Origin of the sequence: Citrobacter sp. CK206 (assembly GCF_030333125.1) — a bacterium.
In the GTDB taxonomy this organism is placed as follows: domain Bacteria; phylum Pseudomonadota; class Gammaproteobacteria; order Enterobacterales; family Enterobacteriaceae; genus Citrobacter_B; species Citrobacter_B koseri.
In genome coordinates, this window is sequence record NZ_JAOWGM010000021.1 from 171,514 (window position 1) to 229,184 (window position 57,671).

49 protein-coding genes (2 of these 49 only partly in view) are annotated in these 57,671 nt (G+C 55.6%); 31 read left to right on the forward strand and 18 right to left on the reverse strand.

The window, feature by feature from the left end; all coding sequences use genetic code 11:
* On the forward strand, nt 1–598 hold the 3' portion of the coding sequence (locus OGX81_RS03905) for a multidrug effflux MFS transporter (RefSeq protein ID WP_012133653.1). 572 nt of this gene lie to the left of the window's left edge; only the last 598 of its 1,170 coding nucleotides appear in the window; the start codon falls outside the window, past its left edge; its stop codon occupies nt 596–598.
* Here OGX81_RS03905 and OGX81_RS03910 read toward each other — a convergent pair.
* Complete coding sequence (locus tag OGX81_RS03910) at nt 564–1,196, reverse strand: LysE family transporter (protein WP_012133652.1); 633 nt, start codon at nt 1,194–1,196, stop codon at nt 564–566. The genes OGX81_RS03905 and OGX81_RS03910 overlap by 35 nt on opposite strands.
* A 198-nt stretch (nt 1,197–1,394) precedes the next feature.
* Here OGX81_RS03910 and yahO point away from each other — a divergent pair, with 198 nt between their 5' ends.
* Complete coding sequence (gene yahO, locus OGX81_RS03915; RefSeq protein WP_012133651.1) at nt 1,395–1,670, forward strand: DUF1471 family periplasmic protein YahO; 276 nt, start codon at nt 1,395–1,397, stop codon at nt 1,668–1,670.
* Nucleotides 1,671–1,881: 211 nt separating this feature from the next.
* Here yahO and prpR read toward each other — a convergent pair whose 3' ends face one another.
* The gene (gene prpR / locus OGX81_RS03920; protein WP_104869024.1) at nt 1,882–3,468 is read right to left on the reverse strand and encodes a propionate catabolism operon regulatory protein PrpR; all 1,587 of its coding nucleotides are present in this window, start codon (nt 3,466–3,468) and stop codon (nt 1,882–1,884) included.
* 266 nt (nt 3,469–3,734) lie between these two features.
* Between prpR and prpB the strand changes: the two genes are divergently transcribed.
* The 4 genes from prpB (at nt 3,735) to prpE (ending at nt 9,332) form a co-directional block, all read left to right on the forward strand.
* Nucleotides 3,735–4,613 carry a methylisocitrate lyase gene (gene prpB, locus OGX81_RS03925; RefSeq protein WP_024130618.1) on the forward strand — a complete coding sequence of 293 codons (879 nt, stop codon included), beginning with the start codon at nt 3,735–3,737 and terminating at the stop codon, nt 4,611–4,613.
* Between the two features lie 138 nt (nt 4,614–4,751).
* Nucleotides 4,752–5,921, forward strand: coding sequence for a bifunctional 2-methylcitrate synthase/citrate synthase (prpC, locus tag OGX81_RS03930; RefSeq protein WP_286487530.1), 1,170 nt, complete (start codon nt 4,752–4,754; stop codon nt 5,919–5,921).
* Nucleotides 5,922–5,960: 39 nt separating this feature from the next.
* Entirely contained in the window at nt 5,961–7,412 is a 1,452-nt protein-coding gene (locus OGX81_RS03935; protein ID WP_104869023.1) for a bifunctional 2-methylcitrate dehydratase/aconitate hydratase, read from the forward strand.
* Nucleotides 7,413–7,445: 33 nt separating this feature from the next.
* A complete protein-coding gene (gene prpE, locus OGX81_RS03940) occupies nt 7,446–9,332 on the forward strand; it encodes a propionate--CoA ligase (protein WP_104869022.1) in 1,887 nt (628 codons plus the stop codon).
* Between the two features lie 96 nt (nt 9,333–9,428).
* On the opposite strand, the gene OGX81_RS03945 is transcribed toward prpE, so the two are convergent.
* Together OGX81_RS03945 and OGX81_RS03950 are read right to left on the reverse strand one after the other, a co-directional pair.
* A complete protein-coding gene (locus OGX81_RS03945) occupies nt 9,429–12,506 on the reverse strand; it encodes a beta-galactosidase (protein ID WP_104869021.1) in 3,078 nt (1,025 codons plus the stop codon).
* 121 nt (nt 12,507–12,627) lie between these two features.
* Entirely contained in the window at nt 12,628–13,710 is a 1,083-nt protein-coding gene (locus OGX81_RS03950; protein ID WP_104869162.1) for a LacI family DNA-binding transcriptional regulator, read from the reverse strand.
* 421 nt (nt 13,711–14,131) lie between these two features.
* Between OGX81_RS03950 and mmuM the strand changes: the two genes are divergently transcribed.
* Nucleotides 14,132–15,064: a homocysteine S-methyltransferase gene (gene mmuM / locus OGX81_RS03955; RefSeq protein ID WP_104869020.1), complete on the forward strand. Its 933-nt coding sequence runs from the start codon at nt 14,132–14,134 to the stop codon at nt 15,062–15,064.
* A gap of 79 nt (nt 15,065–15,143) precedes the next feature.
* Here the strand turns inward: mmuM and fbpC are convergent, their stop codons facing one another.
* The 6 genes from fbpC to OGX81_RS03985 all read right to left on the reverse strand — a co-directional run bounded on the left by fbpC (nt 15,144) and on the right by OGX81_RS03985 (nt 22,937).
* Nucleotides 15,144–16,190, reverse strand: a complete 1,047-nt coding sequence (gene fbpC, locus OGX81_RS03960) for a ferric ABC transporter ATP-binding protein (RefSeq protein WP_104869019.1) — start codon at nt 16,188–16,190, stop codon at nt 15,144–15,146.
* An 11-nt stretch (nt 16,191–16,201) separates the two neighbouring features.
* Nucleotides 16,202–18,280: an ABC transporter permease gene (locus OGX81_RS03965; protein WP_104869018.1), complete on the reverse strand. Its 2,079-nt coding sequence runs from the start codon at nt 18,278–18,280 to the stop codon at nt 16,202–16,204.
* Between the two features lie 68 nt (nt 18,281–18,348).
* Nucleotides 18,349–19,380 carry an ABC transporter substrate-binding protein gene (locus OGX81_RS03970; RefSeq protein WP_012133638.1) on the reverse strand — a complete coding sequence of 344 codons (1,032 nt, stop codon included), beginning with the start codon at nt 19,378–19,380 and terminating at the stop codon, nt 18,349–18,351.
* Nucleotides 19,377–20,681 carry an MFS transporter family glucose-6-phosphate receptor UhpC gene (gene uhpC, locus OGX81_RS03975; protein WP_104869016.1) on the reverse strand — a complete coding sequence of 435 codons (1,305 nt, stop codon included), beginning with the start codon at nt 20,679–20,681 and terminating at the stop codon, nt 19,377–19,379. Before uhpC ends, OGX81_RS03970 begins: the two co-directional genes overlap by 4 nt.
* A gap of 85 nt (nt 20,682–20,766) precedes the next feature.
* On the reverse strand, nt 20,767–22,308 hold the full coding sequence (locus OGX81_RS03980) for an MASE1 domain-containing sensor histidine kinase (protein WP_104869015.1): 1,542 nt from the start codon (nt 22,306–22,308) through the stop codon (nt 20,767–20,769).
* On the reverse strand, nt 22,308–22,937 hold the full coding sequence (locus OGX81_RS03985; RefSeq protein ID WP_104869014.1) for a response regulator transcription factor: 630 nt from the start codon (nt 22,935–22,937) through the stop codon (nt 22,308–22,310). The genes OGX81_RS03980 and OGX81_RS03985 overlap by 1 nt, the downstream gene beginning before the upstream one ends.
* 344 nt (nt 22,938–23,281) lie before the next feature.
* On the opposite strand from OGX81_RS03985, the gene tauA reads away from it, so the two are divergent.
* The 4 genes from tauA to tauD are packed head-to-tail and all read left to right on the forward strand — an operon-like array spanning nt 23,282 to nt 26,694.
* Nucleotides 23,282–24,244 (forward strand): taurine ABC transporter substrate-binding protein, encoded by a 963-nt coding sequence (gene tauA, locus OGX81_RS03990; protein WP_012133631.1) that lies wholly within the window; start codon nt 23,282–23,284, stop codon nt 24,242–24,244.
* Nucleotides 24,245–24,254: 10 nt separating this feature from the next.
* A complete protein-coding gene (gene tauB / locus OGX81_RS03995) occupies nt 24,255–25,022 on the forward strand; it encodes a taurine ABC transporter ATP-binding subunit (RefSeq protein ID WP_012133630.1) in 768 nt (255 codons plus the stop codon).
* Nucleotides 25,019–25,846 (forward strand): taurine ABC transporter permease TauC, encoded by an 828-nt coding sequence (tauC, locus tag OGX81_RS04000; RefSeq protein ID WP_104869013.1) that lies wholly within the window; start codon nt 25,019–25,021, stop codon nt 25,844–25,846. The genes tauB and tauC overlap by 4 nt, the downstream gene beginning before the upstream one ends.
* On the forward strand, nt 25,843–26,694 hold the full coding sequence (gene tauD / locus OGX81_RS04005; RefSeq protein ID WP_104869012.1) for a taurine dioxygenase: 852 nt from the start codon (nt 25,843–25,845) through the stop codon (nt 26,692–26,694). The genes tauC and tauD overlap by 4 nt, the downstream gene beginning before the upstream one ends.
* Before the next feature lie 108 nt (nt 26,695–26,802).
* Here the strand turns inward: tauD and olsF are convergent, their stop codons facing one another.
* Nucleotides 26,803–28,518, reverse strand: a complete 1,716-nt coding sequence (olsF, locus tag OGX81_RS04010) for a bifunctional ornithine lipid synthase OlsF (RefSeq protein ID WP_058668685.1) — start codon at nt 28,516–28,518, stop codon at nt 26,803–26,805.
* A 168-nt stretch (nt 28,519–28,686) separates the two neighbouring features.
* Nucleotides 28,687–29,661: a porphobilinogen synthase gene (gene hemB, locus OGX81_RS04015; RefSeq protein WP_012133626.1), complete on the reverse strand. Its 975-nt coding sequence runs from the start codon at nt 29,659–29,661 to the stop codon at nt 28,687–28,689.
* A 494-nt stretch (nt 29,662–30,155) separates the two neighbouring features.
* Between hemB and ehaB the strand changes: the two genes are divergently transcribed.
* Nucleotides 30,156–33,077: an autotransporter adhesin EhaB gene (ehaB, locus tag OGX81_RS04020; RefSeq protein WP_012133624.1), complete on the forward strand. Its 2,922-nt coding sequence runs from the start codon at nt 30,156–30,158 to the stop codon at nt 33,075–33,077.
* Between the two features lie 86 nt (nt 33,078–33,163).
* Nucleotides 33,164–33,787, forward strand: a complete 624-nt coding sequence (iprA, locus tag OGX81_RS04025; protein ID WP_047458555.1) for a hydrogen peroxide resistance inhibitor IprA — start codon at nt 33,164–33,166, stop codon at nt 33,785–33,787.
* On the opposite strand, the gene ampH is transcribed toward iprA, so the two are convergent.
* Nucleotides 33,788–34,945 carry a D-alanyl-D-alanine-carboxypeptidase/endopeptidase AmpH gene (ampH, locus tag OGX81_RS04030; protein ID WP_049011959.1) on the reverse strand — a complete coding sequence of 386 codons (1,158 nt, stop codon included), beginning with the start codon at nt 34,943–34,945 and terminating at the stop codon, nt 33,788–33,790.
* Nucleotides 34,946–35,337: 392 nt separating this feature from the next.
* Here ampH and sbmA point away from each other — a divergent pair, with 392 nt between their 5' ends.
* Both sbmA and OGX81_RS04040 read left to right on the forward strand, forming a co-directional pair.
* Entirely contained in the window at nt 35,338–36,558 is a 1,221-nt protein-coding gene (gene sbmA, locus OGX81_RS04035; RefSeq protein WP_047458548.1) for a peptide antibiotic transporter SbmA, read from the forward strand.
* A gap of 18 nt (nt 36,559–36,576) precedes the next feature.
* Complete coding sequence (locus tag OGX81_RS04040; protein WP_104869011.1) at nt 36,577–37,671, forward strand: DUF1615 domain-containing protein; 1,095 nt, start codon at nt 36,577–36,579, stop codon at nt 37,669–37,671.
* Between the two features lie 36 nt (nt 37,672–37,707).
* Here the strand turns inward: OGX81_RS04040 and OGX81_RS04045 are convergent, their stop codons facing one another.
* Nucleotides 37,708–38,016, reverse strand: a complete 309-nt coding sequence (locus tag OGX81_RS04045; RefSeq protein ID WP_024130611.1) for a YaiY family protein — start codon at nt 38,014–38,016, stop codon at nt 37,708–37,710.
* A 267-nt stretch (nt 38,017–38,283) separates the two neighbouring features.
* Between OGX81_RS04045 and OGX81_RS04050 the strand changes: the two genes are divergently transcribed.
* A complete protein-coding gene (locus OGX81_RS04050; protein ID WP_024130610.1) occupies nt 38,284–38,496 on the forward strand; it encodes a DUF2754 family protein in 213 nt (70 codons plus the stop codon).
* 105 nt (nt 38,497–38,601) lie between these two features.
* Here the strand turns inward: OGX81_RS04050 and ddlA are convergent, their stop codons facing one another.
* The gene (gene ddlA, locus OGX81_RS04055; protein ID WP_104869010.1) at nt 38,602–39,699 is read right to left on the reverse strand and encodes a D-alanine--D-alanine ligase; all 1,098 of its coding nucleotides are present in this window, start codon (nt 39,697–39,699) and stop codon (nt 38,602–38,604) included.
* Nucleotides 39,700–39,805: 106 nt separating this feature from the next.
* On the opposite strand from ddlA, the gene OGX81_RS04060 reads away from it, so the two are divergent.
* From OGX81_RS04060 to adrA, 9 genes are all read left to right on the forward strand, one after another.
* On the forward strand, nt 39,806–40,489 hold the full coding sequence (locus OGX81_RS04060; RefSeq protein ID WP_104869009.1) for an extensin-like domain-containing protein: 684 nt from the start codon (nt 39,806–39,808) through the stop codon (nt 40,487–40,489).
* Nucleotides 40,490–40,658: 169 nt separating this feature from the next.
* On the forward strand, nt 40,659–41,852 hold the full coding sequence (locus tag OGX81_RS04065; protein ID WP_012133614.1) for a multidrug efflux MFS transporter: 1,194 nt from the start codon (nt 40,659–40,661) through the stop codon (nt 41,850–41,852).
* 172 nt (nt 41,853–42,024) lie between these two features.
* The gene (idnO, locus tag OGX81_RS04070) at nt 42,025–42,789 is read left to right on the forward strand and encodes a gluconate 5-dehydrogenase (protein ID WP_012133612.1); all 765 of its coding nucleotides are present in this window, start codon (nt 42,025–42,027) and stop codon (nt 42,787–42,789) included.
* A 23-nt stretch (nt 42,790–42,812) separates the two neighbouring features.
* The gene (locus OGX81_RS04075; protein WP_024130608.1) at nt 42,813–44,102 is read left to right on the forward strand and encodes an MFS transporter; all 1,290 of its coding nucleotides are present in this window, start codon (nt 42,813–42,815) and stop codon (nt 44,100–44,102) included.
* Nucleotides 44,103–44,185: 83 nt separating this feature from the next.
* The gene (gene idnR, locus OGX81_RS04080; protein WP_024130607.1) at nt 44,186–45,178 is read left to right on the forward strand and encodes a DNA-binding transcriptional regulator IdnR; all 993 of its coding nucleotides are present in this window, start codon (nt 44,186–44,188) and stop codon (nt 45,176–45,178) included.
* Between the two features lie 230 nt (nt 45,179–45,408).
* Nucleotides 45,409–45,669 carry an anti-adapter protein IraP gene (iraP, locus tag OGX81_RS04085; protein ID WP_012133608.1) on the forward strand — a complete coding sequence of 87 codons (261 nt, stop codon included), beginning with the start codon at nt 45,409–45,411 and terminating at the stop codon, nt 45,667–45,669.
* A 159-nt stretch (nt 45,670–45,828) separates the two neighbouring features.
* On the forward strand, nt 45,829–47,244 hold the full coding sequence (gene phoA / locus OGX81_RS04090; protein WP_104869008.1) for an alkaline phosphatase: 1,416 nt from the start codon (nt 45,829–45,831) through the stop codon (nt 47,242–47,244).
* A 142-nt stretch (nt 47,245–47,386) separates the two neighbouring features.
* Nucleotides 47,387–47,707 carry a phosphate starvation-inducible protein PsiF gene (gene psiF, locus OGX81_RS04095; RefSeq protein ID WP_012133606.1) on the forward strand — a complete coding sequence of 107 codons (321 nt, stop codon included), beginning with the start codon at nt 47,387–47,389 and terminating at the stop codon, nt 47,705–47,707.
* A gap of 107 nt (nt 47,708–47,814) precedes the next feature.
* Nucleotides 47,815–48,912: a diguanylate cyclase AdrA gene (gene adrA, locus OGX81_RS04100; protein WP_012133605.1), complete on the forward strand. Its 1,098-nt coding sequence runs from the start codon at nt 47,815–47,817 to the stop codon at nt 48,910–48,912.
* Nucleotides 48,913–48,927: 15 nt separating this feature from the next.
* Here adrA and proC read toward each other — a convergent pair whose 3' ends face one another.
* Entirely contained in the window at nt 48,928–49,737 is an 810-nt protein-coding gene (proC, locus tag OGX81_RS04105) for a pyrroline-5-carboxylate reductase (RefSeq protein WP_104869007.1), read from the reverse strand.
* Nucleotides 49,738–49,875: 138 nt separating this feature from the next.
* On the opposite strand from proC, the gene OGX81_RS04110 reads away from it, so the two are divergent.
* From OGX81_RS04110 to ppnP, 5 genes are all read left to right on the forward strand, one after another.
* Complete coding sequence (locus OGX81_RS04110; RefSeq protein WP_012133603.1) at nt 49,876–50,334, forward strand: YaiI/YqxD family protein; 459 nt, start codon at nt 49,876–49,878, stop codon at nt 50,332–50,334.
* 181 nt (nt 50,335–50,515) lie between these two features.
* Nucleotides 50,516–51,061, forward strand: coding sequence for a shikimate kinase AroL (aroL, locus tag OGX81_RS04115; protein ID WP_104869006.1), 546 nt, complete (start codon nt 50,516–50,518; stop codon nt 51,059–51,061).
* 26 nt (nt 51,062–51,087) lie between these two features.
* The gene (yaiA, locus tag OGX81_RS04120) at nt 51,088–51,279 is read left to right on the forward strand and encodes a protein YaiA (RefSeq protein ID WP_012133601.1); all 192 of its coding nucleotides are present in this window, start codon (nt 51,088–51,090) and stop codon (nt 51,277–51,279) included.
* 261 nt (nt 51,280–51,540) lie between these two features.
* Complete coding sequence (locus OGX81_RS04125; RefSeq protein WP_012133600.1) at nt 51,541–52,218, forward strand: AroM family protein; 678 nt, start codon at nt 51,541–51,543, stop codon at nt 52,216–52,218.
* A 70-nt stretch (nt 52,219–52,288) separates the two neighbouring features.
* Nucleotides 52,289–52,573 carry a pyrimidine/purine nucleoside phosphorylase gene (gene ppnP / locus OGX81_RS04130; protein ID WP_024130605.1) on the forward strand — a complete coding sequence of 95 codons (285 nt, stop codon included), beginning with the start codon at nt 52,289–52,291 and terminating at the stop codon, nt 52,571–52,573.
* Nucleotides 52,574–52,610: 37 nt separating this feature from the next.
* Here ppnP and rdgC read toward each other — a convergent pair whose 3' ends face one another.
* Complete coding sequence (gene rdgC, locus OGX81_RS04135; protein WP_024130604.1) at nt 52,611–53,522, reverse strand: recombination-associated protein RdgC; 912 nt, start codon at nt 53,520–53,522, stop codon at nt 52,611–52,613.
* A gap of 125 nt (nt 53,523–53,647) precedes the next feature.
* On the opposite strand from rdgC, the gene mak reads away from it, so the two are divergent.
* Nucleotides 53,648–54,556: a fructokinase gene (gene mak, locus OGX81_RS04140; protein WP_047458524.1), complete on the forward strand. Its 909-nt coding sequence runs from the start codon at nt 53,648–53,650 to the stop codon at nt 54,554–54,556.
* Nucleotides 54,557–54,998: 442 nt separating this feature from the next.
* Here the strand turns inward: mak and sbcC are convergent, their stop codons facing one another.
* Nucleotides 54,999–57,671, reverse strand: the 3' portion of a protein-coding gene (gene sbcC / locus OGX81_RS04145) for an exonuclease subunit SbcC (protein WP_071259925.1). 471 nt of this gene lie beyond the right edge of the window; 2,673 of the gene's 3,144 nt are visible here — the last part of the coding sequence; its start codon lies off the right edge, out of view; its stop codon occupies nt 54,999–55,001.

Genomic DNA, 57,671 nt, shown 5'->3' on the forward strand with positions numbered 1-57,671 from the left:
CGGCGCATCGTTATTTTCGACCGGGCGCAGCGTGGTGAAAAATCGTCTCTTTATGCGCTTTTGCCTGATGCAGGCCTTCATGCTGGCGGGGTTGTTTGCTTATATCGGCTCTTCGTCATTTGTGCTGCAAAGCGAGTATGGCTTAAGCCCGATGCAGTTCAGCCTGCTGTTTGGCCTTAATGGGATCGGGCTGATCGTCGCCTCGCTGATTTTTTCCCGTCTTGCGCGTCGAATCACGGCAATGACGCTGCTGCGCGGCGGCTTGCTGTTGGCCGTCATCTGCGCGTTAACCACCTTGCTCTGCGCCTGGCTACAGCAGCCGGTTCTGGCGCTGGTGGCGCTCTTTTTTACCGTCGCCTTTTGCAGCGGAATTGGCACCGTGGCGGGCGCTGAGGCGATGAGCGTGGTGGAGGTTCAGGAGTCAGGAACCGCCTCCGCGCTGATGGGGATGAGCATGTTTGTTTTCGGTGGCATCGCCGCGCCGTTGTCGGGGCTGGGCGGCGAAACCATGCTGAAAATGAGTCTGGCGGTGGCACTCTGTTATGTGGCCGCTCTGCTACTGGCTAGCGGTGGTTCACGCCTTCGTAAATCAGCCTGAGGGCGAACACGCCGATGATCGCGCCAATCACCCTGCTGGCAATGCGCTGAATCCGCCCGTAAGCGCGGCGTACCGCCGGTAGGGAAAAGGCCTGGCTCAGGAAGATGCGCCAGATGACGGAAGAGAGCACGATGCCGGCCCAGGCCATCAGTCTTGCCCATGTCGGGGTTTCCGCGCTGAGCGTGACCGAGAAAATACTGATGAAAAACAGCACCGTCTGCGGATTTGACAGATCGGTTAATAGTCCCCGGCGGAAGAACACGCTCCAGGGAGCGGAAATGGGCTGTTGCAGAGTCGGCATTTGCGGGGTGGCCTGATGGCGGATGCTGTTCCAGGCAAACCATAACAAATATGCGCCGCCGACGATTTTGATCAGCGAGAAAATTTCTTCGCACTGGGTAATCAGGGTCGCCATGCCAAACAGTCCCAGCCCGGAATAAATCGCATCGCCAAGCGCCACGCCCAGCCCCGTTAATACACCGGCCCGACGCCCGGAGGCGAGGCTGGTTTGTACCACCACAAAGAGGTTTGCGCCGGGGTTAAAGAAGGTTAAGACGAACAGGCTGACGGTCAGGACAACCGCGTGCAGAGGTTCCATAGTGAGATTTCCAGAGCCTGATAGTTAACGCCATACTATTTATAGTAAAAGTGCAGGGGTGAGAGAAAGATCACAAATTATGATACATCCGGCTGACTGGATTTTTCCGCTAATCTCAACTAGTTATTTAATCACTCAGAACAGAGCATCCGTTCCGAGAAGACGATGATAGCGTAATAACACAACCGGAGCTTTTATATGAAGACAGGATATAAAGTATTGATTGGTGCGTTAGCGTTTGTCGTAACCAACGTCTATGCCGCGGAGCTGTTGACAAAGGTCGAGTTTGAGAAAGTGGAGTCGCAATACACGAAGATAGGCACCATTAATACCAGCAACGAGACGTCAACTATGGAGGCAAAAGAGGATCTGCTTAAAAAGGCCGATGAAAAAGGGGCTGATGTGGTCGTACTGACCTCCGGGCAAACCGATAATAAAATTCATGGTACTGCCGATATCTACAAGAAAAAATAAGCTGTCATCGTGCCGGATGGCGACGTAAAACGTCTTATCCGGCCTACGGTTCAGTGCCGCTCGTAGCTCGTAGGCCGGATAAGCGCCAGCGCCATCCGGCAATAAGTTCTCACTCAGCTCGTAGGCCGGATAAGCGCCAGCGCCATCCGGCAATAAGTTCTCACTCAGCTCGTAGGCCGGATAAGCGTTAGCGCCATCCGGCGATAAGCCTTCACTCTTTTAATCGTCGCCAGAATGTCGTCCGGCTAATACCCAGATATCGCGCCGCCGCGGTTTTATCGCCGTTAAACTGCGCCAGAACCTGCTGCGGCGTAAGCGCTGATGGCGCTTCGGGAATCGTCGCCAGCTCGGGTAAAAATTGCTGTAAAAACTGGCTATCCAGACTGGGCTGCGGCTCGACGCTTAAAAAAAGCGCCAGGCGCTCCATCATATTCCGCAGCTCGCGAATATTGCCGGGCCAGGCATAGCGCAGAAGAATGGTCTGGCTTTGCGCCAGCCCCTCGCGCACCGATTCGCCAAACGGCGCGTCTAATGCCGCCAGGGACTGTTTCAAAAATCCCTCCGCCAGCGGCACGATATCTGACGGGCGCTCCCGAAGGGGCGGAAGCGTCAGGCGCAGAATGCTGAGACGATAAAACAGATCGGTGCGAAATTGTCCCTGCTTTATCGCCTGTTCCAGATTGCAGTGCGTGGCGCTGATGACCCGTACATCCACCGGGACTGGCTGATGCCCGCCAACGCGCGTCACCTCTTTCTCTTCCAGTACGCGCAGCAGGCGGGTCTGTAAGGGCAGGGGCATTTCCCCAATCTCATCCAGAAACAGTGTCCCGCCGTGGGCGATTTCAAACAGACCGGCGCGTCCGCCGCGTCGGGAACCGGTAAATGCCCCCTCCTCATAACCGAATAACTCTGCTTCAAGCAGCGATTCGGTAATGGCGCCGCAGTTAACGGCCACAAACGGAGGCGTTTTTTTACCGCTGCGCTGGCCCCGACGGGCAAAAAACTCGCGGTGAATCGCCTGCGCCGCCAGCTCTTTACCGGTGCCGGTCTCGCCCTGAATCAACACCGCCGCGCTGGAGCGGGCGTACAGCATGATCGTATGGCGAACCTGCTCCATTTGCGCGGAATGGCCGCGCATATCTCCCAGATCGTAGCGGGTGCGCAGCCCGTTGCCGGAGGCATATTGGCCGCCATGTTGCAGCGTCAGCCGGGTCATATCCAGCGCATCGCTAAACGCCTGACGCACGGTGGCCGCAGAATAGATAAAAATGCCGGTCATCCCGGCTTCTTCCGCCAGATCGGTAATTAGCCCTGCGCCGACTACCGCCTCAATGCCGTTGGCTTTCAGTTCATTAATTTGCCCACGGGCATCCTCTTCGGTGATGTAGCTGCGCTGTTCCAGACGCAAATTAAACGTTTTTTGAAAGGCGATCAGCGCGGGGATCGTCTCCTGGTAGGTGATAACGCCAATGGACGAGGTCAGTTTGCCGGCTTTCGCCAGCGCCTGGAGCACGTCGAATCCGCTGGGTTTAATCAGGATCACCGGTATGGAGAGGCGGCTTTTTAAATAAGCGCCGTTGGAACCCGCCGCGATAATGGCGTCACAGCGCTCGGTCGCCAGTTTTTTACGGATATAGTTCACCGCTTTTTCAAACCCAAGCTGGATGGGGGTGATGGTCGCCAGATGGTCGAACTCCAGGCTGATGTCGCGAAACAGCTCGAACAGACGCGTTACCGAGACCGTCCAGATCACCGGCTTGTCATGATTATCGCGAGCGGGAAGGTGCGTGTCAGCCATAGCAGTTGATGTTGTATTGAGGGACCGAGATTTTGTTTTAGTCGTGTTTCATAAATGTTGCAATGAAACAGCGCGAACCGTTTCATGAAACGTTAGCTGACACGCTTTTGTCCTGATGAAAGGTATGGTTAAGTTTGTGTTTTTTTGTTATTTATTTGAATTATAAGAAAAAACAAAATTCTCTCTTTTTCAGCGACCGCTCTGGCATTCCCTTTGCTTTATGTGAATCAACATTAAATAACAAGTTGATAACAAGAGGACGGGATATGTCTCTACACTCTCCGGGCCAGGCGTTTCGCGCTGCGCTCACTAAAGAAAACCCCTTACAGATCGTCGGCGCCATCAATGCCAATCACGCATTGCTGGCCCAGCGCGCAGGCTATCAGGCGATTTACCTTTCCGGCGGCGGCGTGGCGGCGGGATCGCTGGGTCTGCCGGATCTGGGGATCTCCACGCTGGATGATGTGTTGACCGACATCCGCCGTATTACCGACGTCTGCCCGCTGCCGCTGCTGGTGGATGCCGACATCGGCTTTGGTTCCTCCGCCTTTAACGTGGCGCGTACGGTGAAGTCGATGATCAAAGCCGGCGCCGCTGCGCTGCATATCGAAGATCAGATCGGCGCGAAACGCTGCGGCCATCGCCCGAATAAGGCGATCGTGTCCAAAGAAGAGATGGTGGACAGGATTCGTGCGGCGGTGGATGCGCGTACCGATCCTGACTTCGTGATCATGGCGCGTACCGATGCGCTGGCGGTGGAGGGATTAGAGGCGGCGATCGATCGCGCGCGGGCTTATGTGGAAGCGGGGGCCGACATGCTGTTCCCGGAAGCGATTACCGAGCTGTCAATGTATCGCCAGTTCGCCGATGCCGTACCGGTGCCGATCCTGGCGAATATCACGGAGTTTGGCGCGACGCCGCTGTTTACCACCGACGAACTGCGCAGCGCTAACGTGGCGATGGCGCTCTATCCGCTGTCGGCATTTCGCGCCATGAATCGCGCTGCCGAGCGTGTCTACAACGTGCTGCGCCAGGAAGGCACGCAAAAAAACGTTATCGACATCATGCAGACCCGCAACGAGCTGTACGAAAGCATCAATTATTACCAGTACGAAGAGAAGCTGGATGCGCTGAACCTGAAGTAGACCCGTAGGCCTGATAAGGCGCAGCCGCCATCGGGCATTGCCGGATGGCACTTCGTTTATCCGGCCTACGGCTTATCAGGCCTACGGCGGCGAAACGTACACCCTCAATACCCTACATATAACAATGACGAGGACAACATGAGCGATACGACGATCCTGCAAAACAACACCCATGTCATTAAGCCCAAGAAATCTGTCGCATTATCGGGCGTTCCGGCCGGAAATACCGCGTTGTGTACCGTGGGAAAAAGCGGCAACGACTTACACTATCGCGGGTACGATATTCTCGATCTCGCGGAGCATTGTGAATTTGAAGAAGTCGCGCATCTGTTAATTCACGGCAAATTGCCCAATAGCGATGAACTCCATGCCTATAAAAATAAGCTGAAAGCATTGCGTGGATTACCGGCCAATGTACGCACCGTGCTGGAAGCATTGCCTGCGGCGTCGCACCCGATGGACGTCATGCGCACCGGCGTGTCGGCGCTCGGCTGTACGCTGCCGGAAAAAGAGGGGCATACCGTTTCCGGCGCGCGCGATATCGCCGACAAACTGCTGGCCTCGCTCAGTTCCATCCTGCTTTACTGGTATCACTACAGCCATAACGGCGAACGTATTCAGCCGGAAACTGACGACGACTCCGTCGGTAGCCATTTCCTGCATCTGCTGCACGGCGAGAAGCCGTCGCAAAGCTGGGAAAAGGCGATGCACATCTCGCTGGTGCTGTATGCCGAGCATGAATTCAACGCGTCCACTTTCACCTGCCGGGTGATTGCAGGGACGGGCTCCGATGTCTACTCCGCCATCATCGGCGCGATTGGCGCGCTGCGCGGCCCGAAGCACGGCGGGGCGAATGAGGTATCGCTGGAAATTCAGCAGCGTTATGAAACGCCGGAGGAGGCCGAGGCGGATATCCGCAAACGCATTGAAAATAAAGAGGTGATCATTGGTTTCGGCCATCCGGTCTACACCATTGCCGATCCGCGCCATCAGGTGATCAAACGTGTGGCGAAACAGCTTTCGGAGGCCGGTGGTTCGCTGAAGATGTACAACATCGCCGACCGTCTGGAAAACGTGATGTGGGAATCGAAAAAGATGTTCCCCAACCTCGACTGGTTCTCGGCGGTCTCCTACAACATGATGGGCGTCCCCACCGAAATGTTCACCCCGCTGTTTGTGATCGCCCGCGTCACCGGCTGGGCGGCGCACATCATCGAACAGCGTCAGGACAACAAAATTATCCGACCTTCCGCCAATTATACCGGCCCGGAAGATCGCGAATTTATTCCGCTGGATCAGCGCCAATAACTTTATTTCTCTAACGATAAAACGCAGGAAATGTACCCTATGTCCGCACAAATAATGAACATTCGCCCGGAATTTGACCGTGAAATCGTGGATATCGTCGATTACGTCATGAACTACGACATCACCTCTAAAGTGGCCTGGGACACCGCCCACTACTGCTTGCTCGACACGCTGGGCTGCGGTCTGGAAGCGCTGGAATATCCGGCCTGTAAAAAACTGCTGGGGCCGATCGTTCCGGGCACCGTCGTGCCAAACGGCGTACGCGTACCGGGCACCCAGTTTCAGCTCGATCCGGTGCAGGCGGCGTTTAATATCGGCGCGATGATCCGCTGGCTCGACTTCAACGATACCTGGCTGGCGGCAGAGTGGGGCCACCCCTCTGATAACCTCGGCGGGATTCTGGCAACCGCGGACTGGCTGTCGCGTAATGCGGTTGCCGCAGGCAAAGCGCCGCTGACCATGAAGCAGGTGCTGGCCGGGATGATCAAAGCCCATGAGATTCAGGGCTGCATCGCGCTGGAAAACTCCTTCAACCGTGTCGGCCTGGATCACGTACTGCTGGTCAAAGTGGCTTCGACAGCGGTTGTCGCCGAAATGCTGGGGCTGACGCGTGATGAGATCCTCAACGCGGTGTCGCTGGCGTGGGTGGATGGTCAGTCGCTGCGCACCTATCGCCATGCGCCAAACACCGGAACACGTAAGTCCTGGGCGGCGGGCGATGCCACCTCCCGTGCGGTGCGTCTGGCGCTGATGGCAAAAACTGGCGAGATGGGCTATCCGTCGGCGCTGACGGCGAAAACCTGGGGCTTTTATGATGTCTCTTTCAACGGCGGGGCGTTCCGCTTCCAGCGTCCGTATGGTTCTTACGTCATGGAAAACGTGCTGTTCAAAATCTCCTTCCCGGCGGAGTTCCACTCGCAGACGGCGGTTGAAGCCGCCATGACCCTTTTTGAACAGATGCAGGCGGCGGGCAAAACGGCGGCGGATATTGAGAAAGTGACGATTCGCACCCATGAAGCCTGCATTCGCATCATCGATAAAAAAGGGCCGTTGAATAACCCGGCCGACCGCGACCACTGCATTCAGTACATGGTGGCGATCCCGCTACTGTTCGGGCGCTTAACGGCGGCGGATTATGAGGACGGCGTAGCGCAGGACAAACGCATTGACGCCCTGCGCGAGAAGATAACCTGCTTTGAAGACCCGGCGTTTACCGCCGACTACCACGACCCGGAAAAACGCGCCATCGCCAACGCTATCACCCTTGAATTTACCGATGGTTCACAGTTTGCCGAGGTGGTCGTAGAGTACCCGATTGGCCACGCTCGCCGCCGTACCGACGGCATTCCGAAGCTTATCGATAAATTCAAAATCAACCTGGCGCGTCAGTTCCCGACTCGTCAGCAGCAGCGCATTCTGGATGTCTCCCTGGACAGAACTCGCCTGGAGCAGATGCCGGTCAATGAATACCTTGACTTATTTGTCATCTGAGCCAGCAGGCAGTAAGTTCAACAGGAGAGCTTCATGTCTTTTAGCGAGTTTTATCAGCGTTCCATTACGCAGCCGGCGTCGTTCTGGGCCGAGCAGGCCCGACGTATCGACTGGCAGCAGCCGTTTACCCAAACGCTGGATTACAGCGATCCGCCGTTTGCCCGCTGGTTTTGCGGCGGAACCACTAATTTGTGCCATAACGCTATCGACCGCTGGCTGGACAAGCAGCCGGATGCGCTGGCGCTGATTGCCGTCTCCTCTGAAACGGAAGAGGAGCGCACGTTTACCTTCAGCCAGTTGTATGACGAAGTGAACGTGGTGGCGTCGATGCTGTTGTCGCTGGGCGTGCAGCGCGGCGACCGGGTGCTGGTTTATATGCCGATGATTGCCGAGGCGCACATTACGCTGCTGGCCTGCGCGCGGATTGGCGCGATTCATTCGGTGGTGTTCGGCGGTTTTGCCTCGCACAGCGTAGCGGCGCGAATCGACGACGCTAAGCCGGTGCTGATTGTCTCGGCAGACGCCGGGGCGCGCGGCGGTAAGATTCTGCCGTATAAAAAGCTGCTGGATGATGCCATCGCGCAGGCGCAGCATCAGCCGCGCCACGTTTTGCTGGTGGATCGCGGGCTGGCGAAAATGGCGCGAGTACCGACGCGCGATCTCGATTTTGCGTCGCTGCGTCAGCAGCATCTCGGGGCGCGGGTGCCGGTGGCCTGGCTGGAATCCAATGAGATCTCCTGCATTCTCTATACCTCCGGCACGACCGGAAAACCGAAAGGCGTACAGCGCGACGTCGGCGGCTATGCGGTGGCTCTGGCAACCTCGATGGACACTATCTTCGGCGGCAAAGCGGGCGGCGTGTTCTTTTGCGCGTCGGATATCGGCTGGGTTGTGGGGCACTCCTATATTGTCTACGCGCCGTTGCTGGCAGGCATGGCAACCATCGTTTATGAAGGATTGCCGACGTACCCGGACTGCGGCGTCTGGTGGAAGATCGTAGAGAAATACCGCGTCAGCCGGATGTTCTCTGCGCCAACCGCCATCCGCGTGTTGAAGAAGTTCCCGACGGCGCAGATCCGCAATCACGATCTCTCCTCGCTGGAGGTGCTCTATCTGGCCGGTGAGCCGCTGGATGAGCCGACGGCCGCCTGGGTGACGGAGACGCTGGATGTGCCGGTTATCGACAACTACTGGCAGACCGAGTCCGGCTGGCCGATTATGGCGATCGCCCGCGCGCTGGACGACCGGCCTTCACGGCTGGGCAGCCCTGGCGTACCGATGTACGGCTATAACGTGCAGCTGCTCAACGAGGTCACCGGCGAACCTTGCGAGGTGAACGAGAAGGGGATGCTGGTCATTGAGGGGCCGCTGCCGCCTGGCTGCGTTCAGACTATCTGGGGGGACGATGCGCGTTTTGTGAATACCTACTGGTCGCTGTTCTCGCGTCAGGTGTACGCCACTTTCGACTGGGGGATTCGCGACGCGGACGGCTATTATTTCATCCTCGGGCGCACCGATGATGTGATCAACGTCGCCGGGCACCGTCTGGGCACGCGCGAGATCGAGGAAAGCATTTCCAGTTACCCGAACGTGGCGGAAGTGGCGGTGGTGGGGGTGAAAGATGCGCTGAAGGGACAGGTGGCGGTAGCGTTTGTGATCCCGAAACAGAGCGACACGCTGGAGGACAGGGACGTGGCGCAAACGGAAGAGAAGGCGATTATGTCGCTGGTGGACAGTCAGATCGGTAATTTTGGCCGTCCGGCGCACGTCTGGTTTGTTTCACAGTTGCCGAAAACACGTTCTGGCAAAATGCTGCGTCGTACGATCCAGGCGATTTGCGAAGGCCGCGATCCGGGCGATTTGTCCACGCTTGACGATCCCGCTTCGTTGCAACAAATCCGTCAGGTGATTGAGGAGTAACCGAGGTGCCCGATGGCGTTATCGCTTATCGGGCCTGGAAGAAAATGTATCGCAGGCCGGATACGGTGCTTGCACCGCCATCCGGCAATTTCCCTTTTACCGCCAGCTAATCTGGTAGTGGTAGCGCCCGGCGCTGAGCTGATATTCCGCAGAGACAGAAGGGCTCCAGGAGTCATCGCCGCCCACGCCCATATGGAAACCGTCAATATTGAGCCAGGTGCCCGCTTCCGGCTGGAGCAGATGGCGGTGGCTGGTTTCCATCAGCTGTTTCTGGCTATAGCGACCGATGTTGAACTGAAAATCGCCGCGCCACTGATGCGCGCCATAACGCAATTCACGCGTTCCGCAGCGCAGGCCGTTTTCGCTCGGGAAAACATACGGGGTGTACATCTCTTCCAGCGGCAGATCCCAGCGATCAAAACAGGCGGCAGAGAGACGATCCGGGTAGTTCTCGTGCGGGCCTAACCCCAGCCAGTTAACCCGCTCCGCCACCTGCGCAAGCTGGCAGCTCAGGCCGATGCGCGCCGGATGCGGTGTCCCGCTGGCGACATCAACATCTACCGTTATCTGCATTTCACCGTTGCCGTCGATACGGTAGGTTTTCCGGCTGATGAACAGCGTTTCGCCCTGATACTGCCAGGCGTGGGCGGTGGTAATCAGTACCGCGCTGGCAAGCGTGTCGGCATCGCATTGCAGTAATACCGCTTTAGCCTGGTAATGGCCGGCGGCCTTCCAGCGTTCAACCCAGGCGTTAGGGTCGATGCGGGTTGCCTCGCTCACACCGATGTCGTTGTCCAGCGGCGCGCGGGTGAACTGATCGACAAGCGGAGTCAGCAACTGTGCCTCTTCGCCAATCCAGAACTGCGTTAATACGCCCTGCTGGCGGCTGAACTCCCAGCGTTTCTCGCCTGCGACAATACGGAATGCCGTCCCGCTGCTGGTGAGCTGTGGCGCGTTGCCAGCGTGCTGCGGCCACTGCGTAGCGAGTTTTTCGCCGAGCTTCCACTGTTGCCAGGCGCTGATATGTCCGGCTTGCGACCACGCGGTTGCCTGCGGTTGTTCAACGCGTACCGTCAGCCACAGCTGGCCTGCGGTTTCCGCTTCCAGGAGCGCTGGCAGCGTGATGATCTGGCGTCCCTGCGGTGGGATATCCAGCGTCACAACGCCTGCGGTCAGCGGGTTGCCATCCAGCGCCAGTGACCAGTGGAGCATTTCGTTATCGCTATGGCGGAACAGGTATTCGCTGGTCACTTCAATCTGGCATTCGGCTCCCGGCAGCAGCGTAAACTGGAAAAACTGCTGCGCGTGTTTGGCTTCATACAGTGACGGATGCGGCGTTCGGTCGGCGAACACCAGGCCGTTCATACAGAACTGGCGGTCGTTAGGCGCGTCGCCAAAGTCGCCGCCGTAGGCTGACCACGGCCGACCGTCGTCGTCGTATTTGATAAGCGACTGATCCACCCAGTCCCAGACAAAACCGCCTTGCAGGCGCGGATACTGGCGAAACGCCTGCCAGTATTTCGCGTAACCGCCGAGGCTGTTGCCCATCGCGTGGGCGTATTCACAAAGGATCAGCGGGCGCTGCTCGCCCGGCATCGACAGCCATTTTTTGATCGACCATTTCGGTACGGCGGGGAAGGGCTGATCCTGATCGACGCGGGCGTACATCGGGCAAATGATGTCGGTTGCCGCCGTATTCGCGCCGCCGCCTTCATACTGCACGGGGCGGGAGGGATCTTCCGACTTAATCCAGCGGTACAGCGCGTCGTGGTTGGCGCCGTGCCCGGACTCGTTGCCCAGTGACCAGATAATAATGCTCGGATGGTTGCGATCGCGCTGTACCATCCGCGTCACGCGCTGGCTCATGGCGGGCAGCCAGACCGGATCGTCGCTCAGGCGATTCATCGGCACCATGCCGTGGGTTTCGATATTGGCCTCATCCACCACGTACAGGCCGTAGCGATCGCACAGGGTGTACCACAGCGGGTGATTCGGATAATGGGAGCAGCGCACGGCGTTAAAATTGTTCTGCTTCATCAGCAGAATGTCTTTAATCATGGTCTCTTTGTCCATCACCTGGCCGTTTTCCGGGTGATGTTCATGGCGGTTGGCGCCGCGGATCAGCAGCGGTTTACCGTTTAATAGCAGCAGACCGTTTTCAATGCTGACCTGACGGAAGCCGACGTCGCAGGCTTCGGCTTCAATCAGCGTGCCATCGGCGGCGTGTAGCTGTACAACGGCACGATACAGATGCGGGGTCTCCGCGCTCCACAGCGCCGGATGTTCGACATTCAGACGAAGGGTTGTGCGATCAGGGTAAGCGCCGCGCTCATCAATGATCTCGCTGCCGAGCGGGGCGGTTTTTTCTCCGACGAATGTTTCGCTATCCCACAGCTGCACCGTCACGCGTAAATCATCGCGTCGTTCCCCCGTTGCTCTGACCTCCGCTTCCAGCACTGCGCGGCTGAAATCATCGTTAAAGCGGGTGTTGATGCGCAGGTCACGGATTTGCGTTGCCGGTTTATGCAGCAGCGAGACGTCGCGAAAGATGCCGCTCATCCGCCACATATCCTGATCTTCCAGATAGCTGCCGTCACTCCAGCGCAGCACCATTACCGCGAGGCGGTTTTCACCCTTAAGCAAAAAATGCGTGAGATCGAATTCAGACGGCAGACGGCTGTCCTGACCGTATCCGACCCAGCGACCGTTGCACCACAAATGGAAGGCGGAGTTCACGCCATCAAAAATGATCCGCGTCTGGCCTGCCTGTAGCCAGTCTGCGTCAATACTGAATGTGAGCGAGTAACATCCGGTTGGGTTATCTGCCGGAACGAACGGCGGGTTAACCGGAATGGGATAGGTGACGTTGGTATAAATGGGGGTGTCGTAACCGTCCATTTGCCAGTTAGACGGCACGCACATGCTATTCACCTGTTGCAGATCGCTTGTCCGCCAGCTCTCTGGTACTGCTTCAGGCGCCGAAAACCAGGCAAACGTCCATTCACCGTTCAGGCTGCGCTTTTGTGCGGAGTCACGGTTCGCGCGGGCGTCATCGGCATTACGCCAGCTGCAAAAAGGAGGGTGCGCCTCCAGGCGATTAAGTTGCGTTACGCCAGGGTTTTCCCAGTCGCGACGTTTCAGAACGACGGCGAGTGAATCTGTATTCTGGGGCATAGCGGTATCCTGATTGGGTTTGTTATTCGCTCACAATTTCAGTCAAAATACGAAGAAGGGATTCCTGCTGTAAAGGACAGGAGGTTCAATGAGTGAACTGACTCACACAATTGTTATGCGTTCACATTTTCGGCGCTAACAGCGAAACCTGCCGAGCCAGTTGGATCAGGGAGTCGGCCAACGCCTGCGGAGAAGTGACCTGAGCATTGGGGGGCTGCACGGTTTTACGCTGAACCAATGAAACGGGGAGTCGCTGGTTATCGGTGGCGGGTTCGCCACGGGAGAGTTGCAGCAGTTTGTCGACGCTGGTTGCGCCAAGCAGGGGGAAATTCTGTCTGATGGTGGTCAGCGGTGGGATGTAGCAGGCGCTGTCTTCGGTGTCATCGTAGCCTATCACCGAGATATCCTGCGGGATGCGCAGGCCAAACTCGGCGATCGCCCGCATAGCGCCCAGCGCCATCTGATCGTTAGCCACCAGTATTGCGGTGGGCATCGTTCCGTCATTGAGCATCTGCATGGTTTGCTGGAAACCGGACATCGCGCTCCAGTCGCCTTCCGTTTCTGCCACCGGTCGCAGCTGATAGTGGGTCAGATATTTATGCCAGCCCGCCAGTCTTAGCCGCGCAGAGACGGACGAGCGCGGCCCTGTCAACAGCGCGATGCGCTGGTGCCCGTGTTCTACCAGATGCTCAACGCCCAGACGCGCGCCGTCGTCATGGGAAAAGATAATGCTGTTAACGGGGAACCGATCGGACACGTCGAGAAACAGTACCGGCACGTTGCCGCAGACGGCGGCAACGGCAATGGCATCGTTCTCATCAAGCGGGTAGTTGATGATCAACCCGCTTACCCGCTGCGCCAGCAGGTTATGTACCGCCGCTTTGCAGGCGTCTACTCCGTTGCGCTCTACCATCGCGATCACCACGCTGGCGCCTGACCTGTCGGCGCGGGATTTAATCGCCGCGACAATTTGCGACGGCGCGTGCAGCGCGAGGTTAGCGGTGGCGACGCCGATGAGCGGGGTTTGTTTACCCGCCAGCTGCTGCGCGACGCGATTGGGAATGTAATTCAGCTCCGCCATCGCGGCTTCGACTTTTTCACGGGTTTTGGCGGAAACGTGGCTGGCCTGATTCACCACGCGAGAGACGGTCTGATAAGAGACGCCTGCACGGTCTGCAACATCATAGAGCGTTACCGGTTTCACATTCATCACCCTGAATTTGTTGTTATCTGCGCGTTATGATGCCACACCCTGAAGGTTTTTCGCCATTCTGCCGGTCTGACGTCAGTTTGTCGGCTGATATCGCCCCTGGCTCCTGACGTTGTCCTCATTCCGTCGTATGAGTGGGAACGGTATGTTCCCACTTCTGTCTGAGCGCCGGTGCGCCGCCTTGTTGCCAGAGTTGTAAGAGATTCTGGCAGCGGAGGCATTATGAGCTGGCGACCCTTTCTTTATCTCATTGTTACTCCTCACCCGGTGCTGAGCGCCCGGCGCGCGCGTTTGCGGCTGGTACAAGGCTGACGGGTCTTTAATAATTGCGTAGCGCTCCCGATTACCGCCCGGCGCGCTGTGTTATGGTGCTTGTTTCATTGCCGATTTCATAAGCAGAAACAGGAGCCAGACTATGTCGCAACATAATCCGTTGAGCGCCATCCTCGATAAACAGGATTTCCTGTTGCTGGACGGGGCGATGGCGACGGAACTGGAAGCGCGCGGCTGTGATTTAGCCGATAGCCTGTGGTCAGCGAAGGTGCTGGTAGAAAACCCGGCGCTGATCCGCGAAGTCCACCTTGATTACTACCGGGCGGGGGCGCAATGCGCGATTACCGCCAGCTACCAGGCAACGCTCGCAGGACTTGCCGCGCGTGGGTTTGATGAAGCGCAGTCGAAAGCGCTGATCGGCAAGAGCGTGGAACTGGCGCGCAAAGCGCGGGAAGCGTATCTGGCTGAGAACCCGCAGGCGGGCACGCTGCTGGTGGCGGGTTCCGTCGGGCCATATGGCGCGTATCTGGCCGACGGTGCGGAATATCGCGGGGATTACGTATGTACTCCCGAAGCGTTCCAGGCTTTTCATCGCCCGCGTGTGGAAGCGCTGCTGGATGCGGGCGTTGACCTGCTGGCCTGCGAAACGCTGCCGAATTTTATTGAGATTAAAGCGCTGGCTGAGTTGTTAACCGAATATCCACGGGCGCGGGCATGGTTTTCGTTTACGCTGCGCGACAGTGAGCATCTGAGCGACGGTACGCCGCTGCGTGACGTGGCGGCGTTCCTCAACGCCTGCCCGCAGGTTGTGGCGACTGGCGTAAACTGTATCGCGCTGGAAAACGTCACCGCCGCATTGCAGCATTTGCACGGGCTGACCGCGCTGCCGCTGGTGGTTTATCCCAATTCGGGCGAGCGGTACGATGCGGTAAGCAAAACCTGGCATCATCACGGCGAAGCGTGCGCCACGCTGGCGGAGTATTTACCGCAGTGGCTGGCGGCGGGTGCGAAGCTGATTGGCGGCTGTTGCCGGACGACGCCGAAGGATATTGCTGAATTGAACGCGCAACGTTGAGTGTGTGGGCTGATGCCTTACCCGGCCTACAACGTGCACGAACCGTAGGCCGGGTAAGCGTAGCGCCACCCGGCATCAATTACACTGCGTCTGCTAAAACAAACATCCCGTACGGGTGGATTTCGAGGTAATAATTTTCCCCCACGTCCGGCTGCAATCGGGTGGCGTTAACCTGCAATAAAATCTCCTGTCCGTGCCACGCCACCGTCACCTCATACTGCGGCCCCATATAGGCGACGTGCTGAATCACACAGCGCTGGCTCTCTTCGCCGCGATCGCTCAAGGTAATCGCTTCCGGGCGCACGCCAACGGTGCCGGAACCCTGGGCGGCAAAGTGTTCCGGGCGCGGCAGTCGATAGCCGTAGATATCCACATACTGCTGACTGAACGTCGCCGGGAACAGGTTGGCATCGCCCATAAAGCTCGCCATAAAGCGTGACGCAGGTTGACGGTAGAGATCCTGCGGCGAACCGATCTGCATAATATGCCCCTTGTTCATCACCAGTACGGTATCGGAAACCGCAAAGGCTTCGCTCTGATCGTGGGTAACGTACAGCGAGGTGATATCAAACTGCTTTTGCAGTTCGCGGATCTTGTCGCGCATGCTGCGGCGCAGGTTGGCGTCGAGGTTACTTAACGGCTCATCAAACAGCAGCACCTTCGGCTTGAGGATCAGCGCGCGCGCCAGCGCCACGCGCTGCTGCTGACCGCCGGAGATCTGATCAACATAGCGGTCTTCGAATCCTTCCAGATCCACCATCGCCAGCGCCTCTTTCACACGGGCTTTCACTTCGCTGCGCGACACGCCAAGCATCTTCAGACCGTAGCCGACGTTTTCCCCCAGCGACATGTGCGGGAACAGGGCATAAGACTGAAAGACCATACAGATATCACGCTGCTGAATAGAGCGATGGGTGACGTCTTCGCCATCAATGAAAATCTGTCCTTCGCTCGGTTTTTCCAGCCCGGCCACCAGACGCAAAATGGTCGTTTTGCCACAGCCGGAAGGGCCGAGCAGCGTCACCATTTGCCCCTGCGGGATGGTGAGATTGATATTATCGATAACCGTGTTGCTGCCGAATCGTTTGGTGACGTTGCGCAGTTCAACAAAATTTTTCTGACTCATAGTGCGCTCCATTACGCCTGGTTTTTGGCCTTTGAACGGGAGATACGCGCTTCCCCGATCAGCCAGTCAAAGATGAAAATAATCGCCAGCATCACCACGATCAGAATCGAGCCGTAGGCGATCGCCACGCCGTATTCGCCGTCTTCCACGCGGTTGAGGATGTAGGCCGTCGCCACGCGGGTGTCTGGCGTGACGAGGAATACAATGGCGCTGACGGTGGTAATGGCGCGCACAAAGCTGTAGATCAGCGCTGAGAGGATCGCCGGGCGCAGCAGCGGCAGCAGGATGTGCGTGATGGTGCGTAAGCTCCCGGCGCGCAGGCTGAGCGACGCTTCATCCAGCGATTTATCGATCTGGCCTAATCCGGCGATCCCGGCGCGAATCCCAACCGGCACGTTACGCATCACCATCGAAATAATCACAATCGCCGCCGTTCCGGTGAGGTACACCGGGGCGCTGTTAAAGGCGAGGATGTACGACACGCCCGCCACGGTGCCCGGTACGGCGAAGCACAGCATGGTGGTGAACTCGATAGTCTTTTTGCCTTTGAACTGCTGGCGTACCACAATCCAGGCGATCAGCAGACCGAAGATGGCGGTGATCGGCGCGGCAATTCCGGCGTAGAGCAACGTATCAAGCAGGGAAGGCCACGCGCCGTCGCTCATTCCCTGGCCGAACAGCTTGATAAAGTTCGCCAGCGTCAGGGTGTAATCCACGCCCCAGTTGACGGTGAAGCTACCGTAGAAAATGCTGCCGTAGAGCAGGGCGTTGAAGGCTATCCACACGGCCAGAATGGCGATGACGCTCCACACCAGGGTGACAGGCAGCGGCTGGACGTCGCCACGGTACGATTTCCCGGAGACCGTGACGTAAGAGCGCTTACCGATCCACATATACTGCACACAGAACACCAGCAGCGAGAACAGCAGCAGGAACGCGCCCAGCGTACTGGCGGCCTGATAATCAAGCTGCGAACCGGTGATATAGAAATAGATCTGCGTCGCCAGCACGTCGAAGTTACCGCCGAGCACCAACGGGTTACTGAAGTCGGCCAGCGACTGCACCACCACAATCAGGAAGGCGTTCGCCAGCGCCGGTTTCAGCAGCGGGACAAACACGCCGTTAAAGGTCTGCCAGCGGCTGGCGCGCAGGGTATATGACGCTTCTTCCAGCGATGGATGGATAGTTTTGATCGCCCCGTCGAGGATCATAAACGCCATAGGCGTAAAGGCCAGCACCTGCGCCAGCCAGATGCCGATAAACCCGTACAGCCAGTTGGTGTTGGTTAGCCCGAACCACTCGACCATAAATTCGGTGACGTAGCCGGAGCGTCCCATCATCAGCGTAACGCCTAAACCCACTACGAACGGCGGCGTGACGATTGGCAAAATCGAGAAGATGCGGCCAATAATGGCGCTGCGTTTGGCAATGCGGGTGGTGTAAATCGCCAGTACCAGGCCGAAGAAGGTACAGCCCACGCCCACCGCAATCGACAGGGCGATGGAGTTGAGGATCACCTGGATGATATGCGCCTGCGACAGCACCGTCATAAACGCCAGCGGCGCGAACTCCCCGGCGTCGTTGGTGAACATCGGGATGAAAATCGCGATACTCGGCCAGACGATAAAGATACCGATCAGCGCCACAATGGCGGTAAGTGAGCCGATCACGAAGCGGTCGCCGCCCAGCCATTCCAGACGGGTCAACGCCAGCGTCATGATCGCGCCCAGCGCGACGAACAGCACGATAGTGGCGTAGCCTAAACCACGGCCTTCAACGGTGGCGCTGACGACGATAAAGGCCATACACAACAGCGCCCAGCCCGCATCAAGGTAATGGCGGCTGCGCTGTTCGCGCCTGGCTTCATGGAACGGGCGAATCAGCAGCAGGCTTGGCAGCAGATACCACAGCCAACTGATATTGCGCTGTGACCAGCCGTAGGATTCAAGGATTTCATCGCCCGTGGACTCCAGCAGGCCGTAATCCAGACTCCAGCTCGGCAGCAGGGCAAACGCCAGCCAGCCCAGCAGAACCCAAAAGAATATCGCATCCCGTTTTTTCACGGGATGGTGTGCAAGTGTGTGTGACATAGCGGTTCCGGTATTGTGGGCCGGGTACGGCGTTACGCCGCCACCCGGCAAATGAACGCAATGTGGGCTTATTTACCCATCTTCACTTCGCTAACCCACTTATTGATAAGCTGCTTACGGACGTCGGTAGAACCGTATTTATCCATGTCGTAATTGATGAGCTTCAGGTCGTCGAGCTTCAGCGAGTTCGGTGATGTTTCCGCTGTGGTGTTGGTCAGGATCTGATAAGACTTGCCTTTCTTCCACGCCAGTTCTTGTGCTTCTTTTGACAGCACCCAGTCCACGAACAGTTTGGCGTTGTCGAGGTTGCGCGCGCCTTTCAGGATGCTGACGCCGCCAATTTCATAGCCGGTGCCTTCGCACGGAGAGATCAGCTCCAGCGGCGCGCCCTGTTCTTTTTCCAGCGAATAGTCGTGCAGGAAGCCGATGCCGATAGCGGTTTCGCCACGGGCGGCGTTACGTGCCGGGGCAATACCGGATTTGGTGTACTGAGACACGTTGGCGTTGAGCTGTTTCAGGTAATCAAAGGCCTGATCTTCGCCCCACAGCTGGGCGAAGGTCGCCAGTGCGGTATACGCGGTGCCTGAACTTTGCGGGTCGGCAATCTGAATCTCGCCTTTGTATTCCGGTTTGGTCAGATCCTTCCAGCATTTTGGCACCGGCAGATTTTTCTCTTTCAGGCGCTGGGTGTTGACGCCAAAACCGAGAATACCGACATACACCGCTGAAGAGAGGTTGCCTTTTACTTTTGCCGGATCGCGGAATTTCTCCATGACCTGCTCAAGATTGGGAGACTTGTAGGGTTGCAGCAGCCCCATTTCACCCGCCTGAGACTGAGGGTCCAGCGTCCCGCCGTACCAGACGTCCGCCTGCGGGTTTTTCTTCTCGGCATCGACTTTCGCCAGCGTACTGCCGGAGCCGTTGCGAATGAACGAGGTTTTGACGTCATATTTGTCGCCAAACGCTTTGGTTTCTGCTTCGCACATTTCGTTGGTGGCGCTGCAATAAACCACCAGGCGGCCTTTGGCCTGCGCGGCGCCGGTTAAGGTTGCCAGCGCAATGCCGGATGCAATCAGGGTAGAGGTAAGCGTCAATTTCATTGTTTTATCCTTTGACTGAGCGAGGTGGTGATGCCCGCCATCAGTAGCGGCATCAGCAATAAACCCATAAGTACCGCGGCGACCGAGAGCAGACTGAACATGCCCGACCAGCCGTAGCGTTCAATGACCAGCGACAGAGGCCAGCCCGCCAGCGCTGCCCCCAGATAGGCGAACAGGCCGAGAAACCCGGTGATGGAACCGGCCGCCGCTTTGTGCCCGCACTCGACGGCGGCAAGGCCAATCAACATTTGCGGGCCAAAAACGAAAAAGCCCACCGTAAAGAAACAGACCGCCAGCAGTGCGTAATGGTGTACCGGCGCTAACCACAATGCGGCGACGGACACCATCAGCCCCAGCGTGAACAGCAAAATCATCGGCGCGCGCTGGCCGCTGAACAGCAAATCCGACCCCCAACCAGCGAACAATGCGCCGAGCAGACCGCCAACTTCAAACAGCATCACCGTGGCGTTGGCGCTGAGCAGATTAACGCCGTGGCTTTCCGTGAGCCAGATGTTGCCCCAGTCGTTGAGGGCGATGCGGATCAGATAGACCAGCACATATGAGACGCCCAGCAGCCAGATCATCGGGTTTTTCAGCATCGTGGCGCGCAGCATCTGCCACAGCCCCATCGGCGGGCTTTGCTGCTCCTGGCGCAGCTCCAGCGGGTCATGACGCCATGCGCCGACCGTTGGCAATCCCTCTTCCTGCGGCGTGCCTTTCAGCTGTAACGTGAGCCAGATACCTAATGCCATGCTGATGATTCCCGGCGCCAGCATCGCCGCCTGCCAGCCCCACCAGTGGGCGGCGAAAGCGCTAATTAGCGGGATAATTGCCCCGCCGATGTTGATCGACATATTCCAGCAGCCCCACCAGAAGCCGCGCTCGTTGCGCGAATACCAGTGGGTCAGCAGTCGGGCGCAGGGCGGCCATCCCCAGCCCTGAAAGAAACCGTTCAGCGTCCAGACCGCCAGCAGCAGCGTCAGCGACTCGCCAAAGGCGAACACCACATTCAGCAGGCCGGTGGCGAACAGGCCGACGCCCATAAACCAGCGCTGCCCGTGGCTGTCGTGCCACAGCCCGGCGGTAAACTTCGACAGGCCGTAGGTCAGGTAAAACAGTGAACCCAACAGGCCGATATCGCCTTTATCGAGTCCCAGATCCGTTTGCAGCGCCGGAAGTACGTAATTCACGCTTTTTCGCGTCAGGTAAAACGCGGCGTACCCAATGACCATGCACATCAGCAACCGCAGGCGTAGCGCCCGGTATCGTTGGTCTGTTTCGTTTACTGGGCGTGGGTGCATGGCCGTCTCCGTTTGTGCTGACTATAGGAAAGTGAAAACCAAAGGGGATGAGAGAAAGTCCGCAGTGACTAAGACTTTTTCCTGGTCAGGGCGTGGTTTGTTGCAAAATTGTGGGCAAGTTAACAATTACCCGCGTGCCGTGCAGCGATTCGAGCGTCAGTTCGCCGCCCAGCGCGCTGACCCGTTCTCGCATCCCCTGAATACCGAATCCCGGCATTTTTTCAGGCTGGATGCCGGTGCCGTTGTCCCGAACTTCCAGATGGAGGGTCTGTTTCTGCTGGCTTAACAGAATCGTGACCTCGCTGGCTTCGGCATGTTTACAGACGTTGTTCAGCAGTTCCTGCAACAGGCGGTAGAGGGTAAACCTGACGGTTTCATTTTCCGGGGTAAGCGTAAGGCGATACTCAAACTGGCAGCGAATCCCACGTTCGGGGAACGCGAATTCGTTGACCAGATGATGCAGCGCCTCTTTAAACGACAGCTCATCCAGCGCGGGGGGACGTAGCTGGCGTAACAGCTGGCGGGTAGAGTGGTGAATACGGCGGGCGAGATCGTTTATCTGGCTGGCGGCGGCCTGCGTCTGCGCCGGATCGCGTGCGCGTTTCACGAGCTGTGACTGGATCTGAATGGCGGTGATGTTCTGCCCGATCTCGTCGTGCAGCTCGCGCGCCAGGTTTTTGCGCGTATCCTCTTCGGTATGGATCAGCTTTTCGGTCAGCGCCCGGCGTGCCGCCAGCTCCGCCTCCAGACGCTGGCGATAGTGGTGCAGGTTTTGCGCCAGATGCTGCTGGCGGCTGATGGCGATCCCAAGACCTATACCGAGTAGCGCCTGGGTGGCGAGGAAAATCTCCAGCTCGACCAGGTTGTTAAACCCGACGCCGACCTGGCGAGCGATGGTGATCATCATGCTGCCCAGCAGCCCGGAGAGCACGCCACCCTGCCAGCCAAACTTCCACGCCATCACCACGTTAGGCAGGAACACCACGATCAGCAGCAGGCGTTCAATTTCTGGCGACAGCACCATTTGCGTGCCGATGCCGATAATAAAGAACAGGCTGCACCAGATGATCAGCGAAGTGCGCAGCGGCGGGTTGTTGGTATCCAGCCCCAACAGGTGATAACGGTGCTGCTGGCGTAAAAATTCAAATACCAGATAAACAAAGGGGGTGAGCAGCACGCCGCCGGTAAACGACGCCAGGCCAGTCAGCATTGCCGGGCTTTTTATAAAGGGCGACAGCAGGGCGGTATTCAGCAGCGAGGCCAGCGTGACGGCGGCCAGCAGCAGCGTGAGGCGCTGCCAGTACAGGGGAAAACGGTGCCAGAATTTTTGTCCGATGCTGGCCGGGATCAGGCAGATCAGCGGCGCCGCCAGCAGGACGTAGCCGCTGAGCAATTGCTCGCTATGGAGCCATAACGGCATCAGCACTGGCGGCAGTATCAGCGCGGGCCAGTAACGGCGGGAGAGTAAAATCAACAGTGCAAGATAAACGCCGTGCGGCAAAAAGAGCGCCGCCTGTTGGCCGTTATGGGTCAGGTAAAAGCCCAGCGTCCATAGCATCAGCCAACCTGTTCCCCAGGCCAGCAGGATAAACAGTGAGATCACCCAGTAACGCACGCCGCGAGACATCAGTGCCCCGTCAGCAACTGGTGGTCGAGGGCGAAATGCACCAGCTCGATGGTATTGTGGCACTGCAATTTACCCAATACGTTAGCACGGTGGACGTGAACGGTTTTATGGCTGAGGTCGAGCTTAAATGCGATCTCTTTGACGCTGTCGCCTTTGACCAGTAAATCAAAAACTTCTCGCTCGCGGGGGGTTAATACCTCCAGCACCTGCGCCGGCTGTTCGCCGCCGCGCAGCGCCCGCAACGCATCGGCACACAGATAGTGGCCGCCCATACCGACGGAACGCACCGCCTGAACCAGCTCTTCCGGCCCGCAGCGTTTGGTTAGATAGCCGCTGGCGCCTGCATCCAGCGCGCTTTGCACAAATGCTGGCGTGTCGTAAATGCTGAGGACGATGGCGCGAAACGTGGGTTTTTGCGCGCGTAGCCGCTTTAACAGACTCAGCCCGTTTTCGTCCGGCATCGCGATATCCAGCACCGCGACGTTAACGTCATCGCGCAATAATGCGGGCCAGGCTTCCGCCGCGCTGCTGTACTGGCCTGCCACGTCCAGATCGTCTTCAAGACTTAATAATTGCGCAAAGCCGGAACGCACCACCACATGGTCATCAACCAGCACCACACGAATCATATGCTTACTCTCTTGCCGAATAATGCCTCTATGATGCCTGCCCCCGCTGCGCTGGCAATCATCCGGGTGTGGTTATGGAATGAATGTAACAAAATCGCAATAATTTGCAGGGTGTTGTTGTCGTGGTAGGCGCTGATAAGCGCAGCGCCATCAGGCATGGATTGCCGGATGGCGGCGCAAGCGCCTGATCCGGCCTGCAACTCAATGCTAAATACATTTCCACACTAACCATTCCCGTTTTTTTTCTAAAAACGCTTTGCTATTAGCAAGAATTTTTAATTCCTTTATCAAACTCGGCCGCAACGAAATACTGCCCCCATAACAAGACAGGGGAGCAGACAATAATGGGTATTTCATCGCGTAACACACTTCTCGCCGCACTGGCGTTTATTGCATTCCAGGCGCAGGCGGTTAACGTCACCGTCGCGTATCAGACATCCGCCGAACCGGCGAAAGTGGCGCAGGCGGATAACACCTTCGCCAAAGAGAGCGGGGCGACCGTTGACTGGCGTAAATTCGACAGCGGCGCGAGCATCGTGCGCGCGCTGGCTTCCGGTGATGTACAGATCGGCAACCTTGGCTCCAGCCCACTGGCGGTCGCCGCCAGCCAACAGGTGCCGATTGAGGTTTTCCTGCTGGCGTCAAAACTGGGGGAATCCGAAGCGCTGGTGGTGAAGAAAACGATCGCTAAGCCGGAGGATCTCATCGGCAAACGCATTGCGGTGCCGTTTATCTCCACCACTCATTACAGCCTGCTGGCCGCGCTGAAACACTGGGGCATTAAGCCCGGGCAAGTCGAAATCATCAATCTGCAACCACCGGCGATCATTGCCGCCTGGCAGCGTGGCGATATTGACGGCGCTTACGTCTGGGCACCCGCCGTTAACGCGCTGGAAAAAGACGGGAACGTGCTGACAGACTCGGGGAAAGTTGGCGAATGGGGCTCGCCGACGCTGGATGTGTGGGTAGTGCGTAAAGACTTCGCGGAAAAACATCCAGAGGTAGTCAAAGCATTCGCGAAAAGCGCCATCGACGCGCAGCAACCCTATATCGCCAATCCTGAGGCGTGGCTTCAGCAGCCGGATAACATCAGCAAACTGTCGCGCTTAAGCGGCGTGCCGGAAACGGACGTGCCGGGGCTGGTGAAAGGCAATACCTACCTGACGGCGCAACAGCAGGCCGTTGAGCTGAACGGGCCGGTCAATAAAGCGATTATCGACACCGCGCAGTTCCTGAAAGAGCAGGGCAAAGTGCCCGCCGTCGCGACGGATTACAGCCAGTACGTCACCGATCGCTTTGTGCAATAAGGAGGCGCGGATGCTGCAAGTTTCCCATCTCTTTGCCGATTACGCCGGTAAACCGGCGCTGGAAGATATCAATCTGACGCTCGACAGCGGTGAGCTGTTAGTGGTGCTGGGCCCGTCAGGGTGTGGGAAAACCACGTTGCTGAATCTGATCGCCGGTTTTCTGCCTTATCAGCACGGCACGATCCAACTGGCGGGCAAACGGGTCGATGGGCCGGGTGCGGAGCGCGGCGTCGTCTTTCAGAACGAAGGGCTGCTGCCCTGGCGCAACGTGCAGGATAACGTCGGACTTGGCCTGCAACTGGCGGGAGCGGACAAAACCCGGCGTCAGCACGTTGCGCAGCAGATGCTGAAAAAAGTCGGGCTGGAAGGGGCGGGAAAACGCTTTATCTGGCAGCTTTCCGGCGGGCAGCGCCAGCGTGTCGGCATCGCCCGCGCGCTGGCGGCAAATCCTCAACTCCTGCTGCTGGATGAGCCTTTCGGCGCGCTGGACGCTTTCACCCGTGAGCAGATGCAAACGCTGTTGCTGAAACTCTGGCATGAGACCGGCAAGCAGGTATTGCTCATTACGCATGATATTGAAGAGGCTGTGTTTATGGCGACGGAGCTGGTGCTGCTTTCTCCTGGCCCCGGTCGCGTGCAGGAGCGGCTGTCGCTTGATTTCGCCCGCCGCTTTGTGGGGGGAGAATCCTGCCGCAGCATTAAATCCGATCCGCAGTTTATCGAGACGCGGGAGTATGTGTTAAGCCGCGTCTTTGAACAACGGGAGGCCTTCTCATGAGCGTGGTCATCAACGATAAGCTGCGTCAACGCGGGTTGAAATGGCGCTGGCCGTTCTCTCGTTGCATTACCCTGAGTATCAGCACATTAGCGGTGATTCTGGCCGTGTGGTGGAGCGTAGCGGCGTTGCAGTTAATCAGCCCGCTGTTTCTGCCGCCGCCGGGGCAGGTGCTGCAAAAACTGATCGCCATCGCCGGGCCGCAAGGGTTTATGGACGCCACGCTGTGGCAGCATCTGGCGGCGAGCCTGACGCGCATTCTGCTGGCGCTGCTGGCTGCCGTGATTATCGGCATTCCGGTGGGCATTGCGATGGGGCTAAGCCCAACGATACGCGGCATTCTCGATCCGATCATTGAACTCTACCGACCTGTTCCGCCGCTTGCGTATTTACCGCTGATGGTGATCTGGTTCGGGATTGGCGAGACCTCCAAGATCCTGCTGATCTATCTGGCGATTTTCGCCCCGGTCGCCATGTCGGCGCTGGCGGGCGTCAAAAGCGCGCAGCAGGTTCGCATTCGTGCGGCGCAGTCGTTAGGCGCCGGACGAGTACAGGTATTGTGGTTTGTGATTCTGCCCGGCGCGCTGCCGGAGATCCTCACCGGATTACGCATTGGCCTGGGCGTGGGCTGGTCAACGCTGGTGGCGGCTGAGCTGATTGCCGCCACCCGGGGTTTAGGGTTTATGGTGCAGTCCGCCGGGGAATTTCTGGCAACCGACGTGGTGCTGGCGGGGATCGCGGTGATTGCAGTGATCGCGTTTATTTTAGAACTGGGTCTGCGTGCGCTTCAGCGCCGCCTGACGCCCTGGCATGGAGAAGTACAATGAGTGAACGTCTGAGCATTACCCCGCTGGGGCCGTATATTGGCGCGCTGGTTTCCGGCGCGGATCTGACCCGCCCGCTGAGCGATAATCAATTCGAACAGCTGTATCACGCGGTGCTGCGCCACCAGGTGGTTTTTCTGCGTGAACAAGCCATTACGCCACAGCAACAGCGCGCGCTGGCACAGCGTTTTGGCGATCTGCATATTCATCCGGTCTATCCCCACGCCGAAGGCGTCGAAGAGATTATCGTGCTGGATACCCATAACGATAACCCGCCGGATAATGATAACTGGCACACCGATGTGACCTTTATTGAGACGCCGCCAGCAGGGGCGATTCTGGCGGCAAAGGAACTGCCCTCTACCGGCGGGGATACGCTATGGACCAGCGGCATTGCCGCATATGACGCGCTTTCCGAACCGTTTCGCCAGTTGCTGAGCGGTTTGCGGGCGGAGCATGATTTCCGTAAATCGTTCCCGGAATACAAATACCGCAAAACTGATGAGGAGCATCAGCGCTGGCTTGAGGCGGTAGCAAAACATCCACCTTTGCTGCATCCGGTGGTGCGTACCCATCCGGTGAGCGGCAAACAGGCGCTGTTTGTGAATGAAGGCTTTACCACGCGGATTGTCGATGTGACGGAAAAAGAGAGCGAGGCGCTGCTTGGATTCTTGTTTGCGCACATCACAAAACCGGAGTTTCAGGTGCGCTGGCGCTGGCAGCCTGATGACGTAGCCATCTGGGATAACCGCGTCACCCAGCATTATGCCAACGCTGATTACCTGCCGCAGCGGCGCATTATGCACCGGGCGACGATTCTGGGAGATAAGCCGTTTTATCGCGTGCCGTAATAGATAATCTCACTATTCGGTTAAGGAACGGTTAGGGAAATGCAGGCCTGGTAAGCGCAGCGCCATCAGGCTCAATGTGGCACCGCGCCGGATGGCGGCGTAAACGCCTTATCCTGCCTGGAAACCCAAATGCGCGCCAATATAGCGCTGATACCTGTTTGCCTTCAGATAGGTTAAATCGACCAGCACCAGACCATCCACGCAGTTGCTGAACGCCGGATCGTTACCGAAATCAATAAACTGCACGCCGCCGGGGTCGCAAAGTTCGGAGTACTGTTTGTAGAGCGGGGGAATACCGCAGCCCAGATTGCCGAGCAGCGATTTCAGCCGCGTCAGATCGTCGTTGTAGCTTTTGCCTTCAAACTGCGCCAGTACGTCCGGCAATGACGCGGGATAGGGCTGGCGTGATATTGCCAGCGGGTGCGTTGGCGGGAACCACAGGCGATAAAAGGCCACCAGTAAATCCCGCGCATCCGCAGGCAGACCGCCGGAAATAGACACCGGGCCGAACAGGTATCGGTATTGCGGATAGCGCGCCAGATAAGCGCCAATGCCAGACCAGAGATAGTCCAGCCCGCGACGTCCCCAGTAACGCGGCTGGATAAAACTGCGACCCAGCTCAATGCCGTGCTGCATCACTTGCGCCATCTGCTCGTCGTAATGGAACAAACTGTAGCTGTAAAGCCCTTCTATGCCACGTTTTTCCTGCTGCTGCGCGCAGGGAATGAACCGATAGGCGCCAACAATTTCCAGATCGTCTTCATCCCATAAAATCAGGTGCAGATAGTCGTCATCATAGCGGTCGGTGTCCCGACGCTTTCCGCTGCCTTCGCCAACCGCGCGAAAGGCGATTTCACGCAGCCGCCCCAGTTCCCGCAGGATGGGGACATCCTCTTTGCCGTTGCGCTGCCAGAGGTAAATGTGCTTCCCGTCGGCGGTGTGTCCAAGGCATTCCGTCTGGGCGAGATCGCGTTTGAGGTGCGCTCTGTCTTCTGCGCGGGCTATCGTACTTTCGGTGGTGAATAACCCAGGGCGTCCTTTACCTAATGCCGCGACGTGCTGACGGCATTTTTCGGCCTGCTCGCGGACGTTGGTTTTCGTGGCGGACCACTGTGTCCAGGCGATTTGTTGGCCGATGCGGAGCGGCAGGCTGCTGCGACGCCGACGAAACATCTGCTGCATCAGGAGCAGCAATGCGAAGGTGGGGGACACCAGGCTGCTGGCGTAAAACAGCGAGCTGTTACGCGCGTTGATATGTACGGGAAGCAGCGGCGTGCGGTATTTCTCCGCCACCCGGATAAACCCGGAATGCCATCGGCCTTCCCTGATTCCCTGCGATGTGAAGCGCGCTACTTCGCCCGCCGGAAAGAAAATTAACGCTCCGCCAGCCTGTAAATGCGCATCTATCTGTTGTAGCGATGATTTTGGCGTGCGCCCGCCGATGTTGTCCACGGGAATGAAAAGTGAGCTGAGCGGTTGCAGATGCGAGAGCAGGCGGTTGGTCACTACTTTCACGTCACGGCGCACACGCGAGATGGCATACAGCAGGGCCAGCCCATCAAGCGTGCCTGTCGGGTGGTTGGCAATGATGACCAGCGGGCCATGTGCGGGGATGTTTTCGAGGTCGTGTGCGGGGATATCGCAGCGTATTTCAAGGTGTTCGAGAACCTGTTCCACCATATCCACCCCTTTCAGATGGGGATGGCGGGATGCAAATTGCTGAAATTCTTCTTCATACAGCAACCGCCTGAGCAGATTTTTTTGCCAGGGTGTCGGCCTCGCCTGAGGCCACAGGTCGTCGAGTACGTTATCGAGACTAAACATAGCGGCTCCTCCTCCCGTCCTGTGCTGACAGTAGAAGGTACAAATGTCGTTTGTATGACGATGAGGTGACGTTTTGTGACAGCGCCGGATGGCGGCACCCGGCCTACAGATGTCAATCCCGTAGGCCGGATAAGCGCAGCGCCAGCAGGCACCGCAGGTCAGAAAGGATTAACGCAGGATTTTTTTCTCCGCCAGATCCAGCGCGAAGTAGCTGAAGATCAGATCCGCGCCCGCGCGTTTGATCGAGCCTAAGCTTTCCAGCACCACTTTCTCTTCGTCGATCGCGCCCGCCATCGCGGCGAATTTGATCATGGCGTATTCGCCGCTGACCTGATACGCGCCGAGCGGTAATTCGGTACGATCGCGGATATCACGCAGAATATCCAGATAAGCGCCAGCGGGTTTCACCATCAGGCAGTCCGCGCCCTGCGCTTCGTCGAGCAATGACTCGCGAATCGCTTCACGGCGGTTCATCGGATTCATTTGATAGGTCTTACGATCGCCTTTTAGTGCCGTACCGGCCGCTTCACGGAACGGGCCGTAGAAAGAGGAGGCGAACTTGGTGGAGTAGGACATGATGGCCGTATCCGTAAACCCGGCGGCATCCAGCGCCTGGCGAATCGCCTGCACCTGACCGTCCATCGCGGCGGAAGGGGCAATAAAATCAGCGCCAGCAGCGGCGGCGACCACCGCTTGTTTACCGAGGTTCGCCAGGGTTGCATCGTTATCGACGCCGTGTTCGCACAGCACGCCGCAGTGGCCGTGGGAGGTGTACTCACAGAAACAGGTGTCAGACATCACGATCATTTCTGGCACGGTTTGCTTGCAGATGCGCGACATGCGCGCCACCAGGCCGTCTTCTTTCCAGGCATCGCTGCCGGTGTCGTCGGTATGGTGGGAAATGCCGAAGGTCATCACTGAACGAATGCCGGCGTTGGCGATGCGTTCAATCTCGCGTGCCAGATGTTTTTCAGGAATGCGCATGACGCCAGGCATGGCGTCGATCGCTTTGTAGTCGTCGAGTTCTTCTTCAACAAAAATCGGCAACACCAGGTCGTTTAAACTGAGTGTTGTCTCTTCAAACATGGCGCGCAGCGCAGCGGATTTGCGCAGGCGACGGGGGCGTTGGATTAGGTCTGTCATGGTATGCCTGATGTTTGTGGAATCGAAACGTCGAGTATACCTGAACCTGCCGCGAGGTGTTTTACGAAAGTTGTCCTTATGTGAAGTATTGCGGGTTGCTGTTAATGAAGCGATTAAATATTCGCAATTAGTATTTCTATGAATAAGATTATTTTTGTTAGTGATACATTTATTTCTGGTTTTAATTTTATTAAATATTGTTTTAAGCTCTTCTGTCCTTTATTTATTGGTGATTTCTTTATTTCTTCATCATATATCATTCAGTTAAATAAGTAACTTCTATTTCCCTTTCTAATTTATTGAAAACTGGCGATTTAAAAAATATCTGTGATTTTGCTGGTGATTTTTTAATTGTCCGCTTTCGGACATTAAACAAAGAATAATTGAACCTTTCAATGCTGACGCCGCATAATCGACCTGCGAAACATAAAATGTTTTCTATGCATTGATAATTGATGGATCAACTATATTACGTCCCTGAGGAGGGATGACAAATGCACTCCTGGAAAAAGAAACTTGTAGTCTCACAATTAGCACTGGCCTGCACTCTGGCAATCACCTCTCAGGCAAATGCTTCTACGGATATTTCTGGAACCACCTACACAACATTCAACCACTATAATGACGCAACCTACGCTGATGGTGTTTATTATGATGGTTACGTAGGCTGGAACAACTACGCGACCGATAGCGTTTATAACGGTGATATTTATCCGGTTATCAACAACGCTACCGTTAACGGCGTAATCTCAACCTACTATCTGGATGATGGTCTTTCTACCAACACCAACAGTAATAGTCTGACAATCAAAAACAGCACCATTCACGGGATGATCACCTCTGAGTGCATGACCACCGATTGCGTGGGTCGCGATGCGACCGGTTATGTTTATGACCGTCTGGCGCTGACTGTTGATAACTCAACCATCGATGATAACTACGAGCATTATACCTATAATGGCACGTACACTGATGGTACGGCGGATACGCATGTTGTTGACGTTTACAACCTGGGTACTGCGATTACGCTGGATCAGGAAGTTGACCTGGTCATCAAAAATAATTCCCACGTTGCGGGTATTACGCTGACTCAGGGTTATGAGTGGGAAGACATTGACGATAATACCGTTAGCACCGGCGTCAACAGCGCTGAAGTGTTCAACAACACCGTCACGGTGACTGACTCTACGGTGACCTCTGGCTCATGGTCAGATGAAGGGACTTCCGGTTGGTTCGGTAACACCAACAACGCGAGCGATTACAGCGATTCTTATACTGCTGATGACGTGGCGATTGCGGCGATTGCGCATCCGAATGCGGATAACGCAATGCAGACCACTGTTAACCTCAGCAATTCTACCCTGATGGGCGACGTTGTTTTCTCCAGCAACTTTGACGAAAACTTCTTCCCGAACGGGGCGGATACTTATCGCGATACGGACGCTGACCTGGACACCAACGGCTGGGATGGCACTGACCGTATGGATGTTACGCTGAACAACGGCAGCAAGTGGGTTGGCGCGGCAATGTCCGTACATCAGGTTGATTCTGATGGCGATGGCGTGTACGACAGCTTTGCTGCGGGCACCGATGCCACTGCGACGCTGATCGACATTGCGGCTAACAGCCTGTGGCCTTCCTCTACTTACGGCATTGACAATAATGACACCGCGTATGGCGAAGATGGTCATGTTGTTGGTAACGAAGTCTATCAAAGCGGCCTGTTCAATGTGACGCTGAACGGTGGTTCACAGTGGGATACCACGAAAACCTCGCTGATTGATACGCTGAGCATCAACAGCGGTTCCGTCGTGAATGTGGCAGACTCTGATCTGGTTTCTGACAGCATCTCCCTGACCGGCGGCGCGGCCCTGAATATCAATGAAGATGGTCATGTTGCAACTGATGAACTGACAATCAACAACAGTACCGTCACGATTGCTGATGATGTGTCTGCTGGCTGGGGCGTGTACGATGCCGCACTGTATGCAAACACCATCAACGTCACCAACAACGGCGTTCTGGATGTGGGCAACAGCACCGCGTATGCGCTGCAAGCTGATACCCTGAATCTGACCAGCTACACCGATGCTAACGGTAACGTGAATGCAGGTGTCTTCAACGTTCACAGCAACAGCTTTGTGCTGGATGCCGATCTGACTAACGATCGTACTAACGACATCACTAAGTCTAACTACGGCTACGGTGTGATCGCGATGAACTCTGATGGTCACCTGACCATCAACGGTAATGGCGATGCCTGGACTGGCGATCAATCTGAAGTCGATAACGCGGGTGATAACGTTGCTGCGGCAACCGGTAACTACAAAGTGCGTATCGATAACGCGACCGGTGAAGGTTCTGTCGCTGATTACAAAGGCAAAGAGCTGATCTACGTTAACGACAAGAACAGCAAAGCCACCTTCTCCGCAGCGAACAAAGCTGACCTGGGGGCATACACCTATCAGGCTCAGCAGGAAGGCAACACTGTTGTTATGCAACAGATGGAACTGACCGACTACGCGAACATGGCGCTGAGCATCCCGTCTGCAAACACCAATATCTGGAACCTGGAACAAGACACCGTTGGTACTCGTCTGACCAACTCTCGTCATGGTCTGGCTGATAACGGCGGCGCATGGGTGAGCTACTTTGGCGGTAGCTTCGATGGCGACAACGGCACCATTAACTACGATCAGGATGTGAACGGCATCATGGTCGGTGTTGATACCAAAATTGACGGTAACAATGCTAAATGGATTGTCGGTGCGGCGGCTGGCTTTGCGAAAGGTGACATGAGCGACCGTACCGGTCAGGTGGATCAGGACAGCCAGTCTGCCTATATCTACTCTTCCGCTCGCTTTGCCAACAATGTCTTTGTTGATGGTAGCCTGAGCTATTCTCACTTCAACAACGATCTGTCTGCCAACATGAGCAACGGCCAGTACGTTGATGGCAACACCTCTGCGGATGCGTGGGGCTTTGGTCTGAAACTGGGTTATGACTGGAAACTGGGCGACGCTGGCTATGTCACGCCGTACGGTAGCGTATCCGGCCTGTTCCAGTCCGGCGACGATTATCAGCTCAGCAACGACATGAAAGTTGACGGTCAGTCTTATGACAGCATGCGTTATGAACTGGGTGTTGATGCAGGTTATACCTTCACCTACAGCGAAGATCAGGCGCTGACGCCTTACTTCAAGCTGGCCTATGTTTATGACGACGCGAATAACGACGCCGACGTAAATGGCGATTCCATCGATAACGGCGTAGAAGGTTCTGCGGTACGTGTTGGTCTGGGCACTCAGTTCAGCTTCACCAAAAACTTCAGCGCTTATACCGATGCCAACTACCTCGGTGGTGGTGATGTCGATCAAGACTGGTCCGCGAATGTGGGCGTTAAATACACCTGGTAATTGTTTTTCATGATGAAAACACAGGTGATTTAATCAAAGGAAATGCCCGTCATGGATATGGCGGGCATTAATGCAAGGATGCGCATATGCTGTCTCTGAATAAACCACTTCAGGAATTTAGTAAGCTCGATAAGTGCCTGTCTAAATACGGCACGTACTTTGAATACGCCGATGAAAAGCAGGTTGTCTATTCGAATGATGCCAATCAAGGCGATACGTTTGTCATTTTAGACGGTCTCATCTCTTTGCGCAGAGGGGAGAACGTGCTTATGGGGATAACGCAGGCTCCCTTTATTATGGGTATTGCTGATGGCGTGATGAAAAATGATATCGAATATAAATTAGTCACGGAAAGTCGTTGTACCGGTTATTTTCTTCCTTCTTCCCACGCGATAAAAATCCTTGAGCAACACCAGTTATGGCGTGAAGCCTTTTGCTGGCTGGCATGGGAAAACAGAACTCTGGAACTGCGCGATCTGCAATTAATTGGCAACAACTCGTATGATCAAATTCGGGCGACGTTGATCGCGATGGTTGACTGGGATGAAGGCCTGCGAGCGCGTATTGGCGTGATGAACTACATTCATCAGAGAACGCGAATTTCCCGTTCCGTAGTGGCTGAAGTGCTCGCCGCGTTACGCAAAGGGAACTACATCGAAATGAAAAAAGGCAAACTGGTCAATATCAACCATTTGCCTTCAGAGTATTGATCAGGATGCGGGCACGATCAGCGGTTTATTTCCGCTCAATTCTGTTACCAGGTCGTTGATGCCATCGCTCATATTAGTAAATCGCGTAAGCGGTGAGCGAGTGACGACCACAAAAGCGCCAACGTTGTGTTGCGGAATCATCGCCATATAGGTGATGAAACCACCGCCGCCGCCGGTTTTTTGAATAATCCCCGGGCGTCCGTTTTTAGGCGCCATATAGACCCAGCCTAAGCCCAGCGCATCGGCTTTGCCCGGCACGTCCATACCTGTCACCCGTGTGAGCTGAGTTCGCTGATAAATCAGCGTCTGCATACGATCGGCCTGATTACTGCGATGATAAAAGTCGGATGAGAGATATTGCTGCATCCAGCGCATCATATCTCCCGGCGTGGAATAGACGCCGCCGCTGCCAATTGCCGCCAGCGTGTTGTTACAGGGACTGGCCCCTTTCTCCGCCACCATCAGGCGCTTGCACTGATCGGGGGAGGGGGTAAAGGTTGTGTCTTTCATCCCCAATGGGCGCGTAATCTGTTCTTCAAATAACTGCGTGTAGGGTTTGCCGGATGCGGTTGCCAGCGCGTCAGCCAGCAGGTCAAACGCAAGGTTGGAATAAGACGCCTGCGAGCCAGGAGCCGCTTTTAGCGTTGCGGTAGAGAGGTAGCTCCAGCGCTGTTCGCGGGTTGGCCAGACAAATACCGGGCGATGCGGCGCGCCGCCGGGTTGCTCACGCGGCAGGGCGCTGGTATGGGTCGCCAGATTCACCAGGGTGATAGGCGTTCCGTTGTAGGTCGGTACGCGCGCCCCAGGCGGGGCATACTTGCTCAGCGGGTCGTGTAATTTCACCGTCCCCTGATCGAGCAGTTTGACCAGCATCTCGCTGGTCATGAGTTTCGTGATAGACGCAATGCGAATAACGGAGTCCAGTTGAGGATGTACGTTATTGCCGGGGCGAGTCTCCCCGAAACTGCGGAACACGCGTTGATTACCATCAATCACCACCAGCGCCATTCCCGTCGCGCCGCTGCCGTAAAAGATATGGTTGGCATAACGATCAACGATATCGGAAGCGAAAACCGGATCGGTGATTGGCTGTGCCGCCTGGACAGATGTCAATGACGCCGCGCACAGCACGGCAGAAAAAAGCAGACTACGTTTCAACGGTTGTGTCCATCAGTTAAATGAAAAAACTATGCGTATTTATACTACCTGGCGGCGCGTTGCAAAGCGCTAAAAAGACAATAATAGTGTGAAAAACGTAACGACGAGTAAACAGGGCATTTTTTCCCAATCGCGAATGTCCGCTTTTGTGATCCCGCGCTTGTGGTAACCTTGGTCGGTTTTTGGGTTTCGCCTTCCTGTTGCTGTTGAAGGGAGCCGAAACTCGCTGAAACAATTCTGAAAAAACGATGTGCGAACTAAGCTGGCGAATACGGGTCACAATGCTCGGTTTCCGTCGCGGTTTTGTTGGGTCAGGCCCGTCTTGTCGCGCTCAGCGCGGCGGCAAAAGCACAGCAGTCGTCATAACGATAAGAAGTTAGCAGGAGAGCATCATGTTTAAGTCTTTTTTCCCAAAGCCGGGGCCGTTTTTTATCTCGGCGTTTTTTTGGGCGCTTGTCGCCGTCATTTTCTGGCAAGCGGGCGGAGGCGCCTGGGTTGCGCATCTTACTGGCGCTTCCGGTGATGTTCCCATCAGTGCCGCACGCTTCTGGTCGCTGGACTACCTGATTTTCTACGCGTATTACGTCCTTTGCGTCGGATTGTTTGCGATGTTCTGGTTTATTTATAGCCCGCATCGCTGGCAATACTGGTCGATTCTGGGCACTTCGTTGATCATCTTTGTGACCTGGTTTTTGGTGGAAGTAGGCGTGGCGGTCAACGCCTGGTACGCGCCGTTTTACGACCTGATCCAGACGGCGCTGAGCTCGCCGCATAAGGTCACTATCGAACAGTTTTACCGTGAAGTCGGCGTGTTCCTCGGGATAGCGCTGATTGCCGTAGTGATTGGCGTGATGAACAATTTCTTCGTCAGCCATTATGTGTTTCGCTGGCGTACCGCGATGAACGAGCACTACATGGCGCACTGGCAGCATTTGCGCCATATTGAAGGCGCCGCGCAGCGTGTGCAGGAAGATACGATGCGTTTTGCCTCTACGCTGGAGAATATGGGCGTAAGCTTTATCAATGCCATCATGACGTTGATCGCCTTTTTACCCGTACTGGTTACGCTGTCTGCGCACGTACCGGATCTGCCGATCGTCGGGCATATTCCTTATGGGCTTGTTATCGCGGCTATCATCTGGTCGCTGATGGGAACAGGATTGCTGGCCGTGGTGGGGATCAAACTGCCGGGGCTGGAGTTTAAAAACCAGCGGGTTGAGGCCGCTTACCGTAAGGAGCTGGTCTACGGTGAAGACGACGCCAGCCGCGCTACGCCGCCCACCGTGCGTGAGTTGTTCAGCGCGGTGCGCCAGAACTATTTCCGCCTCTACTTCCACTATATGTACTTCAACATTGCGCGCATTCTCTATCTACAGGTGGATAACGTTTTCGGTCTGTTCCTGCTGTTTCCGTCGATTGTTGCCGGTACGATTACGCTGGGCCTGATGACGCAGATTACCAACGTGTTTGGTCAGGTGCGCGGTTCCTTCCAGTATCTGATTAACTCCTGGACCACGCTGGTGGAACTGATGTCCATCTATAAACGTCTGCGCAGCTTTGAGCGCGAACTGGATGGGCAGGATATCCAGGAAGTGACGAATACATTTAGCTAACAAACAAAAGGAAACGTTATGTCGGCGGCGTCCCGTCTTTACCCTTTATCATTCCTGGCTGCGTTGGTGCTGGCAGGGTGTAGTAGCCAGCCTTCGCAACCGCTGAAAAAAGGGGAAAAACCTGTCGATGTGGCAAGCGTGGTGCGCCAGAAAATGCCTGCCAGCGTAAAAGACAGGGACGCGTGGGCGCAGGACATTGCAAAGACCTTCGAAAGCCAGGGGCTGGCGCCAACGGTTGAGAATGTCTGCTCGGTGCTGGCGGTGGCGCAGCAGGAGTCTAACTATCAGGCGGACCCGGTGGTGCCGGGGTTGAGCAAAATCGCCTGGCAGGAGATCGACAGGCGTGCTGAGCGGATGCATATCCCTGTTTTTCTGGTGCATACCGCGCTGAAAATTAACTCCCTGAACGGAAAAAGCTACAGCGAACGTCTGGACGCGGTGAAAACGGAAAAACAGCTCAGCGCGATTTTTGATGATTTTATTAATATGGTGCCGATGGGGCAGACGCTGTTCGGTTCGCTTAATCCGGTGCATACCGGCGGGCCGATGCAGGTCAGCATCGCCTTTGCTGAACAGCACACAAAAGGTTATCCGTGGACCATGAACGGGACGGTTCGCCAGGAGGTCTTTAGCCGCCGTGGCGGACTGTGGTTTGGAACCTGGCATCTGTTGAACTATCCGGCGAATTACAGCGCGCCTGTATTCCGTTTTGCTGATTTTAATGCCGGTTGGTACGCCAGCCGTAATGCGGCATTTCAGAATGCGGTCAGTAAAGCCAGCGGCGTTAAGCTGGCGCTGGACGGCGACTTGATTCGTTATGACAGCAAAGAGGCCGGGAAAACGGAACAGGCAATCCGTAAGCTGGCGGGCAAACTGGGCATGAGCGACAGCGCGATTCGACGTCAACTGGAAAAGGGAGACAGCCTCGCTTTTGAGGAGACGGCGTTGTACGAGAAAGTGTATAAGCTGGCGGAAGCCAAAACCGGTAAGGCATTACCGCGCGAGATGTTGCCAGGTATTCAGCTGGAAAGTCCGAAGATCACCCGTAATCTCACTACCGCGTGGTTTGCTAAACGTGTGGATGAGCGTCGGGCGCGTTGTATGAATTTGTAGGCCGGATAAACCTGGCGTCATCCGGCACAGGGAGGGTTACTGATGACGGTGACGCCAGCGCAAAATTACGGCAATGACGCCAAAAATCAGGCAACCTGTCAGGAAAGGCACCAGTCCGAAAATGGTGCCGACGCCTAATCCAATTTCCACGCGGGGGCGTCCGGTCTCTTGCATCTGCATCAGATGTTCATAAACGCCAGGCGCGTGAACCAGAAGGTTCAGGATCTGCGCCCCTGCCCAAAAGCAAAACAGCACAAACACGGCATAGGCGATATTACCTGGCGTGGAGGAGGTATCTCGATGTTTCCCGCTAAACAGGGATTTTGAGAGGGTAAAGTCAGCCATAAAGACCTCCGGGATAGTCTTCTGCACGAATCTGGCGTCATGCCAGCGGCTTATCGTGAAGTCTGACAGGTCATCGTGTTTGTCAATATCAGAATGATGGTAATTTCACTCAGGGATGACTCCTGGATTGCGGATTTTTTGTCTGATGTCACAATTTTGTTACCTTAATCTAAATTGATTAACATTTGAGAAATTCCGCACAGGCCACAGACGCTCAGGCAGAAATGTGCGAGGATGATTTTTTATTGTTTTAGCGTCGGAGCTGTCATGAACCTGCCTGTAAAAATTCGCCGTGACTGGCACTATTATGCTTTCGCCATTGGGCTGATCTTTATTTTGAATGGCGTGGTGGGGTTGTTGGGCTTTGAAGCAAAAGGATGGCAAACCTACGCGGTAGGCCTGGTGACGTGGGTATTCAGTTTCTGGCTTGCCGGGCTGATTATTCGTCGCCGTGAGGATGATAAAACCGAAGAAGCTTAATGCGGTAGTGTGCCGGATGGCGGCATCGGCCTACGAGCGTAAAACGTCGTAGGCCTGATAAGCCAAAGCGCCATCAGGCGATCAACACCAGATGGCGCATCGTCATCATGACATGCTGGTTTTCAGGGCGTTATCCGCCGCATGACGTTCCAGCGCCAGTTCAATCAGACGGGTAATCAAATCAGTATACCCTAAGCCACTTGCCTGCCAGAGTTTCGGGTACATGCTAATGTTGGTGAATCCCGGCAGCGTATTGATCTCGTTAATCACCACCTCGTTTTCCGCTGTTAAGAAGACGTCCACGCGCGCCATTCCCGCGCAACCTAACGTCTGGTACGCCTGAATGGCGATCTGGCGGATCTTGTCGTTCACCTCTTGCGGGATTTGGGCGGGAACCACGACCTGCGCCCCGTTGTCGTCGATATATTTGGTGTCGTAAGCGTAAAAATCGCTGTTCAGGACGATCTCGCCGCAGGTGCTGGCCTGCGGGTGATCGTTGCCCAGCACGGCGCACTCGATCTCACGGCCTTTGATCCCTTGCTCAACAACCACTTTGTGATCGAATTCGAACGCCAGCGCAACGGCCTGTTCATATTGCGCTTCGCTGGTGACTTTGCTGACGCCCACAGAGGAGCCCTGATTTGCGGGTTTCACAAACAGCGGCAGACCCAGCCGGGACGCCACTTCCGCAAAACGGATCGCATCACGATTCGCGCGAGTCAGCGTAATAAACGGCGCGATGTTCAGCCCGGCATCGCGCAGCAGACGTTTGGTGACGTCTTTATCCATGCAGGCGGCGGAACCCAGCACATCGGAGCCGACAAACGGTAAATTCGCTACGCGCAGCATCCCTTGCAGCGAGCCGTCTTCCCCCAGCGTGCCGTGTACGATCGGGAAAATGACGTCCACCGTCGGCAACGGCTGGCCGTTCTGTGCGTCAATTAACTGGTGTTCGTGTTTGCCCGGAACCTGCGCCAGGCTGGTAGAAGAGGGGCGCAGCGCAATGTGCGCGGGATCGTTTGCATTCAGCAGATAGTTTTCGGCATCGCTGACATGCCATTGCCCTTGTTTATCAATGCCTAACAGCACAACGTCAAAGCGGGCTTTGTCGATGGCATCGACAATATTTTTTGCCGATTGCAAAGACACTTCATGTTCCGCTGATTTACCACCAAATACGATACCTACCCGCAATTTTGCCATCTTAAAAACCCATTCCATCGAACGCAAAGCGTATACATTACCACGACAAAACGTCGGATTCGCGGGCTTCTGCCATAATGTTTAAGGGAATCAGAGAGGAGGGGGCGTGAAAGGTAAGGGTTGGCTTGCGATTGTGCTGCTGGGGGCCGTGGGTGTGGTGGGTTACCGCTCTCTTCCGTCGCATTACAATCCTTTTGTTCCCCTGCAACTGTCCGATCCTCCGGGCTGGCTCACCAAATTCAAACTACAGCATCTGACGCCGCAACAGTGCCAGGGATTACTTGAGCAGGCCAATCGCCAGGGAATGATCTCGTCGCAACCCGTTGCCGACAGCGCGGGCGAATGTCCGCTGTCAGACGTGGTACGGGTCAGGCATTTTGGCTCCGTGTCGTTGAGCAGCAGTTTCCTGGCCTCTTGCCCGCTGGCGCTGAGTTCTGCGCTGTTTGTGGCGCGCCAGGCGAAACCGCTAACCCAGTCGTTTATGGGCAGTCAACTGACCCGTATTGAGCACCTTGGCAGCTATGCCTGTCGCAATATCTATCACCGGGCGGATGCGCGTCGCAGTGAACATGCCAGCGCGCAGGCGTGGGATATCAGCGGTTTTCAACTGGCGGACGGTCGAAAAGTTACGGTTCTGCGGGGATGGAAGGATGAGAAAACCGCCCCCTGGCTGCGCGCGATGCTTAACGGCAGTTGCACTTATTATGGCAATGGACTGGGGCCGGAGTACAACGCCGCGCACGCCAACCATTTCCATCTCGGTATGCGCGGATACGGGCTTTGTCGTTGAAGCATAAATCCCTGTTCTGAGCGGGTATATAATGTGACATATTTCACAAATCTGATGAACGGGGAGATAAAATAGCAAAATAGAGGTTACCGCATCTCTGGAACCGCTTCTGCTGGCGCAACTTGCTAAGCTGGTGAGCGTTTTCAGCTATTTATCGTTATGAGCACTTATGGAATCCTGGAAGGTTAATCTTATCTCCGTCTGGTTCGGCTGCTTTTTTACCGGGCTGGCGATCAGTCAGATCCTGCCATTTTTACCGCTGTATATCTCGCAAATGGGCGTCACTTCGCATGAAGCGCTCTCCATGTGGTCTGGCTTAACCTTCAGTATTACCTTTCTCATCTCCGCGATTGTTTCGCCCATGTGGGGCAGTCTGGCTGACCGTAAAGGCCGCAAACTGATGCTACTGCGCGCATCGCTCGGCATGGCGATCGCGATTTTACTTCAGGCGTTTGCGACCAATGTCTGGCAACTGTTTCTTTTGCGCGGCGTCATGGGGCTTACTTCCGGGTACATTCCTAACGCGATGGCGCTGGTGGCTTCGCAGGTGCCGAGAGAGCGTAGCGGCTGGGCGCTCAGCACGCTTTCCACCGCCCAGATCAGCGGGGTGATCGGCGGGCCGTTAATGGGCGGAGTTATTGCCGATCATATCGGGCTGCGGGCGGTCTTTTTTATTACCGCCACGCTGTTGATGGTGAGCTTTCTGGTAACGCTGTTTTTAATTAAAGAGGGCGTTCGTCCGACTCTCAAAAAGAGTGAACGACTGAGCGGCAAAGCGGTTTTTGCCTCATTGCCCTATCCGGGTCTGGTGATTAGCCTGTTTTTCACGACGATGGTGATACAGCTCTGTAACGGTTCGATCAGCCCCATCCTGGCGCTGTTTATCAAATCCATGCTGCCGGACAGCACGAACATTGCCTTTTTGAGCGGGTTAATTGCGTCGGTGCCCGGCGTTTCAGCGCTCATTTCCGCCCCCCGCCTTGGCAAACTTGGCGACAGGATCGGGACGGAAAGGATTCTGATGGCGACGCTGGTCTGTGCCGTGGTGCTGTTTTTCGCCATGTCGTGGGTGACGACGCCGTTCCAGTTGGGGGTTCTGCGTTTTCTGTTAGGTTTTGCCGATGGCGCGATGCTGCCTGCCGTACAGACCTTATTGGTGAAGTATTCCAGCGATCGAATAACCGGCCGTATCTTTGGTTATAACCAGTCGTTTATGTATCTCGGAAATGTGGCCGGGCCGTTGATGGGGGCGTCCGTATCGGCGATGGCGGGCTTTCGCTGGGTATTTGTCGCGACGGCGCTCATTGTGCTGGTGAATATCTGGCAACTGGCGATTGCGTTGCGCCGCCGTCACGCTGCCTGAGATCCGCTGTTAATCGTGATCATGTGCAGAAAGCATTCTGTACATGATCCTTTCTTTGCTGCCAAATCCAATGTAGATCACGAATTGACCATTAGTTGTGTAAGAGAACTTCTTTTTTCTACTGTTACGCGTATACAGTTACGCGTAACAGCTATCGAAAAAGAGGTTTTTGATGAAAAGTATTTTTAGTCTTGCAGGTAAACGCGCATTGATTACGGGGTCAGCGCAGGGAATCGGTAATTTGCTGGCAAGGGGGCTGGCAGAGCATGGCGCCAGCCTGGTGATTAACGACATTACGCAGCAGCGGGCGGAACAGGCCGCGAGCACTCTGACGGCTCTGGGTTATGACGCCGTGGGTTATGGGTTTGATGTCACTCACGCGGCGGAGGTGGAAAAAGCGATTGCGCATATTGAGCAGGAAATTGGGGCGATTGATATTCTCATCAATAATGCCGGTATCCAGCGTCGTTACCCCCTGACGGAATTTCCTGAAGCAGAGTGGGATCGCGTTATTGATGTCAATCAGAAATCCGTCTTCCTTGTTTCTCAACAGGTGGCCAAATATATGATGGCGCGCCGGGAAGGGAAGATTATTAATATTTGTTCCATGCAGAGTGAATTAGGCCGGAAAACAATTACACCCTACGCTGCCTCAAAAGGCGCGGTGAAAATGTTGACGCGAGGAATGTGCGTGGAACTGGCGGAATATAATATTCAGGTTAACGGTATTGCGCCGGGCTATTTTGCCACAGAGATGACGGAAGCGCTGGTAAACGACGACGCCTTTTCCGCCTGGCTGTACCAGCGCACGCCTGCCGCGCGCTGGGGAAAGCCGGAGGAGTTGATTGGCGCGGCGGTTTATCTTGCGGCCCCGGCCTCGAATTTTGTTAACGGTCATATTCTCTTCGTCGACGGCGGAATGTTAGCTGCGGTATAGACTCATTATCAAAAGGAATGTGTATGAACGCTCTTGCTAAATTACCAGCCCGGCGCTGGTGGTATTTAATGCCGATTATTTTTATTACTTACAGCTTAGCGTATCTCGATCGCGCCAATTATGGTTTTGCCGCCGCAGCAGGTATTGAAACCGATCTGGGTATTACGAAAGGAACCGCATCCTTAATTGGCGCGCTTTTTTTCCTCGGGTATTTCTTTTTTCAGGTGCCGGGGGCCTTGTACGCCGTTAAACGCAGCGTACGGAAAATGATCTTTTTCAGCCTGATCCTGTGGGGAATATGTGCCGCCGCGACGGGGTTTGTCAGTAATATTCCCATGCTGATGGCGATCCGTTTTACTCTTGGCGTGGTTGAGGCGGCGGTGATGCCAGCCATGCTGATTTATATCAGCAACTGGTTTACGAAAACCGAACGCTCGCGGGCGAATACCTTTTTGATTCTGGGTAATCCGGTCACCGTGTTGTGGATGTCGATTGTCTCCGGTTATCTGATTCAGGCCTGGGGATGGCGCGAGATGTTCATTATTGAGGGCATCCCGGCAGTACTGTGGGCATTTTGTTGGTGGGTGCTGGTTCGTGATAAACCGGCCGATGCCAGCTGGCTGACGGCGGAGGAAAAAGAGACGCTGCAACAGGCGATGGATCGTGAGCAAACCCATATTAAACCGGTACGTAACTACGGGGAAGCCATGCGCTCGCGTAACGTTGTCATGCTGTGCGCGGTACATGCTTTGTGGAGTATCGGCGTGTACGGATTCATGATGTGGATGCCATCCATCCTGAAATCAGCGGCTCAAATGGATATCGTATCCGTCGGCTGGCTGGCCGCCGTGCCCTATCTGGCGGCGATCTGTCTGATGCTTACCGTGTCGTGGTTATCGGATAAGTTTCAAAACCGTAAGCTGTTTATCTGGCCGTTGCTGCTGATTGCCGCCATCGCTTTCTTATGTTCCTGGCTGTTGGGGAGCAACGCTTTCTGGCTCTCTTATGGATTGCTGGTGGTTGCCGCAGCCTGCATGTACGCACCTTACGGCCCGTTTTTTGCCTTAATTCCTGAACTGTTGCCGCGCAATGTGGCGGGCGTGTCGATGGGCTTAATCAACAGTTTCGGCGCGTTAGGGGCATTCCTCGGCGCATGGCTGGTGGGGTATCTCAATGGCCTGACGGGCGGGCCGGGCGTTTCGTACACCTTTATGGCGATTTCCCTGCTGGCCTCGGTGGTATTGATGTATAACGTGCGCGCTAATCAGGCGCCGTCGTCCACATCCTTACAAACCGGGAAAGCGGTGGGCTAATCCGGTCGGATAAGATGCAGTCCCTCGCTGGCTGTGTTAAGGTTCTCTGCGAATTGATCACGCTGTCTTTCGCAGAGAACTTCATGAAAAACAATCGGATGACCTTGCAGGATATCGCCACGCTGGCTGGGCTAAATAAGATGACGGTAAGCCGTTATCTTCGCGATCCCAATCAGGTCTCGCAGCGTAGCCGCGAGCTGATTTCGAAGATCATGGAGGAGAATAATTATATTCCCAATCGCGCCCCCGAGATTTTGCTTAATGCGCGCAGTAAAACGATCGGGGTGCTGATTCCCTCCTTTCGCAACCAGATTTTTGCCGATGTCCTGGCGGGGATTGAATCGGTGACTTCCGCTCACCAATACCAGACGCTGATCGCTAACTATGAATATGACCCGGAGCGGGAAGAGCGCGAAGTGCTTAACCTGCTCTCCTACAACATTGATGCGCTGATTCTGACCGGAAAACAACATACTGAACGTATGGTGCAGTATGTGCGCGCTAGCGGTATCCCCGTGGCGGAGTTAATGGATATCACCGAGCATTGTCTGGATATGCAGGTTGGTATTGATAACGAAAAAGCCGCGTGGGATATGACTCAGGCGTTTCTGGAGGCGGGAAAACGCGCCGTGGCGTTTTTCGGCTCAATGGACGACCCGCGTGATGTCAGTCGCTATCGCGGCGTTGAGCGTGCGCTGAACGAGCAGGGGTTACAGCCTTACCATGTGGTGCCAAAAGCCATTTCGTCACTGGCCTTAGGCCGTCAGTTGTTTTTGCAGACGATGCGCGACAGACCGGATATTAACGCGATTTTTTGCACCAACGACGACTTAGCCGTTGGCGCGCTGCTGGAGTGTCAGTCGCAGCAGATCCCCGTTCCGCAACAGGTTGCTATTGCCGGATTTCATGGCCTGGAAATCGGCCGCGCACGTTTGCAAAAAATAGCGAGCGTGATTACCCCCCGCTACGATATGGGAAGCGTAGCCGCAGATATGCTGATTAAACGTCTGGGCGGAAAAGAGACGCTGGACAGGGTCAATCTGGGATATCAAATATATTATGGCGATACGCTTTAAGTTAAATTCTGGCGTATTTACCATAACTTTAATTTATGTAATGGCGTGACTATTTATACCCTGATTTTTTACGGTTGAATTATTTTCTCGCGAGAAACGTTTCGCTCCATTTTGTCAGTGCATTATTTACAGAAAGTCTTTCCTTTATCATAAAAATACTACTTTTACCCTCTAGGCAGTCGTGAACCATAATGATAACGTCAGCATTCCTCGGATAAGGAAATACGGTCATGAAAAATCTCATTTCAGAGTTGTTGCTGAGGCTCGCCCAAAAAGAAGAAGAGTCGAAAGAACTGGTTGCTCAGGTAGAAGCGTTAGAGATTATTGTCACGGCGATGCTGCGTAATATGGCGCAAAATGAGCAGCAGAAGCTCATTCATCAGGTTGAGGATGCGCTCGACGGCGTAAAGCCGGATGCCAGCGTTCCAGATTACGATACGGAATTGCTGCGCCAGTATGTAAAAAAGTTACTGAGGCATCCTCGTAGCTGATCGTATTTAGAGTAAACACTGTCATAACCTTGTCACGTCAGTTACCTATAGTCGCTTTGTTTTTATTTTACTGTATTTATACCCGTTGTACTTCAGGTTGCATATGTATTGGCTTTCTGTAACCCGAATTATTTAGGGTAGGCACATGGAGAAAATAAAGTGAAACAAAGCGCTATTGCTATTGCCCTGTTACCTCTGCTGTTTACCCCCATTACACATGCCAGGACGTCCGCGATGACGGTGCTGGATAATCGTGCCGCACAGGGAGATATTACCACGCCGGGCGGGGCGCGCCGATTAGCGGGCGATCAAACGGCGGCGCTGCGAGATTCGTTGAGCGATAAACCGGCCAAAAATATTATCCTGCTGATTGGCGACGGTATGGGTGATTCTGAAATCACTGCGGCGCGAAATTATGCGCAAGGGGCCGGCGGCTTTTTTAAAGGAATTGATGCCTTACCGTTGACCGGGCAATACACCCATTACGCGCTGGATAAAGAAACGGGCAAACCGGATTACGTCACAGACTCCGCCGCGTCGGCAACGGCGTGGTCGACGGGAGTAAAAACCTATAACGGCGCGTTAGGCGTTGATATCCACGAAAAAGATCACACCACGATCCTGGAGATGGCCAAAGCGGCAGGTCTGGCGACGGGCAACGTCTCGACCGCAGAATTACAGGATGCGACACCCGCTGCGTTAGTCTCCCATGTAACTTCACGCAAATGCTACGGTCCCAGCCTTACCAGCACTCTTTGCCCGACAAACGCGCTGGAGAAGGGTGGAAAAGGGTCGATCACCGAGCAACTGCTGAATGCGCGGGCGGACGTTACGCTTGGCGGCGGCGCGGCCACCTTTGCTGAAATGGCGACCGCAGGCGAATGGCAGGGGAAAACGCTGCGTGAGCAGGCGCTGGCGCGGGGATATCAGCTGGTGAACGATGCCGCCTCGCTGAAGGCGGTAACGGCGGCAAATCAGGATAAGCCGCTGCTGGGCTTGTTCTCCGACGGCAACATGCCGGTTCGCTGGGAAGGCCCGAAAGCCTCTTATCACGGCAACCTTGAACAACCTGCGGTGACCTGCAAGGCAAACCCGCAGCGCGATGATACCGTGCCTACGCTGGCGCAAATGACGGACAAAGCGATTGAGCTGTTGAGTAAGAATGAAAAAGGTTTCTTCTTGCAGGTTGAAGGCGCGTCCATCGATAAACAGGATCACGCCGCCAACCCATGCGGGCAGATCGGCGAAACGGTCGATCTGGACGAAGCCGTGCAGCGTGCGCTGGCATTCGCTAAAAAAGAGGGCAATACCCTGGTTGTGGTGACTGCCGATCATGCGCATTCCAGCCAGATTATCGCGCCGGAAAGCAAAGCGCCGGGACTGACGCAGGCGTTAAATACCAAAGATGGCGCGGTGATGGTCATCAGCTACGGCAACTCGGAAGAGGAGTCGCAGGAACATACCGGCAGCCAGTTGCGCATTGCCGCATACGGCCCGCATGCGGCGAATGTCGTCGGATTAACGGACCAGACCGATCTGTTCTACACCATGAAAGCGGCGTTGGGACTGAAGTAAACGGACACCTGACGGCAATACTTTTGCCGTCAGGTGGTATTTTCGTCGTCAGCAGCCAGACTTAGAGTTAGCCTCCTTCGGTTACGGCGCACGTAACCAGAAGGATGACGTGTAGTGTCAACACTCACAGAAGGATGGTGCTATGAAAATAACATTACTGGTTACCCTGCTGTTTGGGCTGGTTTTTTTAACCGCCGTCGGCGCTGCCGAGAAGACATTAACCCCGCAACAACAGCGTATGACGAGCTGCAATCAGCAGGCGACGGCGCAGGCGTTGAAAGGGGATGCGCGTAAGACCTACATGAGCGATTGCCTGAAAAACAGTAAATCCGCCCCTGGTGAGAAAAGCCTGACGCCGCAGCAACAGAGAATGCGTGAGTGCAACCAGCAGGCGACGGATCAGTCGCTGAAAGGCGACGATCGCAGCAAGTTTATGAGTGCCTGTCTGAAAAAATCCGCATAGTGCTAACGGGTGAGCTGAGAAAATCACTCACCCGAAATTTCATACTTCCTTCACAATCCCCCTCTCTATAATTTGGGAAAATTGTTTCAGAATGTTCCCAAAAAATAATGAATGATGAAAACTTTTACAAAAAAGCGGTCGCACAGAGTGAGCCACCTCACTCTCCTCAAAATGACCATCAACGCTCCGGGCTGCGATTCGCCAGGCGGGTGAGACTGCCGCGTGCGGTAGGACTGGGATGGATGTTTCTCCCGATCGCCGCCGTACTGGCTTCACAACCGATTGCGGGAGGATGGTGGTTGTTTCTGGTCGGCTGGTCTTTCGTCTGGCCGCACCTGGCGTGGCAACTGGCGAGTAAAGCCATCGATCCTTTAAGCCGGGAAATATACAACTTAAAGGCGGACGCCATTCTTGCTGGCGTCTGGGTTGGGGTGATGGGCGTCAACGTGCTGCCCTCCACGGCTCTGCTGATGATGATGTGTATGAATTTGATGGGCGCGGGAGGGCTGCGGCTCTTTATTGCCGGTATGGTGTTAATGGTTGTGTCATGTCTGGTGACGTTACAGCTGACCGGAATTACCGTGGCTTTTCGCAGCGCGCCGCTGGAGTGGTGGTTCTCCCTGCCGGTGATTGTGATTTATCCCTTGCTGTTTGCCTGGGTGAGTTACCAGACGGCGACCAAACTGGCGGAACATAAACGCAGGCTACAGGTGATGAGCATGCGGGATGGCATGACCGGCGTCTATAACCGGCGTCACTGGGAAATATTGTTGCGTAATGAATTTGATAACTGTCGCCGCTACCACCGGGACGCCACGTTGCTCATCATCGATATCGATCACTTTAAGAGCATTAACGATACCTGGGGGCACGATGTCGGAGATGAGGCGATCATTGCCCTGACGCGCCAGTTACAGATGACGCTGCGCGGCAGCGATGTGATAGGACGTTTTGGCGGCGACGAGTTTGCGGTGATCATGTGCGGTACGCCAGCGGATAATGCGATTGCCGCGATGTCGCGGGTTCATGAGCGATTAAACGCGTTACGCCTGCCGTGCGCGCCACAGGTTATTTTGCGCATCAGCGTGGGCGTTGCGCCATTGACCACACAAATCGGACACTACCGGGAATGGCTGAAATCGGCGGATATGGCGCTTTATAAAGCAAAGAACGCCGGACGTAACCGTACCGAAGTGGCGGCCTGACGTCCGGCAACTGGCTCAGGACTTACTGAGTTTCTCTGATTTTTCCATACACTTCGCCATCGCTTCGATAATCGACGCCCGGAACCCTCGCTCCTCCAGCACGCGAACGGCTTCAATGGTCGTCCCGCCAGGCGAGCACACCATATCTTTCAGTTCACCCGGATGTTTACCCGTTTCGAGCACCATTTTGGCTGAGCCCATTACGGCCTGCGCGGCGAATTGATAGGCCTGCGCGCGAGGCATTCCGCCCAGCACCGCAGCATCGGCCATCGCCTCAATAAACATGAAGACGTAAGCCGGAGCGGAACCGCTGACCCCAACGACGGGGTGGATCATCGACTCGGCAATCACTTCCGCTTCGCCAAAGCAGCGGAAAATGTTCAGCACGTCAGCGGTATCTTCCGGTGTGACCAGCGCATTTGGCGTTATGGAGGTCATGCCCGCGTTGACTAAAGACGGCGTGTTTGGCATCGCGCGAACAATTTTGCGATCGTGCCCCAGCGCGCGCGCCAGCTGATCGAGCGTGACCCCCGCAGCGATAGAGACGACTAATGAGTCCTTGTTCAGGCTGGAGCTGATTTCGCTCAGCACTTTAATCATGATGCCCGGCTTCACGGCGCCGAAAACGATATCCGCAACCTGCGCGACGTCCTGCGCACTCTGCGCCGCATTGATGCCGTACCGATCGTGCAGCGCGGCGACGTTATCCGGGGAAGGGGTATAGACCCAGATTTGCCCGGGGAGAACCTGACCGCTGGCAATCAGGCCGCCCAGAATGGCTTTTCCCATATTACCGCAACCGATAAAACCGATTTTCTTCTCCATTTCGTCACTCCCTATGCGTATTTTTAGTTGGGGTTATTAGCTTAACGTGGATTGAAAGTCTCATGAAGGAGAAACAGCACTTTGACGGAAGACAAAAGCACGAGACAATAGATGATTGCACATGAGCCTGGAGCGGTTATGACAATATGGGTGGATGCGGATGCGTGTCCGAATGTGATTAAAGAGATTCTGTACCGTGCGTCTGAACGTATGCAGATGCCGCTTATTCTGGTGGCAAACCAGAATTTACGCGTACCGCCTTCGCGTTTTATCCGCACACTGCGCGTACCCGCCGGATTTGATGTCGCTGACAACGAGATTGTGCGTCAGTGCGAAGCCGGAGATTTGGTCATTACGGCGGATATCCCGCTGGCCTCTGAAGTGCTGGAAAAAGGGGCGGCGGCGCTGAATCCACGCGGCGAACGCTATACGGAGTCAACGATCCGCGAACGCCTGACAATGCGTGACTTTATGGATACCCTGCGCGCCAGCGGGATTCAGACGGGCGGGCCGGACAGCCTTTCTCCGCGCGATCGCCAGCATTTCGCCGCCGAGCTGGATAAGTGGTGGCTGGAAGTCCAGCGCAGAACGCGCTAAATGTAATGTTATTTTTACACTTTGCTGCTGATGATTTCTTGTTATAGTAAGCGCGTACAATCTTTCACGGTTTTTGTGGAATGATTTATTTACATTTAACGATGTACTAGTTTGGTGGTATGATTATTACTTTGATGACATCAGATCCCGCACCTTTGCGGCTCTCTGGGGAAAGCCCGCTATGACGCAACCTCTCTTTCTTGTTGGCCCTCGCGGCTGTGGTAAAACAACAACCGGTATGGCGCTTGCGCAGGCAGTGGATTTCCAGTTTGTTGATACCGATCGGTGGTTGCAATCGCACGTCCAGATGACGGTTGCGGAGATTGTTGACCGGGAAGGGTGGGACAGCTTTCGCGCCAGAGAAACAGCAGCGCTGAAGGCAGTTACCGCGCCGTCAACGGTGGTTGCGACGGGGGGAGGGATCATCCTCACCGAATACAATCGTCGCTATATGCGCGAAAATGGCATTGTGATTTATTTAAGCGCGCCAGTGTCCACGCTGGTGAACCGGCTGGAGGCCGCGCCAGAAGAGGGACTGCGCCCGACGCTAACCGGCAAGCCCTTAAGTGAAGAGGTGCAGGAAGTGCTTGAGCAGCGTGACGCGCTGTATCGTGAAGCCGCGCATTACATCATCGATGCGAGCCATACCCCTGACCAGGTTGTTTCTGAAATTCTTGTGGCGTTGTCGCAGGCGGCGCAACGATTGCAGGGCGGCGTCTATAATTAAAGTTCATCCAGTAAAAAGGAAGAACTATGCCAACAAAACCGCCTTATCCCCGGGAAGCGTATATCGTCACCGTTGAGAAAGGAACGCCAGGTCAGACGGTGACCTGGTATCAGCTCCGCGCCGACTATCCCGAACCCAACGCACTGATCAGCGAGCATCCTTCCGCGCAGGAAGCGATGGATGCCAAAACGCGCTATGAAGATCCCGATAAAAGCTGATAAATCCTGACGTGTGGAACGCCCGGCAAGGCGTCTGAGTCACGTCACAACGTACTTGCATCACACTTTTCACTCATTGCCGCATTCTGCTAAAACTGAAAATTAAACGATAACAATATACTACTGGAGTGATTTGGAATCTTTACACAATGCATTGCCGATCTCCTGCTACGCTTTTCTGCATTTGTAGCGCAGGGCAGGTAAGTGTTCAGGCATTTACCCGGAAATTAACGACGAAGTAAAAAGAAGGTGGAACAGAAAATGAGTGCGTCGTTGGCTATCCTCACGATCGGCGTTGTGCCAATGAGCGAAGTGCTGCCGCTTCTGACGGAGTATATCGATGAGCAACATATTACCCATCATAGTCTGTTGGGTGAGATCAGCCGTGAAGAGGTGTTGGCGGAGTACGCCGTCGAGGCCGGAGACGATCCGCTATTAACGTTGCTCAGTGATAACCAAATCGTCCATGTTTCGCGCCAGAAAGTGGAGCGCGACCTGCAAAGTATTATCGAAGTGCTGGATAACCAGGGCTACGATGTCATTTTACTGATGAATACCGCCGCGATTAACAGTATGACCGCGCGTAACACGATCCTGCTGGAGCCGTTGCGTATTATCCCGCCGTTAGTGGCGTCGATTGTTGATGGCCACCAGGTGGGCGTGATTGTGCCGGTTGAAGAGTTACTGGATGTGCAGGCGAGAAAATGGCAGGTCTTACAACGTCCTCCGGTCTTTTCTTTGGCGAATCCCGTGCAGGGATCGGAACAACAACTGATTGATGCCGGTAAAGATTTGCTGGAACAGGGCGCGGATGTGATCATGCTGGATTCCATTGGATTTAATCAGCGTCATCGTGATTTATTGCAAAGAGCGCTGGATGTTCCGGTCTTGCTCTCTAATGTCTTGATTGCACGGCTGGCTTCGGAGTTACTCGGTTAATTTTGCGTGACAGGCAGAAGGTCGCGACCCTATATTGGTGCTTAACGTAACCATGAGAAAGGGCCAGTTTATGCTACAAAGTAACGAATACTTTTCCGGCAAAGTGAAATCGATCGGCTTTACCAGCAGCAGTACTGGTCGCGCCAGTGTCGGCGTGATGGCGGAAGGCGAATATGCCTTTAGCACTGCCGCGCCGGAGGAGATGACGGTGGTCAGTGGCGCGTTGAACGTACTGCTTCCGGGGGAAACCGAGTGGAAAGTCTACGCAGCGGGCGAGGTGTTTAACGTCCCTGGCCAAAGTGAGTTCCATTTGCAGGTGGCTGAACCGACGTCCTATCTTTGCCGCTATTTATAATGGCGCTTCCCTCTCCCGGCGGAGAGGGAATATTCACTTAGCGTTGCGCTTCGCCGCCCAGACCTTCAACCAGGCTTTGAATTAACGCCGCCAGCTCACCCGTCATCAGAATGAAATCGGCATCAAAACGCTGAGCGTAGTCTTCGCGATCGATATCTTCGTTTTGATCGCGCAGTTCATCGCTGAACTTCAGGCGTTTGATCGAACCGTCATCGCAGATCAAGAACTGAATGCGCTGCTGCCAGTCGAGCGCCAGTTTCGTGACCACTTTACCCGCTTCAATGTGCACGGCGATCTCGTCGCTGACCAGATCCTGTTTCTTCGCGCGGATCACGCCGCCGTCTTCCAGCATTGCTTTCAGCTCTGCTTCGTCCAGCAACTGGAATCCCTGCGCCACCGTACCGGAACGCACCCATTCGGTGAGCGTCAACTCGATAGGATTTTCCAGCGCCAGCGGAACCACCGGCAGCGAGCCGAGGCTTTTACGCAGCAGCGCCAGCGTATCTTCCGCTTTTTTAGCGCTTGCGCAATCGACCATGATCAGACCGTTAACGGTGTCGATCCACATCATTGTCTGACTAAAACGGCTAAAGGCGCGCGGCAACAGTGAGTGCAGCACTTCATCTTTCAGCGAGTCTTTTTCCGTTTTTTTCAGCTTGCGCCCCTGGTCAGCTTCCAGTTTGGCGATTTTCGCTTCCAGCGCTTGCTTGATCACCGGCGACGGCAGAATTTTCTCTTCTTTGCGCGCGCAGATAATAATTTGGCCATTGGCAGTATGCGTTAACGCATCGCTGTGCGAGCCCATTGGCGGAACCCAGCCCATTTTTGCCATATCCTGGCTGCCGCAAGGGGTAAACGTCATCGAGGCTAGCTGTTTTTCCATCTCCTCGGCGCGCAACGAAATATCGCGGCTAAGACGGTAAACCATTAAATTTTTGAACCACAGCATGATAATTTCCACGGCCTTGTCGTTAAATCCAGCGGGTATAATAACGAATTGTCGGCGGGCTTGCATTGCCAACCAGAACACCCGCCTCTACTCTGTTGATATTCCCTAAAAATGAGGAGCGATGTGTGCGTATAGGTATCGATTTAGGCGGCACGAAAACGGAAGTGATTGCGCTCGGCGATGCGGGGGAACAGCTGTTTCGCCATCGTCTGCCTACGCCGCGGGATGATTATCGACAAACGATAGAGACCATCGCTTCGCTGGTCGAGATGGCGGAAAAGGCGACGGGCCAGACGGGTACGGTAGGGATGGGTATTCCCGGTTCGATCTCGCCCTATACCGGCGTGGTAAAGAACGCCAACTCAACCTGGCTTAACGGTCAGCCGTTCGATAAAGATTTGAGTGCGCGTTTGCAGCGGGAAGTGCGCCTGGCGAACGACGCCAACTGTCTGGCGGTGTCCGAAGCGGTGGATGGCGCGGCGGCCGGAGCGCAGACCGTTTTTGCGGTGATCATCGGCACCGGGTGCGGGGCTGGCGTGGCGCTGAACGGTCGGGCGCATACCGGCGGCAACGGTACGGCAGGCGAGTGGGGGCACAATCCCTTGCCGTGGATGGATGAAGATGAACTGCGCTACCGTGAAGAAGTGCCCTGCTATTGTGGCAAACAAGGCTGCATTGAAACCTTTATCTCAGGAACCGGGTTTGCCACGGATTACCATCGTCTGAGTGGTCATCCGCTGAAAGGGAATGACATTATCCGTCTGGTTAACGAGCAGGACGCGCTGGCGGAACGGGCGCTTAGTCGTTATGAACTGCGCCTGGCGAAATCGTTAGCCCATGTGGTCAACATCCTCGACCCGGACGTTATCGTGTTAGGCGGCGGGATGAGCAATGTCGACCGGTTGTACAACACCGTGCCATCGTTGATTAAACCGTTTGTTTTTGGCGGCGAATGCGAAACGCCGGTCCGTAAGGCGTTACATGGCGATTCCAGCGGCGTTCGCGGCGCGGCATGGTTGTGGCCGCAGGAGTAAATCGTTTTTTGCCGGATAAGGCGTAATGCCCGGTGGCGCTACGCTTACCGGGCCTACAAAATGCTCCCTGTAGGCCGGATAAGGCGGTGACGCCGCCATCCGGCATAGTGCCCGGTGGCGCTACGCTTACCGGGCCTACAACGTGCTCCCTGTAGGCCGGACAAGGCGGTGACGCCGCCATCCGGCGTAATGCCCGGTGGCGCTATGCTTACCGGGCCTACAACGTGCTCCCTGTAGGCCGGATAAGGCGTTTACGCCGCCATCCGGCGTAATGCCCGGTGGCGCTACGCTTACCGGGCCTACAACATGCTCCCTGTAGGCCGGATAAGGCGTTTACGCCGCCATCCGGCGTAATGCCCGGCGGCGCTATGCTTACCGGGCCTACAATGTGCTCCCTGTAGGCCGGACAAGGCGGTTACGCCGCCATCCGGCAAAACAACCGTCATTCCACAGCAAACATCTTATCCAGTTTGCTGTAACCCAGCCCGTTGATTTTCTTCACCTTAATTTGCACAGGAATGCGTTCTTTCATCGCTTCCACATGGCTTATTACGCCAATCGTCTTACCGGTGGCATTCAGCGCGTCCAGGGCATCCAGCGCGGTATCCAGCGTCTCGCTGTCCAGCGTGCCGAACCCTTCATCAAGGAACAGAGAGTCGATGCGCGTTTTGTGGCTAACCAGATCGGACAACGCCAGCGCCAGCGCCAGACTGACCAGGAAACTTTCGCCGCCCGACAGCGTGCGGGTATCGCGAACGGCATCCGCTTGCCAGGTATCGACCACCTCCAGTTCCAGCGCTTCGCTGGCCTTGCGCTGGAGCAGGTAACGACCATGCAGGCGAGTCAGCTGATTGTTCGCCAGCCAGACCAGGTTATCCAGCGTCAGTCCCTGAGCAAATTTGCGGAATTTATCGCCCTCTTTAGAGCCGATTAACGCGTTCAGATAACCCCAGTCCTCCACCTGCTGCGAGGCGTTTTCAATCTCCAGCATCAGAGACTGCTGCTGTTGGCGGTTATCCGCATCCTGTTTGAGTTGCTGGCGGATCTCCCCCTGACGCGTCGTATTGTCCCGCAGTTGTCCGGTTAATTGCGTCACGGCCTGCTGAATGTGTTCAGGTGTGAGCGTGAGATCCAGCCCTTCGGGCGGATGTTGTTGATGTTCTGCCAGAGCCTGGCTCGCCTGAGCGGCTAAGGCCTGCGCCTGCTGTAACTGGTTTTCCAGCGCCTGGCGATGTTGTTCGAGGCGGGCGATGGTCTCATCGTCCAGCAGCGCGGCAAGGAAGGCGGCGCGATCGTCAAATACGCTGGCCTTGAGCGCGGCGTCAAAGTGCGCCTGCGCCTGTGCTACCCGCTGCATTTCCTGCGCTTCCTGCTGCTGCAAGGTCTGCCACTGGCTCTGTAGCGAAACGCAATCATCATGTACCTGCCGCCAGTTATCCAGCGCCACGCGCTCGTTGCTCTCCGGGAGAATATCTGTTTCCGGTAGTGTTTCCAGCAGGGGAGCCAACTGCGCGATGCGCGTTTGTAGCTCGCCCAGTTCCGTTTGGCGCTGTTGCCATGTTTGCGCGTCATCCGCGCGGGCGTTTAACCACGACGCTTCTTCTCCGTCGGCGGGCAGGGATAACCCGTAGCGGCGCAGTTCAGACAGCAGCGTAGTTTGACGCTGGTCGATTTGCTGCTGAAATTGCGTAACCTGCCCGGTATGGGCGGCGATCTGCGCCTGCAACATATGGCGCTGGCTGAGCTGATACAGCTGTTGTTCATAGTCCTGCCGGGCGGTCAGCCACGGTGAAATATCGTCCTGAGGGTGCAGCGTAACTTTTAGCGCGCCACACAGCGTCTGCCATTCTTGAGTGAGCGCTTGCTCCTCTTTTACCAGTGCTTGCGCTTCGCTTTCGTCGCGGTGTAGCTGCTGCGTTAATGTTTCCAGTTGCCCGCGTAAGGCGGCGCCTTCTTCCGCCAGCGTCTTGACCTCTTTTTCCAGTGCATCTCGCCGCGCCTGATTCACGCCGGGTTCGAGTGCCTGATAGGATGCAATCGCCGGATGCGAGGTCGAGCCGCAGAGCGGGCATGGCTGGCCGGATTGCAGCAGCGCTCGCTGGCTTTCCAGATCTTTGATGCGCGCCTCCTGCTCGCAAATCGTTTTTACATCCATGAACTGCTGATTTTTTTCTTTATATTTCTGCCGCTTATCCTCCAGCGCCGCACTGCGTCGGGCCAACTCCTGCTGACTATTCTGGATCGCGGTTTGCAGTTGTTCCCGTCGTTTTTGCTTAGGCGCTATCTGCCCATGCAGGCTGGCGAGCCGCTGACGCAGCGGCTGCTGCTGCGTATGCTGCGCCAGCGCTGCCGTGGCCTCTTCTGGCGTAAGCGTCAGAGGATTCGGTGGAAGCGCGTCACGCTTGCGGATATCGCTTGCACACTGCTGCTGCCATTTAAGCAACTGCGCTTTATCGCTGGACTGTTGAGCAAACAGCGCACGCCAGCCTGCCAGTTCACTGCTCCACAAGCGGAAGCGTTCATGCTCGGTGAGCCACCCGGTCAGCGTCTGCATGGTGGCGCGCAGTTCGGCGGATTGTTGTTGAGCGCTGTGTCGAATGCGGCTGCGCAGGTGTAATACGCTTTGTAAGCGAGCATTCACTTCCTGAATTTGCTGACGTGTGCGCCCGGCGGCAGCGGTTTGTTCCTCAATGCGTTCCCAGTGTGGGCGTAACTGCCGGGCAGGATGCGCCAGGTTCAGCGCGGCCAGCTGCGGCTGCGCGTTTTCCTGTTCTTCCTGGGCGACCCGCAGCGCCTGCTGGCGGCGATTCATTTCAGCCTGCAACTCATTCTGACGGGTCAGCCAGTGCAGATGTTGCTGGTGAAGCTGCTGGCGGGCGAGCAGCTGTTTTTCTTCGTCAGTGAGCGCCTGCAAACTTTCATTGAGGGAATGCTGCTGCTCCGGCGCTAACAGCGAGACGCCGCTGGCCTGCGCCTGAAGCTTTTCCAGGTCGGTGCGGGCGGTCTTGTGCTTTTCAAACACCAGCGCGGAGATCTGCCCGTAGATTTCGGTTCCGGTCAGCTCTTCCAGAAGCTCGGCGCGCTCTTTTGGCTTCGCATTGAGAAACGCAGCGAA

Coding starts and splice junctions, on each gene's coding strand:
- OGX81_RS03910 (WP_012133652.1), bottom strand. CDS start 1,196: ATGGAACCTCTGCACGCGGTTGTCCTGACCGTCAGCCTGTTCGTCTTA.
- yahO (WP_012133651.1), top strand. CDS start 1,395: ATGAAGACAGGATATAAAGTATTGATTGGTGCGTTAGCGTTTGTCGTA.
- prpR (WP_104869024.1), bottom strand. CDS start 3,468: ATGGCTGACACGCACCTTCCCGCTCGCGATAATCATGACAAGCCGGTG.
- prpB (WP_024130618.1), top strand. CDS start 3,735: ATGTCTCTACACTCTCCGGGCCAGGCGTTTCGCGCTGCGCTCACTAAA.
- prpC (WP_286487530.1), top strand. CDS start 4,752: ATGAGCGATACGACGATCCTGCAAAACAACACCCATGTCATTAAGCCC.
- OGX81_RS03935 (WP_104869023.1), top strand. CDS start 5,961: ATGTCCGCACAAATAATGAACATTCGCCCGGAATTTGACCGTGAAATC.
- prpE (WP_104869022.1), top strand. CDS start 7,446: ATGTCTTTTAGCGAGTTTTATCAGCGTTCCATTACGCAGCCGGCGTCG.
- OGX81_RS03945 (WP_104869021.1), bottom strand. CDS start 12,506: ATGCCCCAGAATACAGATTCACTCGCCGTCGTTCTGAAACGTCGCGAC.
- mmuM (WP_104869020.1), top strand. CDS start 14,132: ATGTCGCAACATAATCCGTTGAGCGCCATCCTCGATAAACAGGATTTC.
- fbpC (WP_104869019.1), bottom strand. CDS start 16,190: ATGAGTCAGAAAAATTTTGTTGAACTGCGCAACGTCACCAAACGATTC.
- OGX81_RS03965 (WP_104869018.1), bottom strand. CDS start 18,280: ATGTCACACACACTTGCACACCATCCCGTGAAAAAACGGGATGCGATA.
- OGX81_RS03970 (WP_012133638.1), bottom strand. CDS start 19,380: ATGAAATTGACGCTTACCTCTACCCTGATTGCATCCGGCATTGCGCTG.
- uhpC (WP_104869016.1), bottom strand. CDS start 20,681: ATGCACCCACGCCCAGTAAACGAAACAGACCAACGATACCGGGCGCTA.
- OGX81_RS03980 (WP_104869015.1), bottom strand. CDS start 22,308: ATGTCTCGCGGCGTGCGTTACTGGGTGATCTCACTGTTTATCCTGCTG.
- OGX81_RS03985 (WP_104869014.1), bottom strand. CDS start 22,937: ATGATTCGTGTGGTGCTGGTTGATGACCATGTGGTGGTGCGTTCCGGC.
- tauA (WP_012133631.1), top strand. CDS start 23,282: ATGGGTATTTCATCGCGTAACACACTTCTCGCCGCACTGGCGTTTATT.
- tauB (WP_012133630.1), top strand. CDS start 24,255: ATGCTGCAAGTTTCCCATCTCTTTGCCGATTACGCCGGTAAACCGGCG.
- tauC (WP_104869013.1), top strand. CDS start 25,019: ATGAGCGTGGTCATCAACGATAAGCTGCGTCAACGCGGGTTGAAATGG.
- tauD (WP_104869012.1), top strand. CDS start 25,843: ATGAGTGAACGTCTGAGCATTACCCCGCTGGGGCCGTATATTGGCGCG.
- olsF (WP_058668685.1), bottom strand. CDS start 28,518: ATGTTTAGTCTCGATAACGTACTCGACGACCTGTGGCCTCAGGCGAGG.
- hemB (WP_012133626.1), bottom strand. CDS start 29,661: ATGACAGACCTAATCCAACGCCCCCGTCGCCTGCGCAAATCCGCTGCG.
- ehaB (WP_012133624.1), top strand. CDS start 30,156: ATGCACTCCTGGAAAAAGAAACTTGTAGTCTCACAATTAGCACTGGCC.
- iprA (WP_047458555.1), top strand. CDS start 33,164: ATGCTGTCTCTGAATAAACCACTTCAGGAATTTAGTAAGCTCGATAAG.
- sbmA (WP_047458548.1), top strand. CDS start 35,338: ATGTTTAAGTCTTTTTTCCCAAAGCCGGGGCCGTTTTTTATCTCGGCG.
- OGX81_RS04040 (WP_104869011.1), top strand. CDS start 36,577: ATGTCGGCGGCGTCCCGTCTTTACCCTTTATCATTCCTGGCTGCGTTG.
- OGX81_RS04045 (WP_024130611.1), bottom strand. CDS start 38,016: ATGGCTGACTTTACCCTCTCAAAATCCCTGTTTAGCGGGAAACATCGA.
- OGX81_RS04050 (WP_024130610.1), top strand. CDS start 38,284: ATGAACCTGCCTGTAAAAATTCGCCGTGACTGGCACTATTATGCTTTC.
- ddlA (WP_104869010.1), bottom strand. CDS start 39,699: ATGGCAAAATTGCGGGTAGGTATCGTATTTGGTGGTAAATCAGCGGAA.
- OGX81_RS04065 (WP_012133614.1), top strand. CDS start 40,659: ATGGAATCCTGGAAGGTTAATCTTATCTCCGTCTGGTTCGGCTGCTTT.
- idnO (WP_012133612.1), top strand. CDS start 42,025: ATGAAAAGTATTTTTAGTCTTGCAGGTAAACGCGCATTGATTACGGGG.
- OGX81_RS04075 (WP_024130608.1), top strand. CDS start 42,813: ATGAACGCTCTTGCTAAATTACCAGCCCGGCGCTGGTGGTATTTAATG.
- idnR (WP_024130607.1), top strand. CDS start 44,186: ATGAAAAACAATCGGATGACCTTGCAGGATATCGCCACGCTGGCTGGG.
- iraP (WP_012133608.1), top strand. CDS start 45,409: ATGAAAAATCTCATTTCAGAGTTGTTGCTGAGGCTCGCCCAAAAAGAA.
- psiF (WP_012133606.1), top strand. CDS start 47,387: ATGAAAATAACATTACTGGTTACCCTGCTGTTTGGGCTGGTTTTTTTA.
- adrA (WP_012133605.1), top strand. CDS start 47,815: ATGAATGATGAAAACTTTTACAAAAAAGCGGTCGCACAGAGTGAGCCA.
- proC (WP_104869007.1), bottom strand. CDS start 49,737: ATGGAGAAGAAAATCGGTTTTATCGGTTGCGGTAATATGGGAAAAGCC.
- OGX81_RS04110 (WP_012133603.1), top strand. CDS start 49,876: ATGACAATATGGGTGGATGCGGATGCGTGTCCGAATGTGATTAAAGAG.
- aroL (WP_104869006.1), top strand. CDS start 50,516: ATGACGCAACCTCTCTTTCTTGTTGGCCCTCGCGGCTGTGGTAAAACA.
- yaiA (WP_012133601.1), top strand. CDS start 51,088: ATGCCAACAAAACCGCCTTATCCCCGGGAAGCGTATATCGTCACCGTT.
- OGX81_RS04125 (WP_012133600.1), top strand. CDS start 51,541: ATGAGTGCGTCGTTGGCTATCCTCACGATCGGCGTTGTGCCAATGAGC.
- ppnP (WP_024130605.1), top strand. CDS start 52,289: ATGCTACAAAGTAACGAATACTTTTCCGGCAAAGTGAAATCGATCGGC.
- rdgC (WP_024130604.1), bottom strand. CDS start 53,522: ATGCTGTGGTTCAAAAATTTAATGGTTTACCGTCTTAGCCGCGATATT.